Genomic DNA, 48662 nt, shown 5'->3' on the forward strand with positions numbered 1-48662 from the left:
GCCGTTCGCCCCGCGCCTTTTCATGCCGCCGCCGGGAAGCGTAGGCGCGCTCGTCGGCGAGCCAGAGCTGCCGGGCCAGATGCAGTTCCTCGACAGCCCTTACGAGCGATCCCGGATCCCTCTCCGGCTCCCTGGGTATCCGGGCGCTCCAGCTCAGATGGTGGTACGTGGCCCGGAAGCCGTAGGGCGCGAAGTTCTGGAGGCAATGGCGCAGATGCGAGTGCCGGACGCGCGCGGACAGACCCTCGTCATGGACCCGCCGCCGGTGCGTCGCGAAGCTGCTCATGCCCTGACGCTACGGCCGGTGACGCGAGCGCCGCACCAGACTTGTCGGGGGTGTCGATATGGCCGGGCCCCGTTCGTACAGAGGGTGGGACGCCGGCAGGCTGTGTCGGCGCGGCAGAAGGGCTGTGAGACGGATGAACGAGATGCGGACGTTGCTTTCCGGGCGGGGGCTGCTCGAGTCGCCGCGCTGGCACGGTGACCGGTTGTACTTCTCCGACTGGTCCGCGGGCGAGGTCGTCGCCGTGGACCTCCAGGGCCGCAGCGAGGTGATCGCCCGGGTGAAGTCGCTGCCGCTGTGTACGGACTGGCTCCCGGACGGCCGGCTGGTGATCGTCTCGTCCCTCGACGGACGGCTGCTGCGCCGGGAGCGTGATGAGTCGCTGGTCGTCCACGCGGAACTGGGCATGCCGGGATGGAACGACATCGTGGTGGACGGCCGCGGCAACGCCTACGTCAACCGCGCCGGCTTCGACCCGATGGCCGGCGAGGCGGTCAGGCCCGGATTCGTATATCTGGCGGCGGCGGACGGATCGGTGCGCCAGGTGGCCGACGACATCCTGTTCCCCAACGGGATGGCGGTGACCCCCGACAACTCCACCCTGATCGTCGCGGACTCGTACCGGCACAGCCTGGTGGCCTTCGCCATCGGCGCCGACGGCGGGCTGTCCGGCCGGCGCGTCTGGGCCGACCTCGGCGAGGGCACCCCCGACGGCATCTGCACCGACGCCGAGGGCGCGGTCTGGTACGCCGACGTGCCCAACAAGCGGTGCGTACGCGTCGCCGAAGGCGGTGAGGTGCTGCAGGTCGTCGAGCTGGACCGCGGCGGCTTCGCCTGCGCGCTCGGCGGACAGGACGGGACGACGCTGTTCGTGGTGGCGGCGGAGTGGCGGGGCATGTCAGAACTGGTGGCTCCCGGCAGCGGTCAGGTGCTGAGCATCGAGGTCGGGGTACCGGGGGCGGGCCGGCCGTGATGCCGTGACCGGGCGGCGGATCGCAAGGGCCTGCTGAGGGATCTCCGCCGATTCGGTGGCTGCGCCTTCGGTGGATTCGGCGCCGGGTCCTGTGCACCGCGCACGGCGCTGGAAGGATGCCGCCCATGCCCTTCCTGGTCGCTCCCGCGATATCCACCGGTGCTCTCGCCGCCTCCGGCCAGCCTGTTCTGCCGGTCGGAGCCGATGCGTCGCTCCGCCCCTGGCTGCTGTCCGACGCCGAGGCCGTGCGGGAGGCGTTCCAGGATCCGGCGATCCAGCGCTGGCATGTGCGGAGAGCGGATTCCGTGGACGAGGCGCGGGAGTGGATCAGAGGGTGGCGGAGCGGTTGGCGGGACGAGACGGAAGGGCACTGGGCGATCGTCGATGCCGCGAGTGACGCGCTGCTGGGCCGTATGGCCCTGAAGTCCCTGTCCTTGGCGGACGGCAAGGCCGAACTCGCCTACTGGACGGTGCCGTCGGCACGCGGTCATGGATTGTGCCCTCGCGCGGTCACGGCGCTGACGCGTTGGGCGCTGGGGGAGGGCGGGTTCCACCGCATCGAGCTGGAACACTCGACCGCCAATCAGGCGTCATGCCGGGTGGCGGTCAAGGCCGGTTTCGAGGAGGAGGGAACCCGTCGCGGAGCGGCGCTGCACGCCGACGGTGGGCATGACATGCATCTTCACGCCCGTGTCCGGCAGGCCCGGCAGCCGTCATGACGTCGAAAACCCGCGCCACCGGCCGGACCGTGCGAAGGCCGGGCCGGTACGGGGTGGACCGGGTACGAGGAGGACCGGGTTCGGGATGGACCGGGTACGGAGTCGACCGGTCCGGGGTGGGCCGGAGGCTTTCTCAGGCCTGATCGAGGAAGCGGACGGACCATGCGTAGCCGCTGGTGCTACTGGAAGGGACCTGGCGGACTTCCGTCACCCGGCAGCCGTCATGGGCGTACTTGCGGGCGAACCGGTCCAGGCGCTGTGCCTCGTCGAGTGCTTCCATGGACAGGGGAGCGCCCACGACGAGGTCCTCGTGCAGCGTCGCTCCGTCGGTGGCGTCGGTGGAACAGGTACGGCATTGGTGCGTTGCGGGTAGGGGCATGGTTCCAGTGTGCGCCTGATGTGCCGCATAGCCCGCATGCGTGCCTCCGGCCGATCCGGGGGATCGTCACCAGAGCTTGTCGATCTCGCCCGGATACAGCTCGATACGGGCGTGGGCGAACGCCTCCCGCCCCTCGCGTCCCGCGGTGGAGAAGAAGTCCGCCATGGTGACCTTGCCGAAGCCCGGCTGGTCGCTCGGAAAGGGAGTCTGCGGCGTTCCCCCGATGAGCACGGCCCCGGGAAGCAGCTGCCAGCCGGCGCTCTCGTAGAACGTCTGGAGCGGCCGGTCGCAGGTGAACAACCCCAGGTCCAGGTCTCGTGCGGGCATCGCCTCCCGGGCGGCGGCCACCAGCTGTCGGCCATATCCGTGACCACGTGTGTCCTGGCGCGTCACCACGGTGCTCAGCCCGCCCACGGCATAGCGCCGCCCGGCGTGGACGATCTCCTTGGACAGGATGTCCAGCGCGGACAACACCGTGCCGTCCTCCACGAGGAGCATCGACAGCGGACGAAGCGCCGGATCATGGGTCGGCGCCTCGTCAGGGACCGGCCGGCCCTTCCCGGGCGGCCATGCCTGGTGCTGGATCTCCAGCACCTGGACCCGCAGCTCGGACGGAGTGGCCTCTTCGGGGAACGACAGGATCTGCACCTGCTGATTCTGTTCACACACCGCGCCGGCGCAAGCCCCGGCATGACCCGGGATCCGGTCACGGCTGCGTGGAGAGCCGGGTGTCGAGCGTCAGCGTGAGGTGGTGCACCGCGCGGTGGGGGACCGAGATGGCGTGGTACTCGCTGTAACGCACCGCGGGACCCGCACGGAAGTGCAGGCGCAGCAGTTCCTCGATCGCGGAGACCGTCGCTTCGTCGGCCGCCTCGATGCTGACGTTGCCGTATCCGTCGGGAAGCTCGTCTGTCCTCATGTCTCTGTTGTAGGCCGACTCCGTCGACGGCGCTCGGTGGCGTGAACGGAGCCGGTTGCCCGGGCCGGAACGGACCACTCCGCCGAAGCCGGGCCGTGCGCCCGAAAGCATTGACGCCTGCTCAGGCCAGCCGCAGCGTGATGTAGGCGATGGTGTCGCCCGGCAGCACGTACCTCTCGAATTCGACGAATCCGTGCGCCAGCGCGAACCGCAGCCCGTCCGTGTTGGATGCCAGGACGATCGTCTCGATCACCTCGGCGCCCAGCTTCCGCGCTTGTGCCAGCCCCTCCGCATAGATCTCGCCGCCGAACCCCTGCCCGCGGTGAGCGGGCAGCACCCGGGCGATCAACGTGGCCGTCGAGGTGTCGTCCGTGGGCGGGCGCACCGTCGAGCAACCCACCAGAACGTCGCCGAGATACGCGACGTCCAACCGGTTGCGCCGCACGCGTTCGCGCACGTCGTCGAGGGACAGGGGGTCGGTCGGGATGATCAGGTTGTGGACGTGCTGCCAGTCCTTGACGGCGGCCTCGCCGTCGACCTGCTCGATGCGGAGGTTGGGCATCGGAACAGAGAATCGCACGCGTCGCCGGGCGTCAACCGATAACGGGCCTCGGGGCCGGAAGGGTTGAGCTCCGGGGACGCGGACGCGGTGCTGCCCGGCGGGATGTGACATCCGCCGGGCAGCACCGCGTGGGAGTGGGTGGCTCAGGGTCGGGTCAGCAGGCGCCGAGGTCCTGCCAGACGCCCCACTCACCGGTGGTGCCGGGCTCCTCGCCCGTGGTCCACCACTTGGCCTTCCAGGTGTGGCCCTTGTGGGAGACCTGCATGCCGTTGGTGTACACGGCGCCGCTCGCCCAGGCGGCGGCGGTGCACTGGTGGCCCGTCCCGCCGGTGACGGTCAGGGTGTAGGTCGCCGTGTGGCTGCCGGAGGTACCCGAGCCGGTGACGCTGATGGTGTAGGAACCCGATACGGTCGCCGCGGTCGTGGCGAGGGTGAGCGTCGAGGAGCCGCCCGCCGTCACCGAGGTGGGACTCAGCGAGGCGGTGACGCCTGCGGGGGCTCCGCTGACGGTGAGGCCGACCGTCTGCGCCTGGCCCGCCGTCACCGCGGTCTTCACGCTGCTGGTGGCCGAGCTGCCCGCGACCACGGACCCGGAGGCGGGGGTGGCCGTCACCGAGAAGTCGTTGGTCGGGGTCGTGGTTCCGCTGGTGAAGGGCGCGAAGATGTGGGTGAAGTCCCAGGTGTTCTGCTGGATACCGGAGCAGTTGTCGGCGGCCGCGCCGCCCGGGCAGCCGCCGTTGTCACGCTGCAGTGCCCAGAACGAGAGGGTGTTGACGCCCTTGGAGACCGCCCAATTGTAGACCTGGGTGGCGTTGGCCACCGTGAAGGTCTCGGCCGGCCCGAAGTCGTCGACGCCCGGCATCTCGGTGATGCCGACCATGGCCCAGCGCTGGGCGGAGGTCTTACCGGGATAGAGCTGCCCGAGCTGGTTGTACAGGCCCGTTGCGGCGGTCTGGGTGTCGTTCGCCATGTTGTGGGTGGCGTTGTCGTAGTAGTCGAACGTCATGAGGTTCGCGACGTCGACCCGCGCGCCGTTGGCGACGGCGTTCTGCAGCACCGCGAGCCCGGTCGCGCCGAGGCCGCTGGTGGTCGTCGGGAGCGTGTAGGAGACCTCGACCTTGCGGCCGTTGGCCGCCGCCCAGTCCTGGACGAGCTTGATGGCCTTGTTCCGCCGGTCGATGCCCGCGGTGTTGTCCAGCGAGTCGACCTCGACGTCCATGTCGAGCCGCGAGATGTCGTAGGTCGTGATGACCTTCTCGTACGCGGCGGCGATCTGGTTGACGTCGGTACAGCTGTCGGCGATCTCGGTGCCGGTGCTGTCCGCGGTGTAGCCGCCGAACGAGGGGATGACGTCCCCGCCCCTGCCCTGAATGGTCTTGATGTCGGCGCCGAAGTTGGCGGCGGCGATCGGCATCCCGCTGTCGCCGTTCCAGTACACCGTGCAGGAGCCCTTGGTCGCCGCCTGGATGAACGCCATCGTCAGGTGCTTCGCACCGGACTGGGCGGCCAGGGCGGCGGGGCTCTCGCCGGTCCATGCCTCGAAGTAGGGGGCGAAGACGTGGGCCGGCAGGGGGGTGGCCGCCTGAGCCGTGCCGCCGCTGAGCGCGGCCAGGCCAACGGCGGCCACAGCGGTGACGGTCGCGGTGAGGACCGCGCGGAGGGAGCGCATGCTTCTCATGCTTGTCCAAGCTGTGAGGGGGGTGGCCGCCAATTCCCTTGGTGCGGGGCGGCTTTGAGTATGGGACCCCTTGAGCAGGTAGCATGTCAATGGTCTGGACCAAGATAGGACTAGACCAATACCCGGATGGGCTCGCCTCCCGCCAGTCCAGCGGGCGCTCAGCGCAGTGGACCACGCCCGGACGCCGCCGCACGTTGGCCGGAACAGTACGTGCACGGGCCGGCCCCCGCGGTCGCGGAAGCCGGCCCGTACGGGGTGTGGATCAGGCTGCGCCCTCGGTGCTCCAGCCCGGGACCTGGAACCGGGCAGTGAGGTCCGTGCTGCGGACCTCCTCGCCGCAGTCGCGGCAGACGACGGCGGGATCGAGGTCGGCGCCGCAGGAGTGCTCGAAGACGGTCGGCGGCAGATCCGTCAGATGCTGGTCGCCCCAGTGCATCAGCATGAGGAGCACCGGGCGCAGGTCGCGGCCGGCCGCGGTCGCGACGTACTCGAACCGGGGCGGCCGCTCGTTGTAGAGGCTCTTCTCCAGGACTCCCACCTCCACCAAGCGGCGCAGCCGGGCGGCGAGGATGTCGCGCGGGGCTCCGGTGTTACGCGCGATGGCATCGAAGCGCCGGACGCCGAAGAAGACCTCGCGCAGCACCAGCAGGGAGTACTTCTCGCCGATCATGCCGAGCGCGTCGGCGATCGAGCAGGGGCGCGATGTGGTCATACCTCCACCGTAGACCAGGTGGGTTTGCATATCCAACCTACGGCGCTATGGTGAATCCAGTTTTCCAACTTACTGATCGCGTTCGAGAGCTGCGAGAGCTTTCGAGAGTTGAGGAGGCGACCGCCATGCGCGACGCCGTCATCGTCGAAGCCGTCCGTACCCCGATCGGAAAGGGCCGGCCGACGGGCACGCTCGCCGGCGTGCACCCGGTCGAGCTGCTCGCCCACACCCTGCGCACCCTCATCGACCGGGCCGGCATGGATCCGGCGCTCGTCGACGACGTGGTCGGCGGCTGTGTCGACCAGGTGGGTGAGCAGGCCATGAACACCACTCGTTACGCCTGGCTGTCGGCCGGTTCCCGGACTCCGTGCCGGCGACCACGGTGGACCGTCAGTGCGGCTCCTCGCAGCAGGCCGTCCACTTCGCGGCCCAGGGAGTCATCGCCGGGGCCTACGACCTGGTCGTGGCGTGTGGCGTCGAGTCGATGAGCCGGGTGCCGATGTGGTCCAACGTCCCGGCGGGCGCCGACCCGTTCGGCCCGGGGATCGCGGCCCGCTACCCCGACGGGCTCGTCCCGCAGGGCATCAGCGCCGAGCTGATCGCCGCCAAGTGGTCCATCACCCGCGATCGGATGGACGACTTCGCCACCACGTCCCACCGCCGCGCGGCCGCCGCCCACGCGGACGGTCGCTTCGTCGCCGAAATCGCCCCCGTGACCACGGATGCCGGTGTGGTCGACACCGACGAATCCGTCCGTCCCGGCACCACGCCGGAGGTGCTCGCCGGCCTCCGCCCGTCGTTCGCCGACCCCGCCTTCGCCGAGCGGTACCCGCAGATCAACTGGTCGGTGACGGCCGGAAACAGCAGCCCGGTCAACGACGGCGCCTCCGCCGTCCTGATCACGTCCAGCGAAACGGCCGCCAAGCTGGGGCTGCGGCCCAAGGCCCGGCTGCACAGTTTCGCCGTCACGGGCTCGGACCCGCTCATGATGCTGACCGGAGTCGTCCCCGCCACAGAGAAAGTGCTGCGCCGGGCCGGACTCGGACTGGACGACATCGATCTGTTCGAGGTCAACGAGGCCTTCGCGAGTGTGGTCCTGGCCTGGCTCCAGGAGACCGGAGCCGACCCCGCCAAGGTGAACGTCAACGGTGGCGCCATCGCACTCGGCCACCCGCTCGGCGCCAGCGGCACCCGACTCATGACCACGCTCGTCAACGCCATGGGACAGCGCGGCGCGCGGTACGCCCTGCAGACGATGTGCGAGGCCGGCGGACTCGCCAACGCCACCATTCTGGAGTCGCTCCAGTAGTCAGTGGTCCGTGATGGGAGCGGCTCAGGCCACCGCGTGTTCCCGTTTCTGCGGGCCGACCAGCCGCGCCACCCCGGCCAGGACCGCCCGCGCCTCGCCCGTGAGGCCGGGAGCGGCCCGGAAGTGGCCCGCTTCGTCGAGGTGGTCCTCGATGGCCGGGATCGAGAGCGTGTGCGCGGCGGGGCGGAGGCCCACACGTGAGAGGACCGGCCGGATCATCTCGACGGCCGGGGCGCCGCCCGACGCTCCAGTGCTGTAGCTGATGAGTCCCACCGGTTTGCCCTGCCACTCCTGGTAGAGGGAGTCGATGGCGTTCTTGAGGGGAGCGGTGAAGCCGCCGTTGTACATCGGCAAGACGAAGACGAAGCACTCGGCGGCGCCGATCACCGCGCTCCAGTCCTTGGTGTGCTGGTGCACGTAGTGACCGTCGGACGGCAGGCCGGGTTCGTCCAGGAACGGCAGGGCGACCTCGGCCAGGTCGATCAGGGTGGAGTCGAACGGGCCCTGGGCGGTGGCGAGTTCGGTGACCCAGCGGGCGAGGGCGCGGCCCGAGGAGGTGGGTCGGGTACTGGCGGAGATGATGTGCAGCCGGGTCACGGTGCCTCCCAAGTAGTTGACGTGTCACGCATAACGCTAGAGACAAGTAGATGACACGTCAACCATGGCCCGGTAGGCTGGGGCGATGACCGAGGAACCCCGCTGGCTGACCGACCGTGAACAACGGGCATGGCAGGCGTACCGAAGGATGTTCCTGCTGCTCAACGCCCAGCTCGCTCGTGATCTCGGGCAGGACAGCGGCCTCTCGGAGCCCGACTACGACGTGCTGTCCTCCCTCGGCGCCGGCCCCCGCCACCGGCGGCGGATCAGCGACCTCGCCGACCACATGCTCTGGTCGCGCAGCCGTCTCTCGCACCATCTGGCGCGGATGGAGAAGCGGGGTCTGGTGGTGCGCGAGGAATGCGACACCGACGGCCGCGGCGCGATCGTCGCGCTGACCGAGGACGGCTTGCTGACGCTCGACCAGGCCGCGCCGTTGCATGTGGAGTCCGTGCGCAGACACTTCATCGATCTGCTGGACCCCGAGCAGATCGACGCGTTCGCCGGTATCGGAGAACGCGTCGTGAACCGGCTCGCCCCCACCGGGGACGACGGCTGACGGCCCATGCCTGTCCGACCCCCGGGCACGTCGCCGTGATCACGCACCCCGTTCATCTGGGAAACTTCGGACATGAAGCCAACCGATGCCACCACCGGTGCCACGATCACGGCCCCGCGCTCCGGGGAAGAGATCCGCGCGTACCTGGTCGGACGGCTGAACGCCGCCCTGCCCCGGCCGGAGATGTTCGGCGGGGAGATCGCCCTGCGGACCCTCATCGATCACCTGGCCTTCGTGGACAACCGCGAACAGGCCTGGGGGGATGAGAACGAGGCGCTGCGGGCGAGTGGGGCGTTCCAGGCAACCGGTGTCATCGGCGGATTCGCCCTTATGCTGCCGGACCACCGCGACCAGAAGGCCGCGGCCTCCGTCTACGCCGAGTTCGCCCATCGCAACGGCTGGCTGGAGCTGGACCGGGCGCTCACGCCCGAGGAGTACCAGGCGCTGCTCGGCGAGGTGCCCGGCTGGTGCTCGGAGAACAAGTGGTTCACCGATGTGGTCGAGTCGTTCGGGCCGCCCTCGCTGCTCATCGGCGGTACGAATCCGCAGTTCCCGAAGACGCTGGGCTACGCCACCGAGCGCCCCGGGGATCCGATGGTCTTCTTCCACCTCTGGAACGGGACCCGGCCGGGAAACCCGCCGGGGGGTGCGCCGATGTACGGCCAGCCCGTCGTGATGGCGGTGCGCCGCGCCGACGGTGGCGACGGCCCGTTTTCCGACACGTTCACCTTCACCCCGGAGGGCGCGCACCGCAGGCCGCCGCCGCAGGAGTACTGATCACGGCCGGGATCGCGTGACCCTATGAACTGTTGATGGCCCTTGCTACCCTCCGCCGCATGATTTCCACGGTTGTCTGGGGCACCGGAAATGTCGGGCGCGCTGCCGTCCGTGCCGTCGAGGCTCACCCGGCGCTGAAACTCGTGAACGTGCTTGTCCACAACCCCGAGAAGGTCGGCCGTGACGCGGGCGATCTCAGCGGGCTCGACTACCCGTTGGGTGTCGCGGCGACCGATGACATCGACGCGGTGCTGGCCGCCGGTCCCCGAGCAGTGGTGTACGCGGCATCCGGTGACATCCGTCCCGACGAGGCACTCGCCGACATCGTCAGGGCGCTCCGGGCCGGGGCCGTGGTCGTCAGCCCAGCGCTGTACCCGCTCTACGACCACCGCAACGCCCCGGCGGAGTTCCGCGAACCGGTGCTGGCCGCCATCGCGGAGGGCGGCGGCTCGCTGTTCGCCTCCGGGGTCGACCCGGGCTGGGGCAACGACGTACTGCCCCTGTTGATCAGTGGACTCGGCACCACCGTCGATGTGATCCGCTGTCAGGAGATCTTCGACTACTCCACCTACGAGCAGCCGGAATCCGTCCGGTACCTCGTCGGCATGGGCCAGCCGATGGACTACGAGCCGCTGATGCTGATGGAGACGATCCCCACCATGGTGTGGGGCGGTCAGATACGGATGATGGCCCGGGCGCTCGGCGTCGAACTCGACGAGATCCGCGAGACGATGGCCCGGCGGCCGCTCGAGACCACCGTGACCACCAGGACGATGGGCGAGTTCGAAGCCGGCACCCAGGGCGCGGTGCGGTTCGAGGTACAGGGCATCGTCGAGGGCGAGGCCCGCATCGTCATCGAGCACGTCACCCGTATCCACCCGTCCTGCGCACCGGACTGGCCGACGCCGCCCGACGGCACCGGCGCACACCGGGTGATCATCGAGGGCCGGCCGCGTATCGAGGTCACCATCGAGGCAAGTGACGAGGGCGAGAACCGGTCCGCGGGCGGGAACGCCACCGCGGTCGGCCGGCTGGTGGGCGCCATCGACTGGCTCGTGGACGCGGAGCCCGGACTCTACGACGCACTCGACGTCCCGCTGCGTCCCGCAGTCGGCAAACTCGGAAGGAAGCAACGATGAACATCGACATCCCCGAGGGCCAGGAGCCGATCGGGTACGTGTGGGGCGACATGGTCCCCGGCATCGGGATGGCCGCCGCGAACTTCTCGCTGTCGGTGTACGCCCACACGACCCTGGGACTGCGCGAGTTCGAGGCCGCCAGGCTGCGGATCGCGCAGATCAACGGGTGCCTGTTCTGCCTCGACTGGCGCACCGACCGGGACGGCGAGAAGGTCGAGGAGGAGTTCCCCGACGCGGTCACCGAATGGCGCACCACCGACGCGTTCGACGACCGCACCCGCCTCGCATCCGAGTACGCCGAGCGCTACGCCCTGGACCACCACGGCCTCGACGACGAGTTCTGGGACCGGATGACCGCGCACTACACCCAGGTCGAGATCGTGGAGCTGAGCATGAGCATCGGCTCCTGGCTGGCGTTCGGCCGGCTCAACCACGTACTGGGCCTCGACGCGGTGTGCGTGCTGCCCACGGGTTGAGGTGTTCCGGGGCCGCCCGGTACGACCGGCCGGGCCCCGGGTTCGGGCTCCCCCCGTAGGAGGCACCTTCCGTCGTCTCCTACGAGGTCGGCCGCCGCAGTTGGCCGTCGCGCCGGCCGGTCGCATCAGGCCGGCGCATCAGGCTGTCGCCACTGGACCTACAGGTCGGTGGCGATGATCTTCTCGATATTGCGTTCGGCGAGTGCCGTGATGGTGACGAACGGGTTGACGCTGGTGTTGCCGGGGATCAGCGCGCCGTCGATGACGTACAGGCCGGAGTAGCCGTACAGCCGGCCGTAGTTGTCGGTGGCCTTGTTCAGCACCGCGCCGCCGAGCGGGTGGTACGTGAGGGTGTCGTTCCAGATCTTGTAGACGCCGAACAGGTCGGTCCGGTAGATCGTCCCCTCTTTCGCGTTGATCTTGTCGAAGATCGTCTTGGCCATGTCGATGGACGGCTGCTTCCAGGCGGTCTGCCAGTCCAGGTCGACCCGGTTGGCGCCGGCGTTCCAGGTGAACGTGCCGCGGTTCGGGTTCTTGGTGATCGACAGATAGAACGACGCGAACGTCTCGATCCCGGTGGGCAGCGGCGCGACCTCGGCGAACGCGCCGCCGGCGGCCCAGTTGTCGATGCCTCCGCAGGGGATGGTCGCCTGGAGCGAGCCGGTCGGGTCCCAGATGTGGTTGGCCCGGCCGCACATCACGTTGCCGTTGTCGCCCCAGCCCTTGCCGATCTCGCTGTTGAGGTTGGGCAGTGCGCCGGTGGCCTTCAGCTTGGTCAGCAGCTTGCTGGTGCCGACGCTGCCCGCCGCGAAGAACACCTTGTCCGCTGTCACGGTCTTGGTGACGGTGGTGTCGCCGTTGGTGTTGATCTGGTCGATGAGGACCGTGTAACCGCCGCCGGAGGCCGGGGAGACCGAGGTGACCTTGTGCAGTGGCGAGATGGTGACCTTGCCGGTCGCCTTGATCTGTGCGATGTACGTCTTCTGGAGCGACTTCTTGCCGTAGTTGTTGCCGTACAGGATCTCGCCCACCAGCGCCGACTTGGTCGCGGTGCCCGCCGCCTCCTGCTTCATGTAGTCCCAGTCGTATACGTCCGGCACGAAGACGAACGGGAAGCCGGAGCGCTGGGCCTGCTTGCGGCCGACCCGGGCGTACTGGTAGCAGTCGGTCGTGTCGAACCAGGCCGGGTCGATGGTGCCGACGCCGAGCCCGGCGTTGGCGCGCGGGTAGTAGGTGTTGTACATCTCGTCGGCGTTCACGGACGGGAGGATGGCGCCGAAGTTCTCGCGCTTCGGGGTGACGGCCATACCGCCGTTGACCAGCGAACCGCCGCCGACGCCGCGGCCCTGGTAGACGGTGATGCCGCTGAAGTCCTCGGCGTCCAGGATCCCGGTGTAGCGGGGGATGCTCTTGTCGATCGGAATGCCGAAGAAGTTGCTGAGGGGCTGTTTGGTCTTGGTGCGCAGCCAGTAGGAGCGGTTGTCCGGCGAGGTCGTGTTGCAGAAGATCTTGCCGTCCGAGCCTGGCGTGTCCCAGGCCATGCCCATCTCGACCATCTGTACGTTGACGCCCGCCTGCGCGAGACGTAGGGCGGCTACGGAGCCGCCGTAGCCGGTCCCGATCACCAGAACCGGAACGTGGGCGCCGTTGTCGATCACGGCAGCCGCGGGGGCGGCAGCTGCCTGGGCTGCGGTGACGCGCGCGGAGAGCGTCACGGCTCCCAGAATAGAACCTGTTCCTGCGATGAACCGACGGCGTGAAACGCCCCCAGAACCGTTACCGCGCATGGTAGAGTCGCTCATGTGACGTTCCTCACTCTCGGTCGAATGGGAACAAGTTCTACTGTTACCAGCTTGTGAAGTCACGCCATACTTATTGGTAACTTCTCGCCGATCACCCAGCTGTGACTTGGGGTCGGCGGCGCGCGTCCACTGCGTAATCGGAAGCTGCCGCCGTGCCCGGCGGCCGGTGCCGCGGACCGCTGCGGCCGCCGGAGATCGTGGAAACTGTCGCTGTGAACGCCACTGCTGACGACGGCTCACCGGAACGAACGGGCTACCGGCGATCGGCGGGCTCGCCGCGCGGCGAGGCCAGACGCCAGGAACTGCTCGACAGCGTCACCGAGGACCTCGCGGTCAACGGACTCGTGGACTTCTCGCTGCGCCGTGCCGCGCGAGCGGCCGGGGCCACCCACAAGGTGCTGCTCCACCACTTCGACGGAGCCGACGACCTGCTCGTCCAGGCGATCGTCCAACTGCGGGAACAGCGGATCGCGAAGGCGTTCGCCGATGGAGATGTCCGCGGAGTGGGAGAAGGTCCGCTTCGTCAGCGGCGGTACGGAGTGTGCCGCCTGGCACTGTCCGGGGAGCAACGGCGGCCGCGTGATCATGACCGGCGGTGCCGAGGTGATCAAGGAACCCGCCACGGTCGCTACGTCGCACCGGCCGGCGTGAAGACGATCGAACGGTCCGCCGGGACCGTCGCATACACGGTCACCGGCGCCGACGGCCCCACGATCGTGTTCAGCGGGTCGGCGCGACACGCCCCTGGGCCAGGAACGTTTCGACGGTCGACGTGAAGCGCTGCGGGTCGTCCAGCAAGGGGAAGTGGCCGGCGGCCGGTTGGACGGCCACTTCGGCCCGGGGGAACAACTCCGCGATGTCCGCGGCGACACGGGGGAGCGGACCGCTGTCCCGTTCGCCTGCGAGGAGCAGGACCCTCGCGTCCGACGCGGCGATGAAAGTGGGCATGGCCCCATCCTCATCGCCCCGTGACGCCCGCGGCAAGTGGTTGCCGGGGTCTACAGAGCGTCGGGATCGCAGTTGCTCCGGCGGACGCCGATCGCCCGCAGGGCGTTCACGACGTCGGACGGCTCGGAGCCGCGCAGCAGATGGACGGAACCCTTCGCGGCAAGGTGGTGGGCGGGTTCGGCGCCGGTGAGATGGGCGGCGACGATCACGACCGCCGGTGGCGGGCTCAGGGCGCGGAGCTCCTGGCACAGGGCGAGCGGGTCGATGCCGTCGAGCCGGGCGTCGATGATCACGACGTCGGTCAGCAGGGTCCGTGCCAGCGCCAGCACGGTGGCGTCGTCCGTCCCGTGCGCGATGACGCGGAAGTGCCGGTTGGCGTGGATCGCAGAGCGCATGTCGCTGGACGTGTCGCTGTCGTGCTCCATGAGCAGTACCGTCATCACGATCTCATCGTGCGCCACCCGGCGGCGAAGCGCGCGGAGTGGAGCCGCGCTACGCCGTTCGGCCGCGGCTGACCGGGTGTCGCGGAAGCCCGGCCCGCCCTGCCGGACCCTCCGCGACCGCCGCGATCAGAAGTTGATCATGTGCCCTGCCAGGCCGTGGATGGCCTCCTTGACCGCCTCGCCCAGCGTCGGGTGGGCGTGCACGTTGCGCGCCACCTCGTGGACCGTGAGATCCCACTGCTGCGCCAAGGTCAGCTCCGGCAGCAGCTCGGTGACTTCGGGACCGATCAGGTGCGCGCCGAGCAGCTCGCCGTGCGTCCGGTCGCTGATCACCTTCACGAAGCCGACCGGGTCGCCGAGACCGTGGGCCTTGCCGTTCGCGGTGAAGGGGAACTTCACCACGTTGACGTCGAAGCCCTTCTCCCGGGCCTGGGCCTCGGTCCAGCCGAAGCTGGCGATCTGCGGCTGGCAGTAGGTGGCCCGCGGAATCATGGTGAAGTCGAGTTCCATGGTCTCGGCGCCGGCGATGGTCTCGACCGCGATCACCGCCATCGACTCCGCCGCGTGCGCCAGCATCAGCTTCGCGGTGACGTCGCCGATCGCGAAGATGTGCGGCACGTTCGTGCGGCCGCGGGCGTCCACGTCGATCGCGCCGCGCTCGGTCAGCCGTACACCGGTGGCCTCCAGGCCGTAGCCGGTGACGCGCGGCGCGAAGCCGATCGCCTGCAGGACCTTGTCGGCCTCCAGGATCTGCTGCTGCCCGTCGCGGGTGACGGTGACCCGCACCTTGGCCGCCGGGTCGCTGTCGTCGATGGACTCGACACGGGTGGACGTCAGGATCTCGATGCCCAGCCGCCGGTAGCGCTTGGCGAGCTCGGCGGAGATCTCGGCGTCCTCCAGCGGCACGACCCGGTCGAGGAACTCGACGATCGTGACCTTCACCCCGTAGTTGTGCAGCACATACGCGAACTCGACGCCGATCGCGCCGGCCCCGGCGATGACGATGCTCTCCGGCAGCGTGTCGGTGAGGATCTGCTCCTCGTAGGTCACGACCCGGTCGCTCAGCGAGGTGCCCGGCAGCAGTCGCGTCGTGGCCCCGGCCGCGACGACGCAGTGATCGAACGTCACCGTCTCGGTCCCACCCGCCCGCAGCGCCACCTGCAGCGTGTGGTCGTCGACGAAGGTGCCCCGCCCGTCGTACTCGGTGATGCCGTTCTTCTTCATCAGATAGTGCACGCCCGCGACGCGGCCGTCGGCGACCTTCCGGCTGCGCAGGTACGCCTCCCGGTAGTCGAAGCTGACCTTGCCCTCGACCTTGATGCCGAAGGTCTTCGCCTCATGGGTGAAGATGTGCGCCAGTTCGGCGTTGCGCAGCAGCGCCTTCGACGGGATACAACCGACGTTCAGGCACACCCCGCCCCAGTACTTCTCCTCGATGACCGCCGCGCGCAGTCCGAGCTGGGTCGCGCGGACGGCGGCGGTGTATCCGCCCGGGCCGGCGCCGAGGACCACGACGTCAAAGTGTGTACTCATGATCCACACCCTAGACATCCGGGACCCGGTCCGAGCGGGCATCCGGGCAAGCGTGCCGTCTCTCACACGGGTCCACCCGGACCCCCGTGCGCCCGCCGTTCGATGCCGGGGCAGGGACGCGATGTCCCGCTGACGGGCGCTAACTCCGTATTGGCCATGGTTTTACCGATTGGTGGTACATCATTCGGCGCTGAACCCTACGCTGGCCCCAAGCCCTCCAGCCGGCCTCGCTGACAGCGGTTCGCGCCAGGGGGGCTCGGGAGGGGGCGTGTCATGCAGTGGGGGGCCTACGAGGTTTTCTCGGTTCTCTCGGGGGTCCTACTGATCCTCAGCGCGTTGTTCATACCGGGCTCATCGATGACGGACCGGTTCTGGTCCTTTGCCGGAGGGGCGTTCTTCCTCGGCTACGGCATCTACGTCGCGCAGCAGACGTCCGGGACCTTTACGTTCCCGGTCGCGGTCTTCGTGGTTCCCGTCGCCGCACTGCTCTATCTGATGGGCAGCGCGCTGGGCCGTTCGGTGCAGACGGAGGGCGGGGGCCGCCCCGCAGGACAGGCGCCCGTGGCCCCACGTCCCACGGATCCGCCCTCGGACGACCGGCCGTCGCCGTCACAGGACTGGTAGGCGAGGACATGGGGATCTTCGCCGCGCGGGCCACCAAGCGACTCATCGAAGCCGACCTCGCACCAACGGGCAACTGGCTGAAGCTGCCGTCCGACTGGCCCGCTGTCGACCGGGCCGATCTGCTCACCCTGGCGGCGCTCCACACGCTGACCCAGATCGACGTCGAGGACGCCACCTCCACCTGGGCCGCGGCGGGCGGCAAGGTCAACACGGGCGAGGTGGCGGGCAAGAGCCTGCGGTCCCTGCTCCGTGTCGAGGGCGGGGTCGAGGGCGGCTGCAGGTTCGTGCTGGGCGCGGTCGACCCGGTCGGCGGGTTCACCGGCGACTGGTCGCTCCAGGCCACTCCGGAGGCGGCCGGCGTGCGGCTCGCCGTGCCGTCCTGCCGGACCAGGGAGGATGCCCTGGTCAACGCAGACCTGTTCGCCTGGGTCCGCTCCGCGCACGCGCAGACCCTTTCCGACGGCCCGCCGCTGCGCCTCACCGACGGGCCGCCCCGGCTCGACGGCCTGGTCGAGTCGCAGGCGCTGCGGGCGCCGACGCTCTTCCACGACGCCTCACCGTTCGCCGACGACTACGTGATGCCGCTGCCGAGCGCGTTCCGGGACGGAGTCCGCATCCCCGTCCCGGCGACGGAGCGGGAACCGCTCGTGACGCTGCTGCACGCGTGCGGGCTGCCGGTCGAATCCGGGCCGGGCACGGACCAGGGCCTCTGCGCGGTGGACCTGGACGGCGGCCGTCCGGGACCGGCCGCGCGGCTGCGCCTGGTCGGCGGCCTGCCCGGCATGGACAGCGACGAACTCGTCATCGAACTCCCGCAGGAGTCGGAGCTGGGCCGCCGGCGCACCTTCCGCGCCACGGTCTGTCTGTTGTGGCGCATCGCGGACCGCGGCCGCGTCGTGTGCCCGCGGACGGTGCAGACCCTCGTCGGGTATCTGGAGGACTGCGGCGTCGACCGCTCCGATCCCGATCGCCAGGCCGTGTTCCGGCCCACCTGGAATCCGGACCTGCCCCTCGGCGTGGTCCCACTGCGACCAGGAACCTCGCTTCCGGTCGCGCTCTGCGTCCGCGGTCACGGGGATTCGCTGATGGACTGCCTGGCAGCGGCCCAGACCTGGCTGGTGGTCAGAGAACGCACCTGGACCCACGGGATGCGGGCGGCCTCCCGCCGGAACAACAGGGTCTACTCGATGCGCCGGCCGGCGTTCCTCACCCGGGACGGGAACCGGCTGCCGTATCTGCGGTACGCCCACACGGGTGTCGCGGATGTGGAAACAGTGGTGCTGACCAGCGCGGACAAGATGTGGTTCTGGGAGTGCGTCCTCAGGTCCTCCGTGGGTGCGGACGGCGTGCGCGAGAGCGTCCTGCTGGTCGACGGGTTGAGCCAGACCGACGGCCTCCTGGGCTACGGCGCGGAACTGCTGCGGCTGCTCGGCGCGTTCGCCCGGCTGGTGCAGTCCGCGGAACCCGCGGCCGGGATCCGGACGATCACTCTGGAGCTGTGAGCCAGGGGCGTTCGGACGGGACTTCGACGAAGCGACCTACCGCAGCACGTGCACCGCGGCGGAGAAGACGGCGGGCAGGCGGGAGGCGGCCGGGACGACGAGGCGCGCGGTGCGCGGGTGGCGGCCGGCCGTCAGCAGCGCACCGGTCAGGAGGCGGTGGCGCCGTGTCAGCCGCGTCCATGCCGCCTCGTACGCTTCCGGCCGTCCGCCGAGCAGACTCCGCACCGCGGCCTCGGCGCTCTGCAGACCCAGTGCGATGCCCTCGCCGGTGAGCGCATCGGTGTATCCCGCGGCATCGCCGACGAGCAGAACCCGGCCGGCGACCCGGCGGCGTACCCGCTGGCGCAGCGGCCCGGCGCCGCGCACCGCGGTCGCGGCGGCGTCCCGAAGCCGCGCGGACAGCGCGGGAAAGGCGGCGAGCTGGTCGTCGTAACCGCGCCGGCTCCGGCTCAGTACGGCCACGCCCACCAGGTCGTCGGCGACCGGCGTCACGTAGGCCTCGCCGTGCGAGGACCAGTGCACCTCGACGAAGTCCGTCCACGGTTCCACCCGGTAGTGCCGGCGCAGCCCGTACCGTCCCTCCGCGCGATCCGGAAGGGCCAACCCCAGGCCGCGGCGCACGGGGGAGTGCAGTCCATCGGCGGCGATCAGCCACCGTGCTGTCATCCCCGCGGCGACCACCTGGTCCGCCGACTGGCGCACCTCGGACACCTTGCCGGTCACCATCTCCACCCCGAGATCCCGGGCGCGTTGGTGCAGTGCCGCGTGGAGGGTGGTGCGGCGGATCCCGAGCCCGGTGCCGTCACGGAAACCGGCCTCGGCCCGGCGGGTGGCGTCGAGGTAGCGGATACCGCGCAGTTCGCGGCCGGCGACGTCGATGCCCAGCGCCCGCAAGGCGGCGACACCGCCCGGCATGACGCCTTCCCCGCAGGCCTTGTCCACGGGAGCGGTCCTGGGCTCCACGACGACGGCGCGCATCCCGGCGAGAGCGGCGTGCATGGCGGCGGCCAGCCCCGCGGGCCCTCCACCGGCCACCAGGAGGTCGATCACGCCGTCGCGTCCAGGCCGGCGGATCCCGGCACTCCGGCCGGTTCGGGCCGCGGTCCGGCGGCCCCGGCCAGGGCCTCGTTCTCGCAGCGGACCCGCACGGCGAGCAGCGCGGCGTTCAGGACGGTGAAGGCGACGGCGGTGACCCAGGCGGTGTGCGCCAGGGGAAGGGCCAGGCCTTCGGCGACGACGGCGACGTAGTTGGGGTGGCCGAGCCACCGGTAGGGCCCGCCGGTCACCAACGGCATCCCGGGAATGACGATCACGCGGGTGTTCCAGCGTGGCCCCAGGGTGCTGATGCACCACCACCGAAGGCCTTGTGCCGCCACCACCACGGCCAGCATCGGCCATCCCAGGGCGGGTACGAAGGGGCGGTCGGCGAGCCCCGCCTCGATCAGGCACCCCGCGAGGAGCGCGGTGTGCAGGGCGACCATGGCCGGGTAGTGACCCTGTCCTGCCACGACCGCGCCGCGGGACATGCTCCACCGCTCGTTGCGCCGGGCGACGACGAGTTCGGCGATCCGCTCGGCGGCGACCGCCGCCACCAACAGTGCGTACCAGATCATGCAGTCCTCCGACCTACCAGCGCAGCAGCACCAGTTCGCAGCAGAAACCGGGCCCCATCGCCAACAGCAGCCCCGGGGCGCCCGCCGCTGGGCGGCTCTCCGCCCAGGTATCGCGCAGTACGTGCAGGACCGACGACGAGGAGAGGTTCCCGACGGCGGCCAGGTGCCGCCACGTCACGTCCAGCGCCCCGTCCCGTAGTTCGAGGCTCTCCGAGACCGCCTCCAGAACCCTGGGCCCACCCGGGTGGCACACCCAGGTGGTCACGTCCTTCGGTTTCAGCCCGTGCTCGCTCAGGAATCCCGTGACGTCGTCCGCGAGGTGGCGGCGCACCACGTCGGGGACGGCGGGATCCAGCACGACCTTGAAACCGGAGTTGGTGATGCTCCAGCCCATGACCTGTTCGGTGTCGGGGTACAGCCGGCTGCGGGTCGCCACGATCGTCGGCCCCGACGGTACGGGCGCCCCGGCGGACGGCTCGGCGGCGCGCTCGGCGCCGCAGGCCACGACGGCGGCGGCGCCGTCGCCGAACAGGGCCGTCGCCACCAGGTTGGCCATGGAGTCGTCGTTGCGCTGGAAGGTGAGCGAGCAGAGCTCGACCGACAGCAGCACCGCCACGTGGTCCGGCCGCCCGAGCAGGTAGTCGTGCACCCGGGCCAGTCCGGCGGCTCCCCCGACACAGCCGAGGCCGAACAGCGGCATGCGCTTGACGTCCTCGCGCAGTCCGAGCCGTCCGACGAGCCGTGCGTCGATCGACGGGGTGGCGATCCCGGTGACCGAGGTGAACATCAGGAGATCGACGTCGGAGGGGACGAGCCCCGCCGTGCGCAGCGCCCCGCGGATCACCTGGGAGCCCAGCGTCGTGGCCCCGGCGATGAAGGCGTCGTTGGCGGCGCCGAAGCCGTCGAGTTCCGCGTACCGGTCGAGCGGCAGCGTCATATGGCGCGAACGGACCTGGGATCCCTGATGGAGCCGGTCCAGCACCCGGCGGTCGGAGTTCGCTGGCAGACAGGTGCGCGCCACTATGTCCGTGATCTCGGCCTGCTCGTGACGGTGGGGCGCCAGGGCGCCGTGAACGGCTGCGATACGGGTCATGGGACTCCCGACGTGGGGGCGGGGCCTGCTCGGGAACTTCGCCCGGGACAGGCATTCAACACCCGGTGATCGCCAGGACACGCTGCGACACGGCCGGAGGTGCCTAGGATCGCCCCATGGCCACCCCCGAGCAGCCGACCGCCGGTGCCCCCTCCGCCCGTCGGGGCGGAGGGGGCACCGGCTCGACGTGGTTCCGGGCGCGGGCCCTCGCGGGGTCCTGCCACCCCGGGCCGACGGCGGCTGTCACGGTGCTGTTGACCGTCCTGGCCCGGGCCGCGGGCCACAACGCCGTGAGCACCGCGCTGATCGCCGCGGCCGTCCTGACCGGCCAGTTGTCGGTGGGCTGGTGCAACGACGCGTTCGACGCGCGCCGTGACATCGCCGCCGGCCGCCGCGACAAGCCGATCGCGGCCGGCGCGGTCGGCGTCAGGACCGTGTGGACGGCCGCGTGGTGCGCCCTGGCCCTGTGCGTGCCGCTGTCGCTCGCCTGCGGTCCGCTCGCGGGGACCGTCCATCTGGCGGGGGTCGCCGCAGCCTGGGCGTACGACCTGCGCCTCAAGTCGACGGCCTGGTCCTGGCTGCCCTACGCGGCGGGCTTCGCGAGCCTGCCGGCCTTCGTTGCGCTGAGCCTGCCGGGGCACCCGTGGCCGGCCTGGTGGCTCGTCTGCGCGGGAGCGCTGTTGGGAGTGGGCGCCCACTTGGGCGATGTACTGCCGGACATCCGCGACGACCTCGCGGCCGGTGTCCGGGGGTGGCCGCAGCGACTGGGCACCTCCGCCACCCGCCTGTTGCTCCCGCTGCCGTTGGTGGCCGCGACCGCGCTGCTGGTCCTCGGACCCCCCGGTCCACCCGGCGCTCGGAGCGCGGCGGCACTTCTCGCCGCCGTACTCGTCGCCGTTGCCGGATCGGTGGTGGGCCGTCAGTGGGAGCGGGCGGCCTTCGCCGCGGCCGTCGTGGTGGCGGCGCTGGACGTGGCCCTGCTCGTGGGCCGCGGTGCGGCGATCATCTGACCGGGTCCTCCGCGGGGGAGATCCGCCGGGTGAGCGCGCGGCCTCCCACTGCGATGACGAGTGCGCCGGCGATCAGGGCCGCCGCCACCGCGAACGTGATCCGCATACCGGTGGCAACGGCGTCGGGGGCCGCTGTGGTGATGTCGTTCGTCGCCGCCGCGAGGGCGAACACGGCGCCCATGACGGAGGCGCCGGTGATGAGACCGAGATTGCGCGAGAGATTGAGCATGCCGGAGATGACGCCCCGTCGGTCCGGCGGGACATCTGTCATGACGGCGGTGTTGTTGGCCGTCTGGAACACCGCGTAGCCGGCGGTGATGACGACGATGGGGACGAGGTAGCCGGCGATGCCGAGGCCCGCCGGTGTGAGGGACAGGATCAACGAGCCGGCCGTCATGGCGACGAGTCCGAGGACGGTCATACGGTGGGCGCCGAAACGGTCCGCGATCCGGCCGGCGGGTACTCCGGTGAGCGCGGCGACCAGCGGACCGACGGACAGCACCAGTCCGACCAGTGCCTCATGGAGCCCGAGCGCACGGGCGAGATAGAACGGCCCGACCACCAGCGTGGCCATCATGACCGTCGAGACGAGCGTACTCATGGCGAGGCTCGCGCTCAGCGCGGGATCGCGGAACATCGCCAAGCGGATCAGAGGTGATGCCGCCGTGGTCTCCGCGCGGACGAAGAGACCGACACCGATGGCGGCAGCCACCAGCAGAGCCACGTTGAGCGAACCGAAACTTCCGCGCCCCATGGTCATGGCGAGCGCATAGGCCGCGAGGGTCAGCGCGAGCAGCAGCGTTCCCACCCGGTCGAAGGCCGCCCGGTCGGTCCTGGGTCTCTGCCGGTCGACGGGCAGATGACGGTGCGCGAGGAGGAGAGCCAGGATGCCCAGCGGTGCGTTGACAAGGAAGATCGCCCGCCAGCCGGGTCCCGCGATCAGAGCGCCGCCCAGCGACGGACCGAGGGCGGTGCCGACCGCGGACATCGTTCCGAGCAGCCCCATGGCGCTGCCGGTTCGTGCTTTCGGCACCGTCTCACCGACGAACGCCATGGTGAGCGCCATCATGATGGCCGCTCCGAGCCCCTGCGCCGCCCGGGCGGCGATCAGCGACCAGAGCGTGGGCGCGAGACCGCACAGCACCGAGGCCGCCGTGAACAGGAGGATTCCGCCCAGCAGCAGCCGTCGGCGGCCGATGAGGTCACCGAGCCGTCCGACGCTGACGATCACGGTGGTGATGGCCAGCAGATACGCGAGGACGATCCACTGGACCTGCTGGAACGAGGCGGTGAATGCCTGCGCCAGTGTCGGCAGGGCGACATTGGCGACGCTGGTGCCGAGCGAGGACAGCAACATGGACAGCGAGAGCCCGGCGAGCGCCCACCTGACCGAAGGCGTCGGCACCGTATGCCCGGCCGCTGTCGCGTCTGGTCCCGCACTGATGATTTTCACGGTGAACTCCGTCTCCTGGTGACTCGTGAACTCGCGAACTCGCGCACTCGGTAGGCCCGGCAAGGTCAGGCAGCAGGGCGCACGCCCGTGAAGACCGTGGTGGCGGAGAGCAGGAAGGCGTCCGGCCGGCGCAGGATGCCTTCCGGTGCCTGGGGATCGATCAGCACGTCGAGCGTCGAGCGGTCGTCCGCGTCCAGGTGGTCACTCATCGATTCCCGCAGCCGGTTCAGATGCGTGTGCAGGAAGGTGCGGGCCGCCTCGCCGAGAGGTGCCGGCAGGTCGAGCAGCGACGTGAAACCGCCGGTGCGGACGAGCCCGGCGCGGCCGAGCATCGCGGGCCAGTCCTCGGCCACGGAGATGCTGCCGGGCAACTCGGCCCGCATCGTCTCGAACCACTGCTCCTGGGCGGCGTCGAGCCGGGCCTGGAGACCCGGCCGGCCGATGCCGATGTCGCGCGGGAGGAAACGCGCCGGCAGGCCGCCCTCCGCCACGGCGAGCAGCCCGCCGGGCCGCAGCAGCCCGGCAAGCGCGTCCAGCGCGCCCTGCTGATCGCCGAGGTGGTGCACGGCCTTGCTGCTCCAGATCACGTCCGCGGTGCCGAGTCCGCCCTCCCCGTGCTCGTCACCACCGTCCAGACCTTCGGGAAGCTCCGCGTGCCGGACGGCCACCCGGCCGCCGAGGCCGAGCCGCCCGGCACGGGCCAGGGCACGGTCCAGCAGCCCGGGTGTGCCGTCCACGGCGACCACCTCGGCGTTCGCGAAGGTCTCGGCGAGCACACAGGTCATCACGCCCGGTCCGCTGCCGATGTCGAGGACGCGCCGGACCTCCTTCTCCGGCCCGAGCCGCTCGCTCAGAACGGCCGCGATCCGCCGGAGGACCGGGAGCTGCAACTCGCCGCTGGTCTCCAGCTGGGCGGCCATGACCTCCCAGTCGATGTCGGTGTGGTGGTGCCCGTGGGCGTGGGCGTGTGTGTGGCCGGAGGCGCTGTGTGGGTTCATGGCGAGGAGCGTGCACCTGCCGGGAACGCAGCGGCAACTCTTGTTGCCAATTCCGGGACAGCGGGATGGAATGCCCGCATGGACACCCCGCCGCCCCACCAAGCGGTCCTCGACGAGGTCGCACCCCGGCTCAGACGGCTGCGCGCCGAGCACGGCCTGACCCTGGCCGCGCTCGCCGAGACGACCGGCATCTCCAAGAGCACCCTTTCCCGGCTGGAGTCCGGACAGCGCCGCCCCAGCCTGGAACTGCTGCTGCCGCTCGCCGGCGCCTACCACGTGGCTCTGGACGAGCTGGTCGGCGCTCCCGAAGTGGGTGATCCCCGGGTGCGGTTGACCCCCCGTGCCTTGCCCAACGGCGGTACGTCCGTAGCCCTGTCCCGGAGTCCGGGCCGCCTTCAGGCGTACAAGATGGTCATCCCCGACCGGGGTGCCGAGCCGGTTCTCCGTACGCACGAGGGCTATGAGTGGCTGTATGTGCTGGACGGCCGGCTACGGCTCGTCCTCGCCGAGCACGATCTGGTCCTCGGCCCCGGCGAGGTCGCCGAGTGGGACACCCGGCTGCCCCACTGGTTCGGCAGCGCGGACGGGCGGCCCGTGGAGATCCTCAGCCTCTTCGGGAGGCAGGGGGAGCGCATGCACGTCCGCGCCAAGCCCAGCGCATGACGGAGCCCGGATGGCCCATGGCCGTGGGCGGACACGGCTCGTGACACGGACAGTGGAGACGTATGTCCGTAGCCGTTCGAGCGCAGCCACCCACCTGGAGACAGCGATGACGTGCATCAACCGACGGGACCTCGGTCTGCTCACCCTCCGGGTCGGCACCGGGGCGGTGCTGATGGCCCACGGGACGCAGAAGCTGTTCGGCTGGTTCGGCGGAGGGGGCCTGGACGGGACCGCGGCCGCGATGGAGCACATGGGGTTCACGCCCGGCCGGGAGAGCGCGCTCGCCGCCGGTCTCGGTGAGGCGGGCGGTGGAGCGCTGCTCGCACTGGGCCTGGGCACCCCCGCCGCCGGGGCGGCAGCGGCGGGTGCCATGGCGGGTGCCGTGGCGGTCCACGCGCCGGCCGGATTCTTCGCCCAGGGCGGCGGGTTCGAATACCCCGCGTTCCTCGGGTTCACCGCCGCCACGGTAGGTATCGCGGGGGCGGGCCGTTACGCCCTGGACCACGCCACCGGCCACCGTTTCGACCGGCCGTGGGTGGTCGCGGTGGCCTTCGTCGGCAGTGCGCTGATGGCCGCCGCCGTCGTCACGAAGCGGGCCAACGCGCAGGCGGACGAGGGCGACGACTTCGCACAGGACGACGGTGAAACGTCATGACGAGAAGCCGATGTGCACATGGTCGTGATGCGTGTCGTCGGAGAAGAACTGATTCGACGTCACACCTCCCGACAGCAGCACGGGCCCGCCGACGTTGTACGAGCCCGCCGCCGCGGCGGCCCGCATGAACGCGGTGATCAGTGCGCGTGGGGTGGCCGGGTCGACCACCGGGTGGCCGTCGATGCGCCAGACGTCGAAGGCCCTGCCGACCGGATGGTCACTGGGACGGCTGGTGCCGAACACGTCCAGCGGATGGCCGGACCGCACCACGCTCACCGACATCCGGTAGGTGTCGGCCAGCCGCAGCATCGCCTGGAGCACGCTGTCGTGCACGGTGCCGCTGCGGATGTCAGCGGCCGACGCGGGCGGCAGTTCGATGGTCGAGCGGGCCAGCACCGCGCGCGTCGCCGCGCTCGGTGACGTGGCGGCAGGCTCCGCGACCGCCGGGTGCAGCGCGGTGACGCTCCAGCCGGAGCCCGTCCGGCTCAGCCGTACGTCCACCGTGGTGCCGCCGTTGATGACGGCTCCGGTGCCGTTCCTGCTCCACTGGCGGCACACCACCAGGACGCTCGCGGTGTCGGCCAGGAGGCCGCCGTACTGCGCGTCGATCACCTGCAGACTCGCTTCGTCCCCCGATCCCAGCAGGCTGCCGGCCTGCGACGCGAGTTGGCCCGCGAGCGCGGCGGGAATGCCCAGCGCGGCGGCCCGCGCCGCGGCCCGGCGCTCCCCGGCCTGCCCGGCCCGCCACGATCCGAGCGCCTCGATCAGCGCCACGGCACTCCGTTTGGCCGCGGGTTCGATCTCGCCCGGACCCGGCCGCCAGGGCGCGGCTACGGGCAGCGTCGCGCTGGGACGTACGGACGTCGCGGCGGACGACGCGGGTGCGGCGGTCGCGGTGGTCGATGTGGTCGAGGTGGTCGATGTGGCCGATGTGGACGGTGTGGCTGTGGTGGACGGTGTCTGCGGCCCGGAGCTGCGCGAGGTGCCGGTGGACGACGGCGCCGTCGTGCCGTTCGAACACCCCGTCGCCCACACCAGTACGGACGACGCGCCCCACAACAGCGACCGGCGTCCGACAGGACCGGCAGCGGGGCGGGCGGGAGGCGTGGCCATTTGCGGCTCCTCGGACGAGGCGGCGTCAGGGCGCGACCAGTATCCGCCCGAGGAGGCTCTGCAGCGGGTTGCCACGGCGCAGGTCAGGCGGTGAGCCGCGGATTGCGCGGATAGGCGCTGAAGGCGTCGGCCCGCAGCGGGGCTTCGCCGGTCACGATGTGGTGCGGGGTGAACTGCACCCGGCGTCCGGTCCCGCCGTCGTCGCCGGGAGTGCCCGGTTCCGCCCACCGGACCTCGGCCGAGCCGGAGAGGTGAAGGGTGGCGCCGGTGGCGAAGTCCACGAACAGCAGGGCGGCGGTGTCGTCGACGGCGAGGTTGCCCAGGCTGTTGAACATGTTGTTGCCCGGGTAGTCCGGCCACCACAGTCCGTCGGGCCGGACACGGACGAAGCCGGGCGAGCCACCGCGGTGGGAGGCGTCCGCACCGCGGGTCGGATGGGTGGTGCCCAGGAAGAACGTGTCGGCCCGTTCGATCAACCGCAGGTCGTCGGCGTCCAGGGTCGTGTGGCGTCCGTCCGTGCCCGTCCCCGCCCCGGAGCCCGCTCCGGATCCAGGGCGGAGACGGCGCTGCTGGATGTACTGCGGGCAGTTGCCGTACGCCTGGTCGACCGACACGGTGAAGCCGGTGTCGTCGAGGGCGTCCAGGGTGCCGTTGACGCGCAGCCTGCGACGGTTCGCGAAGTCGATCGCGACGAGGCCGACCGGCTGCGCGGGTGCCGGCCCCGGTGCGGCCAGCGGATCGCCCGGCGAGGGCAGCGCGTGGACCCGCAGGGTCGTGTCGTGGCCGTCGAGAAAGCCCGGGGCGCCGCGCAGGGGTGAGGTCCACAGCGTTCCGTCGTGGTCCCGGGCGGTGAGGACGGCCAGGTCACGCGCTTCCAGGAAGCGGCTCGCACCCCCGGTGAGGTCCGGTGGCGCGAGCATGCCCGACAGCCGGGCGGCCGCGCCGAGCGATCCGGCGCGGCGCTGGACCGCGAGTTCTCCGTCGTGGAATCCGGTGGGGGCGGTCGTGGGAGTTGTCCTGGCGGCTGCGCCGGTCTGCGGGAGCTGGGACATCGTGAACGCCTTCCGTGGGAGCACTCACCGGTACTAATGGATAGAGAAAACTCTATCCATTAGTACAATGCCACGGATGCCCGCTCATGGCAAATGGCTGGATGGGCTTGTATCCGTTAGCTCGGAGGGGGTCGGGCGCGTGGGCCGGCTGCCCAGCCGGCGCAGGGCGAGGAGGCCGCCGATGCCGGGGATCAGTGTCAGGGCCGTGGTGCGCGGGGTTCTGTCCGGGTCACGGGCGCCGGCGACGATGGTGAACAGATAGGCGCAGCCGTGGACAGGGCCGGCCAGCGACGAGATCGCGGGCAGGTGCGCGGTGAACAGATTGGCCAACAGGATCACGAGGGAGGCCAGTTCGACGGCGGCGGAGACGCGCAGCGGCTGCCGGGTGCGGTTCATGGTCATGCTCCTGTGGTGGAACCGGGGCGGACGATCATCAGGACGGTCACCGCGGCCCACAGCAGGTTGAAGATCCCGGTGAACATCGCCAGCCGCGCTGTCGCGCTGCGGTCGACGGGTGGCGACCCCTCGTCGAGCTGGGTCAGCAGGGCGTCCTGGCGCGGCAGCACCAGGAGCGCCAGGACGCCGGCGGCCACCGCGGTGAGCACGATGGAGACGATGAGCCAGGTGTCGCCGAGGACACCCATGCTGCTGGCGGTGGCGAACCCGAAGACCGGGACCGCCAGCGCGATCGCGGCGTACACGCGGCAGATGCGGTGCAGGAGCCGGACCGTGGCGATGGACGGCGCGTCCGGGCCCGCCGCCTGGGCACGGCGAGCCGCGGCGGGCAGCATGCTGGCGGCGACGGTCACCGGACCGATCGCAACGATGGCGACCAGGACGTGGACGGCGAGGAGGAATTTCGTCATGACAGGACGCCGGGCTCCGGCTCTGCTGCGTCCGCCCGCTCACCGGTCACCGTGGCGGCGGGCAGACGTCCTGCCTTGGCCTTGCCGGTGAGCCGGTCGCCGTCGACGACAAGGGCGTACACGAGGTGGAGCCGCAAGGGCTTGGGGATGGATTGCTTCCACGTCAACCTGCCGCCGTCGACGGCGATGTCGGTCAGCGGTACCTCTTCGCCGGATCGCCGGTCGCGGGCCGTTCCGTGCCAGGACCCGTCCGGCCGCAGGACCCCTTCCGTCCTGACATGTTGTTTGCCCAGTGGGGTGTCGATCGTCGGATTCCCGATGCCTTCGGCAGTCACGTTGCAGATGCGCTTTCGGTCGCGGAGTGGGAAAGGGTGGTTCGGAGGGCGAGAGCGGGGGCCTGTCCGCGGGTGGACCAGACGACGCCGCGTCGCTCGTGGGCGAAGAGCCGCTCCACGCTGTGGGCGACGCGCGGGTCGATCTCGCGATCGAGGAGGTACAGGGCGAGATCGAGACCGGACGTGACGCCGGCCCCGGTGACGAGGTCTCCGTCGTCGACGACCCGGGTCTGTACGGGCCGGGTTCCGGTGGCCTCCAGCAGTTCGAGGCCCAGATGGTGGGTGGTCGCGTGACGGCCTTCGATCAGGCCGGCCAGGGCCAGGATCAGCGAACCGCCGCAGACCGTCGCGACGATGGTGTCCTCGCGACTCAGTGCCTCCTCCATCGGACCGGGCAGGCCGGTCTGCAGCGAACAACACGATCTGGGCAAGCACGGGCGGTCTCTCCTTCGTCCTTCTCAGCGGTGCCGCACCACACGCTAGGCGGACCGCCGGAGGCTTCCCATGGGCTGGAACGACAAATGCCAACGGGTTCTCGCCACGCTCCTGACATGCTCAATCCCACGGTAGAAGAACTTGACCACTGCTTGAATCCTGTGGCGAGAACTCATCTATCGTGTACTGCATGCATACGGTCGCAGTCCTTGTCCTGGATCAGGTGGTGCCGTTCGACATGGCGACGCCCATCGAGGTGTTCGGGCGTACCCGCCTTCCCGACGGGCGCCGCCCGTACCGCGTGCGGGTCTGCGGCGCCACGCCGGAGGTGGCCAGCGAGACGTTCACCCTGCGCGTTCCCTGGGGTCTGGAGGCGCTGGCGGACGCGGACACGATCATCGTCCCGGGCTGCTCGGAAGACGCCCCGCCGCCGGGGCCCGAGGTTCTCGACGCGCTGCGCGCCGCGGCCGCTGCGGGCACCCGCATCGCCTCGATCTGCAGCGGCGCTTTCATCCTCGCGGCGACAGGCCTGCTGGACGGACTGCGCGCGACGACCCACTGGGTGGCGGCGGACCGGTTCGCCGAGCTGTTTCCTCTCGTCGACGTGCAGCCCGATGTCCTGTACGTCGACAACGGCCGGCTCCTCACCTCCGCCGGAGCGGCGGCCGGCCTGGACCTGTGCCTGTACATGATCCGCCGGGACCTGGGTTCCGCCGTGGCGGCCGACGCCGCCCGGCTGGCGGTCGTGCCGCTGGAACGGGAAGGCGGTCAGGCCCAGTTCATCGTCCACGAGCAGCCACCCGTACCGCGGGGATCGCTCCTGGAACCGGTGCTCTCCTGGATCGAGGACAACCTCGGACAGGACATCACCCTGGAAGCCATGGCGGCATGCGGTGGGATGAGTGAGCGGACCTTCAGCCGGCGGTTCCGGGAGCAGACCGGCACCACGCCGCTGCAGTGGCTGCTGCGAGCACGCGTGCGCCGGGCACAGTTCCTGCTGGAGACCACCGACTACGCGGTGGAACGGATCGCGACGCAAGCGGGTTTCGGGTCACCGACCGCGTTCCGCGAGCGATTCAAACGGGTCGTCGGCGTGACTCCGTACGGCTACCGGTCCTCGTTCCGCCGTTCCGCCGCCTGAACCGACGGCAACGTCGACGCGGACGTCACGGGTGCACGGCAGGGTCCGGTCGGGGCGGGGCAGCCGGACGAGGAGCGTCTTCCCCTGCTCGTCGGCGTCGGTGTGCGTGTGGGTACTGCCCAGAGCCTCGGCGGCGAGCTCCGCCACCAGCCGCAGTCCCCAGCCGCCGCTTCCGTCGGCATGTGGTTCGGGAGTCGGGCGGGGGCAGTGGGGATGGCGGTCGTGCACGGCGACGATGAGACTGCGCGGGCCCAGCGCCAGGATGATGTCGGCGGTCGGCGACCGGTGCGCGGTGTGCTGAACGCTGTTGGTGAGCAGTTCGGTCAGGATGAACAGGGCCGTCTCCACCACCGGGTGCTCCACGTCCAGATCCCACGCTGCGAAGTGCGCCCGGGCGCGGCGCCGGGCGGTGGGCACCGACAGCGCGACGGTGGGCACGGTGAAGATGCGTTGGCGGAGCTGGGACTGGATGGAGACCGGCACAGCGCGGATCCTTCCGGTGGGGCGGCATCGAACCCGGGTGACGTGTCCGTAGGCCGAGCGGGGCCGTTTCGGAATGTTGCCGCTGGGGAGGCCGGTCCAGTGGTTCGAACGGACTGGCTGAAACCCACCGTAAACCGACCTCTTCCTGAGGGGAATGCCGGATAGTAGACATTGACCATAAGTAGACGCACCCATTTGGGGGTCCGGTGTCCGACGGTTTCCTGGCGCCCGTGGGGCTCGGCGAGGTCGAAAGCGCCCTCTACCTGCATCTTCTCTCCGCACCCCGCAGCACCGCCGCACAGCTGGCCGTACTGGACGGCTCGACCGCGGCCCGCATCCGTCCGGCCCTGGGCCGCCTGGCGGACGCCGGCCTGATCACCCGGCTGACGGGCTCACCCGTGCGCTACGTCGCGTCACCTCCCGAAGCGGCCGTCGGCTCACTCGCTTCCCGTCGGCAGCAGGAACTGGAAGAGCTCCGCGCGCACGTCCGCTCGCTCGCCCTGCGGTTCCAGGGCGCCGACGCGGGCCACCCCAGCGAGCTGGTCGAACTGGTGGAGGGCCGTGAGGCGCAGCTGAACCGCGTCGAGCAGATGCAGCTCGGCTCGGCGGAGGAGATGCAGGTCATCGACTGCCCTCCGTACTTCAGCAGCCCGACGTTCAACCCGATCGAATTCCAGCTGCTGCGGCGCGGGATCAGCTGCCGGGTGATCTACGACTCGGTGTCGCTCGAAGGGCGCATGCACTTCGTCCAGGACTGCATCGACGCGGGTGAGCAGGCCCGGAGCCTGCCGGCGGTGCGGATGAAGATGCTCATCGCGGACCGGCGCGCCGCGATGATCCCGCTGAACTTCGAGGCGACCGAGTCGATGGCGGCCCTGTTCGTCCACCCCTCTCCGCTCCTGACGGCCCTGGTCACCTGTTTCGACCTGCTGTGGGAACGGGCGACCCCGCTGGCGGTCGACAAGAAGGGCGCGGCAGGGGGACTGGCTCCCGCGGACCACGAGCTGCTGTCCATGCTGGCGGCCGGCATGAAGGACGCCACGATCACCCGCGCGCTCGGCATCACCCAGCGGACGATGACCCGCCGCGTGGCCCACCTGATGGACGCACTGGACGCGAAGACCCGCTTCCAGGCCGGCCTGCAGGCGGCCAAGCGCGGCTGGTTGTAGCCGGCACGGGGCCGGCCGCCGGGTGCCCCCAGCGGTCGGTCCGGTCCCGTCAGCCGATGGTGATGGTCTTGGCGATGCTGGGTACTCCGGCGGCGTTCAGGGCGAACAGCAGATAGGTGCCGGGCAGTGCCACGCCGGGGTCGGTGGGGACGGACAGTTCGTAGAGCCCTGCCGATACCTGATGGGACGTCAGTGGCACACGTCGTTGGTCGTTGTCCGTGGAGTGGGTGGCCGCTCCGGTGCGGACGAGGGCGAAGGCCGTGACCGGCGTGCTGGTCGTGACGGTCAGCATGGCGCCGTAGCCGGCTGTCGCGGGCGGGGTGTTGGTGATGGCCGGCCGCGGCCGTTGCGTGCCGTCGGGGTTGAGGAGATACGGCGGGGTGAAGATCGCCCCGTCGAAGTGGTTGGTGGCGCAGTCGCCGCACAGTCCGCCGCCGCCGGAGAAGATCCGGCCGTCGGGGAGCAGGTTAGCGACGCTGTGGTAGTTGCGGGGTACGGCCATCGTCGCCATGCGGGTGAAGGCGCCGGTGGCCGGGTTCCAGATCTCCGGGGTCATGGCCGAGGTGGCGTCGGAGAAGGGAACGGGCCGGGACTGGCCGCCGAAGACGGCGACCTTGCCGTCCGGCATGACGACGCTGTTGCTGAAGGAGCGGGCGAAGGCCATGTCGCCGGTGCGGGCGCTGACGGGCTGCGGGCCGGCGGTGAGATCTACGGTGTAGGCGCGGTTGGTGGCGTTGACGTTCTCGTACGCGGTGGCACCGCCGAGCGTGAGGAGCTTGCCGATGTCGTAGGCGACGGCGTTGCCGTTCATCGCGTCCGGGCTGTCGGCGCGCACGCCGGCCGGGGTGATGGTGCCTTTGCCGGTGGTGTCGATCCAGTTGAGCTGCTTGCCGGGCCCGAGCTGGAGCACCCGGCCGTTGGACGTGCCGTACAGCCACTGGTGGTTGTCGGCCCGGTAGGGCCCGGCGGGGTCCGCCGTCATCGTGGTCGTGACCGGTACGCCGGGGAGTTTGCGCCAGCTGCCGGTCGCGGCGGACCAGACCTCGCCGTCCTTGCCTCCCTGGCCGCCGTTCCAGGATCCGCCGATGACGAAGGCGTCGCCGTTGGAGAGCAGCGTCATGGCCTGGTAGCCGCGGGGGATGTTCATGTCCGCGGTCGCGTTCCAGGTATCGGTGCGGGGGTCGTAGATGCTGGCGCGGGCGGCGTTGCTGCCACCGGTGACCATCACCCGGCCGTCGGCGAGCATCGCGATGCCGGGGCAGAACATGTCGTGACCGGTGTTGTCGACGCGCCGCTGGGTGACCTGGCCGGTGGTGAGATCCATGATGGCGGTCTGGGTGTAGCCGTTGCTGCCGCCGAAGCGGTCGGTGGCGTACGCCGACCAGGCGAGCAGCTTGTTGTTCGGCAGCAGCGCGGTGGCCACCGGTACGAGCGGGAAGCCGGTGACCGGGCTCCACAGGCCCGCGACGGCCGGGTCCGCGGGCCCGCTGAGGCGGATCTCGGCCGCGGAGGACCACGGTCCGCGGCCGCCCGCCTCGCTGGTGGCGGTCAGACGCACGAACCTGGCGGTGGTCGGCGCCGTGAAGGTGGCGCTCTTGACCGTGTCGTCGTCCTTCCACGTCCCGGTGGCCAGCGGAGCCCCGAAGGTGACCCCGTCGAGACCGGCGGTCACGGTGTAGGCGCCGATCCGGCCGTTGGCCCCCGAGACGCGCGGCGTGTAACTCAGTGCGGAGACCCGCTGGTTGGCGTGCATGTCCAGCGTGATGGAGTGCGGCAGCGCGGTCGGAGTGCCGGACCACTTGCTGTGCCACAGGGTGGTGGCGTCGCCGTCCAGGACGTTGCCGGCGCGGTTGTTCTGCGCGGCGGTCTCCTCGTCGCTGGCCGTGGCCGTCCAGCCCGTGACGGGAAGTTCGACGACGGAGGCGGGCAGACCGGGATCGCCCAGCAGGTTGATCTCGGAGGCCGAGGTCCACGGGCCACGGTTTCCGGCCTCCGTCGAGGCGGTCAGCCGGACGAACCTGGTTCCCTGGGCGGCGAAGTTCAGCGTCTTGATGGTGCCGTCGTCGGGCAGGGTGCCGGTGGCCACGGGCCGCGTCCACGTCAGCCCGTCCGCGCTGAGCGCGATGGCATAGACCCCGACCCGGCCGTTGGCACCGCTGCTGCGCGGCCGGTAGACGAGTGCGGACACCACGGCGGTGCGGTGCATGTCGATGGTGAGGCTGTGCGGCAGCGCGGTGGCGGGCGCCGTCCACTTGCTGTGCCACAACGTGGCGGCGTCGCCGTCCAGGACGTTGGCCGCCCGCCCGTTCTCCCCGACCGTCTCCTCGTCGCTCGCGGCCGCCGTCCAGCCGGCCCTGGACAGGACCGGAGCGATCGGCACCATGGCGGACGCCGGTGCGACACCGTGGTGCGGAGCGGGTGGCGGAGCCGTACCGCCCACCACGGGGACGGCGGGACGGCCGTCCGCGACGGCAGGCCCGCCCGCCGCCAGGAACGGCACGAACGCGGCGGCGACCGCGGTGAGCGACGTCAGGATCAGCCACCGCGAGCGCCGGCGGAGCAGCCACGGCAAACGCGAGGTCAGAAACGGCACAACGGTCCCCCCAGACACGTCAGCGACCGCCGTGCCCCCCAATTGAACCCGGCGATGGCCCGACCGTGTCAGTAAGGAGCGCCACTGTAAAGAGGTTCTCGCCCGCCCCGGCTCTTCCAGGACGGGCGAGGACCGTCGGCTGCTACCACATGACGGGGAGCCGCTCGGGCATCCGCTTCATGAACCCGGTCCGCCATACGAGCTGTTCGACGGGGACGGCGAGCTGCAGGTCCGGCATCCGCTCCAGCAGGACTTCCAGGGCGATCTCGGTGTGCTTCTTGCCCAGCGCGGTGGCCGGGCAGTAGTGCTGGCCGCCGCCGAACGACAGATGCGCCGCGGTGTTCTCACGGCCGAGATCCAGTCGGTGCGGATCGGCGAACACCTCGGGGTCGAAGTTGGCGCCTTCGACGAGCACCAGGACCAGTTCGCCCTTCTTGACCTCCACATCCCCGAGCAGGACGTCCTCGAGGGCCAGCCGCGGCAGACCGTCACCGATCGACAGGTTGATCCGCAGCAACTCGTCGACCGCCGCAGGGATCCTGCTGGGGTCCTCGCGCAGTTCGGCCCAGGTCTCGGGGTGCTGGATGAGGGAGAACACCGCCATCGTCAGGAACGCCGAGGTCGAGATCACCCCCGCGCCGAACATCGTCACGCCGACCGTGGCGAGCATCTCGTCCGTGAGGTGGTCGTACTCCGGGTCCTTGCGCAGCGCGGCGATATCGGCCATCAGCCCGGTCGTCGCCGGGTCGTCCAGGCGCTCCACCATGTACGCCATGTCGCGGTCCCAGTTGAGCTTCGCACCGCTGACGGGGCAGGCGGAGTTCATGAACGCGATGTCCAGACTCGCGGCCAGCCGGGGAGCGTCGGCCTGCGGAATGCCCAGGATGCGGCAGTGCATCGCCTCCGAGTACGGATTGGAGAACTGCGCCCGCAGATCCACCGGAGCGCCCTGCGCCCGCAGCCCGTCGACCAGCCCGGCCGCGTGCGAACGCATCCAGTCCAGCAGGCCGTCGGCCTTCGGGTTGATGGCCTTGAGCACCGCTTTGCGAAGCCCCGCCCCCGTGATGTTGCCCATGTTGTTGACGACCTCGGGCGGGATCGTCAGGGCGTACTGCCTCGGCGCACCCGGCATCGAGGTGTCCTTGAGGCTGAACCGGGTGTCCTCCAGCACCTGCTTGCACAGGGCATGGGAGGAGACCAGCCACGCCTCGTCGCCGGCGATCGTCCGGACCCGCTTGACGGGCTCCTTGCGCAAGGCGTCGATCTCGTGCGGCAGTTGATCGCCGCGCCAGGAGAACGGGAAGTCGAGCAGCGTCCCGGCCTGCGGGTCGAGCAGCGTCTCAACGGACATCGGGGTCTCCTTGTGCGGGTGTGACGATGGCATGGCCCTGGTTGCGGGAGGCTCGCAGTCCGAATCCGCGCGAGTAGAGAAGTTCGGCCATCGGCAGGAGCTGGTGGTAGCAGTTGAGGGAGGAGGGAACCTCCAGGATGGCGGGGGTGTCCAGGAACAAGGGGGCCTCCGCGCATACGTACTTGAGGCATACTTCGCGCTGCCGCTCGGTGCTGGCCTTCCCGTCCAGGACTTTGGACGTGAGGAACGAGTCCACGAGCGTGTCGCAGGTCCTGCGGAACTCCGGATCGGTGTCCAGAAGAGCCCAGAGGCGGTCGTGGATTCTCCGGTAGGCCGGGATGTCCAGGAAATCCGACATGGCGTGGGCTCTGAGCCTCCCCCCGTAGGAGGCGGCTTCCACGGCATTGGTCACCTTGGCCCGCACGCCGCGCAGATTCTTGACGGCTTTGCGCCGGGCGTCATCGGGCGTATAGCCGGATGCCTCGTACATCTCGGCGACATGGAGGTCGGTGTAGACGAAATCGACCTGCCGGAAGTTGTCGATGCCCCATCGGGCGAGATCCGTGATGCGCTGCGCCGAGAAGTAACTGTTTCCCGGCGACACACCGATAACGGCATGGTCGCCCTCGGCGCGGATCACCTGGCAGTGGGAGGTGTAGGGCTGCACCTCGAAGACTTCGGCCGCCGTCGCAACCGGTGTGCAGGACTGAATCTCGAAGATTTCGGTCGCTGTCGTCAACTGGAGAGCGTCCTTCGGTGTCGCTAGTCCCGGGGAGCCTTGTGCTCCTGGTGTGGCGACAATGCGAGAAGTTAGTGCCCGGCCACGGAGAGTGTCAACGGGGGATCCGGTTCGCGAGATGAACATGAATGGGACATGACGTCGCCTTGTATCAACACACCATGAGGGGCGGTGAATTGCTGAGGATTCTCCGATTGATGGGGCGTCACCTCCGGGGTGGTCGGGCCATGGCGGTCGTTCAATGACGTGACCCTGTCGATTCCCGGCCACGGGAGGGCGGGGCGGGAACGGATTGCGCCGCCTGCCGGTATTTCCGGAGGTCTCCCGGGTTGTTGCTACCATAGGAGAACGATGGTTCTCGATATGCGGGGAGATGGGTGGAAGTGCTGAGTCCCGAGCTGGCCGAGGCGCGTGTCCTGGACGCGGCCGAGGCGCTGTTCTACGACCGCGGGATCCAGCTGGTGGGGATGGACGAGATCCGGTCCACCTCCGGTGTCTCCCTGAAGCGCCTGTATCAGCTGTACCCCTCCAAGGGGGACCTGGTCGAGGCGTACCTGCGGCGGCGGGACGAGGCCTGGCGGCGCCGGCTGGCCGAGTACGCCGATGCCCGGCCGTCGCCGCGCGAGAGCCTGCTGGCGGTCTTCGACTGGCTCCACGACTGGTTCGACGAGCCGGACTTCCGCGGTTGCGCCTTCATCAACTCGTTCGGTGAACTCGGCGCGACCTCGCCGGAAGTGGCCGCCATCGCCCGCGCCCACAAGGACGCCTTCCGGCGGTATCTCGCCGATCTCGTGGCCGCCGCCGGCGAACCGGCCTGGGTCGCCGATCACGTCGCCCTGCTGGCCGAGGGCGCCATCACCACGGCCGCGATCTCCGGCTCTCCCCAGCCCGCCCGCCAGGCAAAGGACGCGGTGCGCATCATCCTCGAATCCACCGGCGGCCCCCGCCCCGCCTGACCGGCGACGGCGAGTGGCCCCGCCGGGGCTCGGCGGGGCCCTCCTCGGACGGTGAAGGCCGTCCGGGCGGGCGGCGTCAGAGAGAGATGCGGCGCTCGTCGGCGGTGATGGCGAGGTCGTTGATGCTCGCGTAGCGGCGCCGCATCAGGCCGTTCTCGTCGAAGTCCCAGTTCTCATTGCCGTAACTGCGGTACCACTGGCCCTGGTCGGTGTGCCATTCGTACTCGAAGCGCACCGCGATGCGGTGGTCGGTGTAGGCCCAGAGTTCCTTGCGGAGCCGGTAGTCCAGCTCCCGCTCCCACTTGGCGCGCAGGAACTCCACGATCTCGGCCCGGCCGGTGATGAACACGTCGCGATTGCGCCACTCGGAATCCTCGGTGTACCCGAGCGAGACCCGCTCCGGATCACGGCTGTTCCAGGCGTCCTCGGCGGCCCTTACTTTCTGCTGGGCGCTCTCGGCGGTGAACGGCGGCAGTGGCGGCCTCTGCTCGGACATGATGTATCCCTTCCCATGGGAGAACCAGCGTTCTCCTCACTTCGCAGCTTAGGAGAACGCTGGTTCTCGCGCAAGGTCCGGCCTGGTTGGCGAACGGTTCGCCCGGCCTGGGCGCCTATCGTCGCCGGCGCCGCGCGGGGGCGAAACGGTCACCCTCCATGGTCAGGCGGACCGCGCCGAACCCGTGGCGCTGGTGCTCGGCGACCCCGCCGCGGCCGGCGCGCTCAGCTCAGTCGGTCGAGAACGTCGGGCCACCATTCGGGCCTCTCCCGCCAGGTCCGCCAGCTGTCACCACTGTCCAGGACCGCATGCAGGGCCCCTTCAAGGTCGAGTGCCTGCCGCCCGGCGACCTCCCGCACGATCACGACAGCCGCCATCAGGCCGTCCCAGCCGCCTCCCGCGAGGTGCCCGAGGGCCGGCGCAGGGTCGTTGCCGGCGGTCGCACGGGTCGACTCGATCAGTGGTCCCAGCCAGCGGACCCATCGGTCGTACGTGTCCTCGCCGGGTGGTTCCGAGGCGGTGAGCAACGGCGTCAGAGCCCGCAGGAGCCGGTCCCGGTACTCCGCGGCGGTTCCCGCCACCTGTGCATACTCGGCCGTGAAGTGCTCCCAGCCCTGCTCGACGGCCAGTGTCTCGGTCCACGAGGAGCTGGGAGGCCGCAATCCCTCGACGCCGGTCAGGACGAAGGTGTTCCGAACCAGTTCGTACGGCGGAGGAGCGCTCTCGGCCAGCAACACGGCGTCGTACAGGTCCTTGCCCTGCGGGTGGAGGTCGGTGATGAGCCACAGGAGCTTCCACGCAAGTGACAGAGCCGGCGACGCGGCCCAGAGACGGCAGCCGGGACCGTCTCCCAGCGGCAGGAGCTCGGTGAGCTCCGCCGGGGCCGGCAGGGTCTCGTTGAACACCAGGTCGAGCTGAACGGTCCCGCCGGCGCATCCGGGCGCCGTCCAGGGCAGGAGCATGCGACGACCGGGCACCCGGTCGTAGGTCCAGATCTCCTCGGTGATCATGCTGTCCGCATGGATGCGGACGGCGCTGTCGGCGCCGGCGGCCGCCGCGTCCCGCGCGATTCCGAAGAACAGTTCCGTGGTGCGCGGTTCGTCCAGCCGCCAGTCCTGAGGGACGACGACGAAGTCCAGGTCGCCCGGGTCGCGGGCCGCTTCCTTGAACCACGTGGCCATCAACACGCTGCCGCGCAGCACCAGATGCTGTGTCCAGGGACCGTTCGCGATCGAGGCGAGCACGACATCGAGCACGGTCCTGCGCGCCTGATGCCAGATCCGCCCCGCCTCCTCGTCCGCGAACCGCGGCTCGCCCGCCCGGTACGCGTTGGAGAACTGCTTCAGAGCGGGCTCGAAGACCAACGACTGGCTCATTCCGTCGGGCGACGCCAGCAAGGTTCGGGGGAAGTCCCCGCGGAGCCGGGTCTCCTCGTCGAGAGGGGAGTGCGGAATATCGACAGGGCTGCCCCGCAGCTGTGCCCAGTCGTCGGCGCTGTCCGTCGGTGACATCAACGTGAGACCTCCTGAGATATCCAACCGTCGTCCAGAGAGAGGTTGGTGTCGTGCAGGACGAACTCCCGCTCCACCTCGAGCACATGGGAGTCGGCTGCGTTCAGATCGTGGAGCAGCGCGGTCAGCCGCCGTTCGGCAGTGCCTCGACCGACGCCCCGGCACCGCTGAGTGATGAAGCGCTCCTCCAGGCCGTCCTCGCGAACACGTCGGGCGTTCCATGAGACGTGCGCGATGTGGGGGCGGGCCAGCCGCTCCAGCAGCAGCCGGTCGTGCCGGGTGGGAAGCAGCAACTTCACATGGTGCTCGAAGTACAGGTCGGGTTCGAGAGCGGCGGCCGCGACGTCGTCCTGCGGCACCCCGGCGGCCCAGGGGACGGCCTCCGTCTTGATCCGGACGGCCCGGTAGCCGTCCGCCGCCAGTTCGGACGCGACGCCGGTGGCGTTCTCCACGTGTTCCGTGGCCGATCCCTCGCCCCGGAGGTTCAGCATGGGCTGGGAGCGGGTCCGGCCACGGGCGAGCACGATATGGGCGAAACTCAATCCGCGGTACGCGGCCCAGTCCGCCAGCCGGGCGATCCCGGTCCCGGCAGCCGGGCATGCCACCGTGATGTGTGTCTCCAGGGCGCCGCGGACGTAGGGAACCGACGCCACGGCTTGGTGATGCTGCTGACCGGACATCCCTGGACGATGACAGGCCGGTGTCCGGACAGCCAGCCGATATCGGCGCGGCACGCACTTCGGTCCGCCCCGCGGGACTGCCGGCAGTCCCACCGACGCGAACCTTCGACCCCTTCGGTCTACTGCTGCGCTTTCCTCGCCACGTAGATGGTGTTGGTCGCCGTTCCTTCCTGCAGCGGATTGTCGAAGTGGACGACGTGGGCCTCCGGTTCCGCGAAGACCTCCGCGAGGACGGAGTTGAACTCCTCGTCCGGCGGGTCGTTCGACCAGAGGGCGAAGACACCGTCGGGGTGGAGCCGATTGGCGAGGGAACGCAGTCCGGCAGGCCGGTAGAGCGCCGCGTGCCGCGGGTGCAGGACGTGGCGCGGTGAGTGGTCGACGTCCAGCAGGATGGCGTGGAAGCGGCGGTCCGGTGTGCGGGGGTCCAGGCCGGTGGAGTCGCCGACCATCGCGAAGAAGTCGCCCTGGACCAGACGGCAGCGGGGGTCGGATGCCAGCCCGGCACCCAGCGGGACCAAGCCGCGCCGGTGCCAGTCGATCACCTCGCCGAGCGTGTCGACGACGATGAGTGAACGCACCCGCGGGTCGTCCAGCGCCGCCCGAGCGGTGTACCCGAGGCCGAGGCCGCCCACGACGACATCCAGTTGGGCGTCGTCCGGAAGGGGTGCGAGTCCGAGCCGGGTGAGCGCGATCTCGCCCGCGGTGAAGAGGCTGGACATCAGGAACTCGTCGCCGAGCTTCACCTCGTACACCTCCTCGCCGGACACAGGGTCACGTCGGCGCCGCAGACTGATGTCGCCCATCGGCGTGGGCTGCCAGTCGATCTCCTCGAAACGCGCGCTCATCCGTTCGCCCTTCTGGTGCCGGGCTGGCGGGAGAATGCCCGGCAAATCCGAAACGCCCACTCTCTCATGGCAAGGGACCTGACTCTGTCGTGTGGCGAGGGATCAACATGGTCCCGATGGGAGCGATGATTCCGGAGCGGCGCCGCAGTCTTCATTGCCGTACACCCGGAGCGAGGAAGAGGAGCGAGTCCCATGCGCATCGTCATCAGTGAGTTCATGAGCCTGGACGGCGTCGTACAGGCGCCCGGCGGTCCCGAGGAGGACACCGACGGCGGGTTCGCGCACGGCGGCTGGTCGCACCCGTTCTTCGATCCGGAGGTGGTGGGGGGTGCCTTCTCCGACGCGTTGACCAAGGCTGAGGCGCTGCTGTTCGGGCGCAGCACGTGGCAGACCATGGCCGCGGCGTGGCCCGAGCGGGCGGGCGACCCGTTCGCCGATCAGATGAATGCCATTCCGAAGCACGTCGTGTCCGGGACGCTCAAGGACGACGACCTGACATGGAGCAACACCACACTCATCCCCGGCGATCAGGCGGTCTCCCGTATCCGGGAGCTGCGGGACGCCGAGGGTGGCAACCTGCTGGTCATGGGGAGCCCGACGCTCGCGCGCACCCTTCTGGGTGAGGGCCTGATCGACGAACTCCGCCTCATGATCATGCCGGTGCTTCTCGGCGGAGGTAAGAAGATCTTCCTTGACGACGGTGTACTGCGCACGCTCGAGTTGGTGTCCACCGCCATCAGTGACGCGGGCGTGCACGTGTGCACCTACCGGCCGGTTGCCGGGCGGTAGCGGAAGGTCGGCTGGGATCGGCCCGGGTCGGATCTGGTCGGACAGGCGAGCGAGGGCGCGAGCGCGCCCCCAAGTGCGGTATGCCCGGCCAGGTTCGGGCATGCCGCACAGCCGTCTGCCGGATGCGTGTGAGACGTTGACAACGAGCACCGGAACCCGGATCAGGGGGACCGGACCGGCGGTTGCAGCATCGCGCCGACGCACCAGGGCAGGAGGGCTTGACGTGAGTCTGACGGGGACATCGTTCTGGGTCGTGCTCATCATCGTGACGCTGCTGATGGTCATCGGCACGATGCTCCTGTGGGCGAGGATTCCCGGACCGCGCCTGGTGCGGGCACTCACCCGGCTGGTCATGATCCTGCTGTGCCAGCTCACCGCGATCTCGGTGGTGGCCGTATGGATGAACAACAGCTACGGCCTCTACTCCTCCTGGGACGACCTGCTCGGCACCCCCGACAACAGCAACACCATCGCGATGCCCGGCCCGCCCGTGACCCGCGCCCAGTTCAACCGCAGCGACAACGGGATTCTGGACACCTACTTCCATGGAACGCACTCCAAACTCTCCGGGCAGGTCATCGTCTGGACCCCTCCGCAGTACGACGATCCCACGTTCCGCTCCACCCGCTTCCCCGTCCTGATGCTGCTGCACGGAGTGCCGGGATCACCTCAGTCGTGGCTGGAGCACGGCGGTATGCCCGACGCCTTCCAGAAGATGGTGGACGCCCACCAGTCACATCCGTTCATCCTGGCCATGCCGGTGATCAACCCGGGCAGCGTCGATACGGACTGCAGCGATGCGCCGGACCGCAAGGTCGCCACCTGGCTCGCGGCGGACGTTCCTGAGTTGCTGCGGGAGAAGTTCCGTACGGTGCCCGGTCCCCACGGCTGGGGGGTGATGGGGTTCTCCACCGGCGGTTACTGCGCCGCGAAGCTCCCGCTGCAGTACCCACGGGTGTTCGGCGCCGGCGCCGCGCTCGATCCCGACCCGCTGACCGGCGACCCGTCCGTCCTGCCCGACCCGGCCCTGCGGGAGCGCAACAGCCCGACCCACCTGGTCGCGGGCTCCGGAGCGGACGTGGGGATCTTCCTCGCGACCTCGGCGCAGGACCGCGACAGCCCGCCGGCCTCCATCGAGCAGTTCGTCCGTGCGGCTCAGGGCAGCAAGGTGCGGGTGAAGACCATGCTGCTCGCGACCGGTGGTCACAACTACGGCACCTGGATCAGCGAGTACCCGGCAGCGATCGGCTGGCTCAGCCAGCAACTGGCCGGCCCGCAACAGGCTCCGTCGCCGAAGAAATAGCCGGTAGCCGCGAGCGACACAGGCGGCGCCACCCCGGCGCATGACAGGTCGAGCGGGCAGGAGCCTCAGCTGCGGTGGCGGAGGTCCAGCATGTAGAAGACCTTGTCGTAGCGGCGTTCACCGACGGCGACGAAGCCAGGGAGGCGGCCGTACTCCGTGAAGCCCAGCGACCGGTAGAGGTGCAGGGCACCGCTGTTGTCGCCGCGGGCGTCCAGGGTGAGGACCTCGATTCCCGCCCGCCGGGCGTCGGAGATCAGGGCGGCGGTCAGCGTCCGGCCGACGCCACGGCCGTGGGCGGCTGCATCCACCGCGAGCTTCTCCAGGTCGGCGTGCGGCCGGTGGGTCGGTCGCGCGTAGCGCAGCCAGTACCCCAACCCGACGAGCCGATGGCCGAGATAGGCCGCACGCAGTGCCCCGTCACCGGCGTGCACCGCGGCGACCACGTGATGGAGGAGTTCGGCCACTTCGTCGCGCGACGGAGGTTCGACCCAGCCGAGTGCGGCACCTCCACGGACGAGATCGGCCAGAATCCGATGGGCCGACTCGGCGAACCGGGCGTCCCGCTCCGGATCGGACGCCAGTTCCGTCACGTCGAGGACGACGGGCTCGGCGGCCCCGTCGTCGGTCATGGCCGTATTCATAGCAGGCAGCCTAGCCAGCCACCGGGCCCTCTGAGCATGGACAGCACCTACGCCGCCCACATCCTGCCCCCGCTCGTCGTCCTCGGGCTCGGCATCGGTCTGGTGATGGCACCGGCGATGAGTCTTGCCACCTCGGGTGTCGCCGCACACGATGCCGGAGTCGCCTCCGCCGCCGTCAACGCCATGCAGCAGATCGGCGGCTCTATCGGTACCGCATTGCTCAACACCCTCGCCGCCAGCGCCGCCACCGGCTACCTCGCCGGCAGGAACCCCGCCGACCCGGCAGTGCGCGGACAGGCCTTGCTGGAGAGCTACTCCACCGCCTACTGGTGGTCGGCGGGCTTCTTCGCCGCCGGGCTGCTCATCAGCGTGCTCCTCTACCGCCGGGGCGTCCCCGCCCAGGACGAGAACGCGGCACCGACCTTCCACATGTGGCAGCACCGAACCACGTTCCGGCGCGCCACCGTTCGTCGGTGGAGCGCTCAGTTCGTGAGGCGGGCCGGCAGCTCGGGGTGCTCCGCCGGCGGCCCGGCTACCGCCGTTCGGACGGGGTGATCGTCGCCGTGGCAGGATGTCCGGCACGAGCGCAGGACGGCACCGCGAACGAAGGACAGCATGATGACATCGGGCAGCGGTAACGCCTCGCGGGCCGTGCTGGCTACGTGGCCCACCCCGCTCGAACCCATGCCGCGGCTGGCCGCCGCACTGGGCCTCGGCCCGGACGACCTGTGGGTCAAACGGGACGATCTCATCGGCCTGGGCGGCGGCGGGAACAAGGTGCGCAAGCTGGAGTGGCTCTGCGGCGCGGCACACGACGCCGGGGCGACGGTGCTGGTGACCACGGGCGCTCCGCAGAGCAACCACGCGCGGCTGACCGCGGCTGCCGCCGCCAGGCTGGGGCTCGACGCCGTCCTCGTCCTCGTCGGCACACCCCGATCGCCGGGGTCCGGCAACCTCGTACTCGACGCCCTGTTCGGCGCGACCGTCGTATGGGCCGGTGATGTCGGCGCCGAGGCGCTCAAGGCCGCGGCCGAGCAGGTGGCCGAGAAATTGCGGGGGAGGGGCGCCGTTCCGGCACTCATCCCCTTCGGGGGTTCCAGCGTGGTGGGTGCGCGCGGCTACGTCGAATGCGGGCGCGAACTCCTCGCACAGGCCCCCGACCTGTCGACCGTCGTCACCGCACTCGGCTCCGGCGGCACGATGGCCGGCCTCGTCGATTCCCTGGGCTCCGCGCGAGTGCTGGGCGTCCACTGCGGCGCCGTCGCGGATCCGTCCGGCACCGTGGCCGAGCTCGTCTCAGGACTGAGCGGGGAACGCTGTGCGCCGGGGACCCTGCGGGTACGGCTCGACCAGGTCGGCGACGGCTACGGCACACTGACCGATGAGGTCATGGAAGCCCTGCTGCTGGCCGCCAGGACCGAAGGCATGGTGCTCGATCCCATCTACACGGGACGGGCGATGGCCGGCCTGATCGCGGCGGTCCGGGACGGCGACATCGTCCCCGGACACCGCACGGTCTTCCTGCACTCGGGCGGCCTGCCGGGCCTCTACGGCCATCCGCAGACGCTCGACAGAGCAGCGGCCGCACTGACCATCGGAACGATCAGCGGATGAGGACGAGTGTCGCGCGGCAGGCCGTCGAGTTGGTCGTCGACAGGGCCCTCGAGCATCGCTCTCGCAGGGGTCCTCATAGTAATGTGCTGGTTGCTGAGTGGCTGCGGCACGATGCGCGCCGACGGCGGCGCGACCAGCACACGAGAACCTTCCACCGCGGAATCCCCCATTTCCTGGACGCTGGCGGCCCCGATGGCCGTGAACGGGGTGAGCGTCGCCGCCGACGACCGTACCCTCCAGCTGGATGTCCAGGTGCCGGCCGGGACGAACTGCACCCGCGGGCTCAAGGCCGCCGTCGACACCGTGGAGAACGGCGTCATCTATGTGAAGGTGATCTTCGAGTCCAGCAGCATGGACCGTCGCTCGGGATGTACGCACGACGAGCGGGCGCTGACGTCCGTTCGGCTGCCGGTGTCCGTCGTCGGGCACCGGGTCATGGTCAACAGCTCCGACGTCTTCACCCTGTCCGGCGCCACCCGCCCGGCCCTGCGCAAGTGCGGCAAGCTCGGCTGCGATCCGGCACCCACCGGCTGCACGAGCGCCTCGTACCAGCAGGCGATGCTCACCGCCGACACCCCGCAGCACACCTACTGGGACGACCTCGGCTGCGACGGCCACTGGCTCGTCCTCGAACTCTCCACCCGTATGGGACCCGCCTGCGGTGACGTGTCCTCGGGCTGCACCGAGAGTGCGCTGACCACCCGGTGGTCCTTCCGGGCCGCGCCCGACGGATGGCACGCCCTGGGCACTTCCGATGCAGCCGGATGCGCGGGCGTTCTGCGGATGAGCCCGGCCTTTCCCGAGGCCCTGTGCCGTCATCTCCCGGCGCTGAAGCGCTGAGTCCTCAGGAGGCCGGGCCGGCGGGCGGGGTGCCGGTGATCGCCGCGCGGTAGAGGTCCTGGGTCGCGGCGCCGAAGTAGGCGCTGTAGGAGACCTTGGGGGTGTTGCCGCCGGTGTGGTAACCGCCGATGACCCCGATCACCGCCCAGCCGCCCGGCCACGGCACCAGCATCGGCCCGCCGCTGGTTCCGCCCACGAACGCGTCGCACGCGATGCGCGGGAAGGTACCGGGGTCGGCCGGATCATCGCTGACCCACTTGGTGGTCCAGCTCCAGCACTGCAGCGGCTTGGTCGCACCCGCCGGATACCCGATCATCCGTACCGGGGCGTGGTAGTACCCGGTCCCGGTGAGCAGCCGCACCCCGCCCACCGCGTCCTGCAGTCGCGTCCCGTCCTGGTTGGGCTCGGTGACCGCGAAGCCGAAGTCGTACGCGGCTCCCGCGTGCTCGCCCAGGTCGTAGTACTGCTGCGCGACGTAGACGCCGTTGCTCGCGACGGGGAAGACACCGAACGGCTTGAGCCCGTCGTGGTACTGCGGCACGAAGGCCAGGTTGCGCCGGGGGGAGGTGCCGGAGTAGCCCTTCAGACAGTGTCCGGCACTGAGTACCAGGTCACGCCCGGGACTGCGCACCACGGATCCGCTGCAGGTACGTCCGGTACCGGTGGCGTCGGTCCAGAAGAAGGTGCCCGCCTGGGGAATGCCGTCGAAGCTCCGGCTGGGCGGAATGTACTCACCCGGCCGGGGCCCGTCCACGGTGGGGGAGACGCTATGGGTCGACGAGCCGGTCCCGGGACCGTTGCCCGGTTCGCCGCGCAGCGCGTCCGCCATCCGGGCCGGGCTCCAGTACGCGTCGAGCTGGACGGCGGCCGGGTTCGGCCGTGCCGGGCCGCCCGTGGCGGACGCCGACGGGGCCAGCCCGCCGCAGAGCAGCAGCGCTGCCACGGACGCGGCGGCGTTTCGGATGACTCGGGTCCTACGCACCATCAGTTCCCCTCCGGTCGTACGCATATGACGGCTCACCATAAGCGCGCCCATGGGGCTGTGCGCCAGACGGCGTGCGGCGGCGTCCCGCTCTTCGACCTGAACAGCGGGAGGTGATCAGGTCGGCCCGGAGCCGGTGCCGTCCGATCGGCGAGGACGGCGTCCCGTAAGATCACCTGACCATGGACCCGAGTGCAGGAACCGAGTTGGTCGCCATCCCGCCGGGACGGGTGACGCTGTCGGACCGGCGGACACAGCGCAGTTGGTCGGTGGAGGTCGCGCCGTACGAGCTGGCGGCGTTCCCCGTCACCCAGGCGCTGTACGCAGAGATCACCGACCGGCGTCCGAGCGCCGCCCAGGGTGACCGGCTGCCCGTCGAGAGCGTCTCCTGGTGGGACGCGGTCCGGTTCTGCAACGCCCTGTCCCAGCGCGACGGTTTCACCCCCGCCTACCACCTCCACGCCGACGGCGAGGGCATCGAATGGGACGCATCCGCCGACGGTTACCGGCTGCCGACCGAGGCCGAGTGGGAACACGCCTGCCGCGCGGGTACGGAAGGACCCCGTTACGGTCCGTTCGACGAGATCGCCTGGTACCGCGGCAACTCGGACGAGCGGGTCCATGACGTGGGCGGTAAACAGCCCAACCCGTGGGGACTCCACGACATGCTCGGCAATGTCTGGGACTGGTGCTGGGACGTCTACGACCCCGAGGTCTACGGCACGTACCGCGTGCTTCGCGGCGGTGGCTGGTTCGACGAGCACTGGAGCTGCCGCGCCTCCGCGCGCCGCCGCAGCCACCCGACCTTCCAGGTCGACGACGTGGGGTTCCGCGTCGCCCGTTCCGGCGTGCACGCGCTTCCGGCGTGACCGCCTGAAATGGTGCCGTGTCGGTCGCAGCCGCGCGTTGGCGACGGCGACCGACACGGTTCGACCACCTGATGCGGCGGAGGGTCAGGCGGCGGCGCAGGCGGTGACGGCAGCGGCGGTCGCGGTGGTGGACGCGGCGCGGGCCACCGGGTCGGTGAGCATCGCCGGGGCATGGTTCGCCGATGCACGGCGCGTTCGGGACTGTCCGCGGAACGGGTGCACGCGGGTTGAGTCCGTGGGCCGTCTGCGGAGGAACACCCGGTCAGGGCACGTGGGAGAGGAACACGGACGGAAATCGGACATCGGTCCGAATACTCAGCCACTCCGTAGGCGCGCCCCAACCCTCCGGCCTACGGTGCAGCACCAAGGCCGGACAGGACCTAGCTGTATTGATCACGAGCGTTGTTGACAGTGGTGGGTCTTGAACATGGCGAAGACCT

General features: G+C 70.3%; 54 protein-coding genes and 3 pseudogenes (1 of these 57 only partly in view). 22 read left to right on the top strand and 35 right to left on the bottom strand.

Features of this window, described 5'->3' with window-relative positions:
* Positions 1–286, bottom strand: partial view of a hypothetical protein gene (locus tag C6N31_RS19125; RefSeq protein WP_138351469.1) — the 5' portion only. The gene continues 272 nt to the left of window position 1, outside the view; only the first 286 of its 558 coding nucleotides appear in the window; it begins with the start codon at positions 284–286; its stop codon lies beyond the left edge, outside the window.
* 142 nt (positions 287–428) lie between these two features.
* Between C6N31_RS19125 and C6N31_RS19130 the strand changes: the two genes are divergently transcribed.
* Together C6N31_RS19130 and C6N31_RS19135 are read left to right on the top strand one after the other, a co-directional pair.
* The gene (locus C6N31_RS19130; RefSeq protein ID WP_232485380.1) at positions 429–1256 is read left to right on the top strand and encodes an SMP-30/gluconolactonase/LRE family protein; all 828 of its coding nucleotides are present in this window, start codon (positions 429–431) and stop codon (positions 1254–1256) included.
* A gap of 125 nt (positions 1257–1381) precedes the next feature.
* Positions 1382–1975: a GNAT family N-acetyltransferase gene (locus C6N31_RS19135; RefSeq protein WP_198357895.1), complete on the top strand. Its 594-nt coding sequence runs from the start codon at positions 1382–1384 to the stop codon at positions 1973–1975.
* 133 nt (positions 1976–2108) lie between these two features.
* On the opposite strand, the gene C6N31_RS19140 is transcribed toward C6N31_RS19135, so the two are convergent.
* From C6N31_RS19140 to C6N31_RS19165, 6 genes are all read right to left on the bottom strand, one after another.
* Positions 2109–2354, bottom strand: coding sequence for a hypothetical protein (locus tag C6N31_RS19140; protein WP_138351472.1), 246 nt, complete (start codon positions 2352–2354; stop codon positions 2109–2111).
* Between the two features lie 66 nt (positions 2355–2420).
* Positions 2421–3002: a GNAT family N-acetyltransferase gene (locus C6N31_RS19145; protein WP_138351473.1), complete on the bottom strand. Its 582-nt coding sequence runs from the start codon at positions 3000–3002 to the stop codon at positions 2421–2423.
* A gap of 58 nt (positions 3003–3060) precedes the next feature.
* Complete coding sequence (locus C6N31_RS19150; protein WP_138351474.1) at positions 3061–3273, bottom strand: hypothetical protein; 213 nt, start codon at positions 3271–3273, stop codon at positions 3061–3063.
* Between the two features lie 121 nt (positions 3274–3394).
* Positions 3395–3835 carry a GNAT family N-acetyltransferase gene (locus C6N31_RS19155; RefSeq protein ID WP_138351475.1) on the bottom strand — a complete coding sequence of 147 codons (441 nt, stop codon included), beginning with the start codon at positions 3833–3835 and terminating at the stop codon, positions 3395–3397.
* Between the two features lie 154 nt (positions 3836–3989).
* Complete coding sequence (locus tag C6N31_RS19160; RefSeq protein WP_198357896.1) at positions 3990–5513, bottom strand: chitinase; 1524 nt, start codon at positions 5511–5513, stop codon at positions 3990–3992.
* A 262-nt stretch (positions 5514–5775) separates the two neighbouring features.
* On the bottom strand, positions 5776–6225 hold the full coding sequence (locus tag C6N31_RS19165) for a winged helix-turn-helix transcriptional regulator (RefSeq protein WP_138351477.1): 450 nt from the start codon (positions 6223–6225) through the stop codon (positions 5776–5778).
* 125 nt (positions 6226–6350) lie between these two features.
* Here C6N31_RS19165 and C6N31_RS19170 point away from each other — a divergent pair.
* A pseudogene (locus C6N31_RS19170) lies at positions 6351–7534 on the top strand (thiolase family protein).
* Positions 7535–7558: 24 nt separating this feature from the next.
* Here C6N31_RS19170 and C6N31_RS19175 read toward each other — a convergent pair.
* Positions 7559–8131, bottom strand: a complete 573-nt coding sequence (locus C6N31_RS19175) for an NADPH-dependent FMN reductase (protein ID WP_198357897.1) — start codon at positions 8129–8131, stop codon at positions 7559–7561.
* 85 nt (positions 8132–8216) lie between these two features.
* Here C6N31_RS19175 and C6N31_RS19180 point away from each other — a divergent pair, with 85 nt between their 5' ends.
* The 4 genes from C6N31_RS19180 (at position 8217) to C6N31_RS19195 (ending at position 11082) form a co-directional block, all read left to right on the top strand.
* Complete coding sequence (locus tag C6N31_RS19180; protein WP_138351480.1) at positions 8217–8690, top strand: MarR family winged helix-turn-helix transcriptional regulator; 474 nt, start codon at positions 8217–8219, stop codon at positions 8688–8690.
* A 72-nt stretch (positions 8691–8762) separates the two neighbouring features.
* A complete protein-coding gene (locus tag C6N31_RS19185; protein ID WP_138351481.1) occupies positions 8763–9467 on the top strand; it encodes a hypothetical protein in 705 nt (234 codons plus the stop codon).
* Positions 9468–9526: 59 nt separating this feature from the next.
* Complete coding sequence (locus tag C6N31_RS19190) at positions 9527–10606, top strand: NAD(P)H-dependent amine dehydrogenase family protein (RefSeq protein WP_138351482.1); 1080 nt, start codon at positions 9527–9529, stop codon at positions 10604–10606.
* Complete coding sequence (locus C6N31_RS19195; RefSeq protein WP_198357898.1) at positions 10603–11082, top strand: carboxymuconolactone decarboxylase family protein; 480 nt, start codon at positions 10603–10605, stop codon at positions 11080–11082. Before C6N31_RS19190 ends, C6N31_RS19195 begins: the two co-directional genes overlap by 4 nt.
* Before the next feature lie 158 nt (positions 11083–11240).
* Here C6N31_RS19195 and C6N31_RS19200 read toward each other — a convergent pair whose 3' ends face one another.
* From C6N31_RS19200 to lpdA, 5 genes are all read right to left on the bottom strand, one after another.
* Positions 11241–12869, bottom strand: coding sequence for a GMC oxidoreductase (locus C6N31_RS19200; RefSeq protein ID WP_381588597.1), 1629 nt, complete (start codon positions 12867–12869; stop codon positions 11241–11243).
* A gap of 251 nt (positions 12870–13120) precedes the next feature.
* The gene (locus tag C6N31_RS19205; protein WP_198357899.1) at positions 13121–13507 is read right to left on the bottom strand and encodes a hypothetical protein; all 387 of its coding nucleotides are present in this window, start codon (positions 13505–13507) and stop codon (positions 13121–13123) included.
* Positions 13508–13604: 97 nt separating this feature from the next.
* Positions 13605–13832 (bottom strand): alpha/beta fold hydrolase, encoded by a 228-nt coding sequence (locus tag C6N31_RS19210; RefSeq protein ID WP_198357900.1) that lies wholly within the window; start codon positions 13830–13832, stop codon positions 13605–13607.
* Positions 13833–13882: 50 nt separating this feature from the next.
* Complete coding sequence (locus tag C6N31_RS19215; RefSeq protein ID WP_138351486.1) at positions 13883–14272, bottom strand: response regulator; 390 nt, start codon at positions 14270–14272, stop codon at positions 13883–13885.
* Positions 14273–14401: 129 nt separating this feature from the next.
* Positions 14402–15808, bottom strand: coding sequence for a dihydrolipoyl dehydrogenase (gene lpdA / locus C6N31_RS19220; protein ID WP_138351487.1), 1407 nt, complete (start codon positions 15806–15808; stop codon positions 14402–14404).
* A 357-nt stretch (positions 15809–16165) separates the two neighbouring features.
* Here lpdA and C6N31_RS19225 point away from each other — a divergent pair, with 357 nt between their 5' ends.
* Positions 16166–16432 (top strand): hypothetical protein, encoded by a 267-nt coding sequence (locus C6N31_RS19225; RefSeq protein WP_187144724.1) that lies wholly within the window; start codon positions 16166–16168, stop codon positions 16430–16432.
* Positions 16433–16440: 8 nt separating this feature from the next.
* On the top strand, positions 16441–17934 hold the full coding sequence (locus C6N31_RS19230) for a hypothetical protein (protein WP_138351488.1): 1494 nt from the start codon (positions 16441–16443) through the stop codon (positions 17932–17934).
* Positions 17935–17970: 36 nt separating this feature from the next.
* Here the strand turns inward: C6N31_RS19230 and C6N31_RS19235 are convergent, their stop codons facing one another.
* From C6N31_RS19235 to C6N31_RS19245, 3 genes are read right to left on the bottom strand one after another with little or no spacing between them, the layout of a single operon-like run.
* Entirely contained in the window at positions 17971–18984 is a 1014-nt protein-coding gene (locus C6N31_RS19235) for an NAD(P)/FAD-dependent oxidoreductase (protein WP_138351489.1), read from the bottom strand.
* Positions 18981–19547, bottom strand: coding sequence for an isoprenylcysteine carboxyl methyltransferase family protein (locus C6N31_RS19240; RefSeq protein ID WP_138351490.1), 567 nt, complete (start codon positions 19545–19547; stop codon positions 18981–18983). Before C6N31_RS19240 ends, C6N31_RS19235 begins: the two co-directional genes overlap by 4 nt.
* Before the next feature lie 13 nt (positions 19548–19560).
* Positions 19561–20640, bottom strand: coding sequence for a type III polyketide synthase (locus tag C6N31_RS19245; protein ID WP_138351491.1), 1080 nt, complete (start codon positions 20638–20640; stop codon positions 19561–19563).
* 116 nt (positions 20641–20756) lie between these two features.
* Between C6N31_RS19245 and C6N31_RS19250 the strand changes: the two genes are divergently transcribed.
* Positions 20757–21650 carry a UbiA family prenyltransferase gene (locus tag C6N31_RS19250; RefSeq protein ID WP_138351492.1) on the top strand — a complete coding sequence of 298 codons (894 nt, stop codon included), beginning with the start codon at positions 20757–20759 and terminating at the stop codon, positions 21648–21650.
* Here C6N31_RS19250 and C6N31_RS19255 read toward each other — a convergent pair.
* Positions 21643–23103, bottom strand: a complete 1461-nt coding sequence (locus C6N31_RS19255; protein ID WP_198357901.1) for an MFS transporter — start codon at positions 23101–23103, stop codon at positions 21643–21645. The two genes, C6N31_RS19250 and C6N31_RS19255, sit on opposite strands and share 8 nt — an antisense overlap.
* Positions 23104–23168: 65 nt before the next feature.
* The gene (locus C6N31_RS19260; RefSeq protein WP_138351493.1) at positions 23169–24101 is read right to left on the bottom strand and encodes a class I SAM-dependent methyltransferase; all 933 of its coding nucleotides are present in this window, start codon (positions 24099–24101) and stop codon (positions 23169–23171) included.
* Between the two features lie 78 nt (positions 24102–24179).
* On the opposite strand from C6N31_RS19260, the gene C6N31_RS19265 reads away from it, so the two are divergent.
* Positions 24180–24764 carry a helix-turn-helix domain-containing protein gene (locus tag C6N31_RS19265; protein ID WP_198357902.1) on the top strand — a complete coding sequence of 195 codons (585 nt, stop codon included), beginning with the start codon at positions 24180–24182 and terminating at the stop codon, positions 24762–24764.
* Between the two features lie 106 nt (positions 24765–24870).
* Entirely contained in the window at positions 24871–25419 is a 549-nt protein-coding gene (locus tag C6N31_RS19270) for a DoxX family protein (protein WP_198357903.1), read from the top strand.
* Here C6N31_RS19270 and C6N31_RS19275 read toward each other — a convergent pair.
* Complete coding sequence (locus C6N31_RS19275; RefSeq protein WP_244808969.1) at positions 25414–26193, bottom strand: hypothetical protein; 780 nt, start codon at positions 26191–26193, stop codon at positions 25414–25416. The genes C6N31_RS19270 and C6N31_RS19275 overlap by 6 nt on opposite strands.
* 10 nt (positions 26194–26203) lie before the next feature.
* Here C6N31_RS19275 and C6N31_RS19280 point away from each other — a divergent pair, with 10 nt between their 5' ends.
* Complete coding sequence (locus C6N31_RS19280) at positions 26204–26626, top strand: hypothetical protein (protein ID WP_198357917.1); 423 nt, start codon at positions 26204–26206, stop codon at positions 26624–26626.
* Here C6N31_RS19280 and C6N31_RS19285 read toward each other — a convergent pair.
* The 5 genes and pseudogenes from C6N31_RS19285 to C6N31_RS19305 all read right to left on the bottom strand — a co-directional run.
* Positions 26616–27584 (bottom strand): pyridoxamine 5'-phosphate oxidase family protein, encoded by a 969-nt coding sequence (locus C6N31_RS19285; RefSeq protein ID WP_138351497.1) that lies wholly within the window; start codon positions 27582–27584, stop codon positions 26616–26618. The genes C6N31_RS19280 and C6N31_RS19285 overlap by 11 nt on opposite strands.
* Before the next feature lie 84 nt (positions 27585–27668).
* On the bottom strand, positions 27669–27980 hold the full coding sequence (locus C6N31_RS19290) for a DUF3817 domain-containing protein (protein WP_198357904.1): 312 nt from the start codon (positions 27978–27980) through the stop codon (positions 27669–27671).
* A gap of 2 nt (positions 27981–27982) precedes the next feature.
* Complete coding sequence (locus C6N31_RS19295; RefSeq protein WP_138351499.1) at positions 27983–28450, bottom strand: DUF2269 family protein; 468 nt, start codon at positions 28448–28450, stop codon at positions 27983–27985.
* A complete protein-coding gene (locus C6N31_RS19300; RefSeq protein WP_138351500.1) occupies positions 28447–28785 on the bottom strand; it encodes a hypothetical protein in 339 nt (112 codons plus the stop codon). Before C6N31_RS19300 ends, C6N31_RS19295 begins: the two co-directional genes overlap by 4 nt.
* Positions 28782–29198: pseudogene (locus C6N31_RS19305) on the bottom strand (DJ-1/PfpI family protein); the annotation flags it as partial. The pseudogene C6N31_RS19305 and the gene C6N31_RS19300, both read right to left, overlap by 4 nt.
* A 212-nt stretch (positions 29199–29410) precedes the next feature.
* On the opposite strand from C6N31_RS19305, the gene C6N31_RS19310 reads away from it, so the two are divergent.
* The gene (locus tag C6N31_RS19310; RefSeq protein WP_138351501.1) at positions 29411–30361 is read left to right on the top strand and encodes a GlxA family transcriptional regulator; all 951 of its coding nucleotides are present in this window, start codon (positions 29411–29413) and stop codon (positions 30359–30361) included.
* Here C6N31_RS19310 and C6N31_RS19315 read toward each other — a convergent pair.
* Entirely contained in the window at positions 30272–30844 is a 573-nt protein-coding gene (locus C6N31_RS19315) for an ATP-binding protein (RefSeq protein ID WP_164292601.1), read from the bottom strand. The genes C6N31_RS19310 and C6N31_RS19315 overlap by 90 nt on opposite strands.
* A 206-nt stretch (positions 30845–31050) precedes the next feature.
* Here C6N31_RS19315 and C6N31_RS19320 point away from each other — a divergent pair, with 206 nt between their 5' ends.
* A complete protein-coding gene (locus C6N31_RS19320; RefSeq protein ID WP_138351503.1) occupies positions 31051–32013 on the top strand; it encodes a helix-turn-helix domain-containing protein in 963 nt (320 codons plus the stop codon).
* Between the two features lie 49 nt (positions 32014–32062).
* Here C6N31_RS19320 and C6N31_RS19325 read toward each other — a convergent pair whose 3' ends face one another.
* From C6N31_RS19325 to C6N31_RS19335, 3 genes are all read right to left on the bottom strand, one after another.
* Positions 32063–34606: a galactose oxidase family protein gene (locus C6N31_RS19325; protein WP_244808968.1), complete on the bottom strand. Its 2544-nt coding sequence runs from the start codon at positions 34604–34606 to the stop codon at positions 32063–32065.
* Between the two features lie 142 nt (positions 34607–34748).
* Positions 34749–35957, bottom strand: coding sequence for a cytochrome P450 (locus tag C6N31_RS19330; protein ID WP_138351504.1), 1209 nt, complete (start codon positions 35955–35957; stop codon positions 34749–34751).
* Positions 35947–36696 carry a cyclodityrosine synthase gene (locus C6N31_RS19335; RefSeq protein ID WP_232485381.1) on the bottom strand — a complete coding sequence of 250 codons (750 nt, stop codon included), beginning with the start codon at positions 36694–36696 and terminating at the stop codon, positions 35947–35949. The genes C6N31_RS19330 and C6N31_RS19335 overlap by 11 nt, the downstream gene beginning before the upstream one ends.
* Positions 36697–37079: 383 nt before the next feature.
* Here C6N31_RS19335 and C6N31_RS19340 point away from each other — a divergent pair, with 383 nt between their 5' ends.
* Positions 37080–37652, top strand: a complete 573-nt coding sequence (locus tag C6N31_RS19340; protein ID WP_138351619.1) for a TetR/AcrR family transcriptional regulator — start codon at positions 37080–37082, stop codon at positions 37650–37652.
* A gap of 76 nt (positions 37653–37728) precedes the next feature.
* Here the strand turns inward: C6N31_RS19340 and C6N31_RS19345 are convergent, their stop codons facing one another.
* The 4 genes from C6N31_RS19345 to C6N31_RS19360 all read right to left on the bottom strand — a co-directional run bounded on the left by C6N31_RS19345 (position 37729) and on the right by C6N31_RS19360 (position 41184).
* Positions 37729–38148 (bottom strand): nuclear transport factor 2 family protein, encoded by a 420-nt coding sequence (locus tag C6N31_RS19345; RefSeq protein WP_138351506.1) that lies wholly within the window; start codon positions 38146–38148, stop codon positions 37729–37731.
* Between the two features lie 224 nt (positions 38149–38372).
* Positions 38373–39659 carry a nucleotidyl transferase AbiEii/AbiGii toxin family protein gene (locus tag C6N31_RS19350; protein WP_138351507.1) on the bottom strand — a complete coding sequence of 429 codons (1287 nt, stop codon included), beginning with the start codon at positions 39657–39659 and terminating at the stop codon, positions 38373–38375.
* Positions 39659–40339 carry a hypothetical protein gene (locus C6N31_RS19355; RefSeq protein WP_187144723.1) on the bottom strand — a complete coding sequence of 227 codons (681 nt, stop codon included), beginning with the start codon at positions 40337–40339 and terminating at the stop codon, positions 39659–39661. The genes C6N31_RS19350 and C6N31_RS19355 overlap by 1 nt, the downstream gene beginning before the upstream one ends.
* Positions 40340–40458: 119 nt before the next feature.
* Positions 40459–41184: a polyamine aminopropyltransferase gene (locus C6N31_RS19360; protein WP_138351508.1), complete on the bottom strand. Its 726-nt coding sequence runs from the start codon at positions 41182–41184 to the stop codon at positions 40459–40461.
* Between the two features lie 192 nt (positions 41185–41376).
* Here C6N31_RS19360 and C6N31_RS19365 point away from each other — a divergent pair, with 192 nt between their 5' ends.
* Positions 41377–41973, top strand: a complete 597-nt coding sequence (locus tag C6N31_RS19365) for a dihydrofolate reductase family protein (protein ID WP_198357905.1) — start codon at positions 41377–41379, stop codon at positions 41971–41973.
* Positions 41974–42196: 223 nt separating this feature from the next.
* Positions 42197–43276 carry an alpha/beta hydrolase gene (locus C6N31_RS19370; RefSeq protein ID WP_198357906.1) on the top strand — a complete coding sequence of 360 codons (1080 nt, stop codon included), beginning with the start codon at positions 42197–42199 and terminating at the stop codon, positions 43274–43276.
* Positions 43277–43341: 65 nt separating this feature from the next.
* Here C6N31_RS19370 and C6N31_RS19375 read toward each other — a convergent pair whose 3' ends face one another.
* Entirely contained in the window at positions 43342–43905 is a 564-nt protein-coding gene (locus C6N31_RS19375) for a GNAT family N-acetyltransferase (protein WP_198357907.1), read from the bottom strand.
* Positions 43906–43947: 42 nt separating this feature from the next.
* On the opposite strand from C6N31_RS19375, the pseudogene C6N31_RS19380 reads away from it, so the two are divergent.
* From C6N31_RS19380 to C6N31_RS19390, 3 genes and pseudogenes are all read left to right on the top strand, one after another.
* A pseudogene (locus C6N31_RS19380) lies at positions 43948–44349 on the top strand (MFS transporter); the annotation flags it as partial.
* Positions 44350–44532: 183 nt separating this feature from the next.
* Positions 44533–45531 carry a pyridoxal-phosphate dependent enzyme gene (locus tag C6N31_RS19385; protein WP_232485382.1) on the top strand — a complete coding sequence of 333 codons (999 nt, stop codon included), beginning with the start codon at positions 44533–44535 and terminating at the stop codon, positions 45529–45531.
* 81 nt (positions 45532–45612) lie between these two features.
* Positions 45613–46371 carry a hypothetical protein gene (locus tag C6N31_RS19390; RefSeq protein ID WP_138351512.1) on the top strand — a complete coding sequence of 253 codons (759 nt, stop codon included), beginning with the start codon at positions 45613–45615 and terminating at the stop codon, positions 46369–46371.
* A 4-nt stretch (positions 46372–46375) separates the two neighbouring features.
* On the opposite strand, the gene C6N31_RS19395 is transcribed toward C6N31_RS19390, so the two are convergent.
* A complete protein-coding gene (locus C6N31_RS19395; protein ID WP_232485383.1) occupies positions 46376–47356 on the bottom strand; it encodes a trypsin-like serine peptidase in 981 nt (326 codons plus the stop codon).
* Between the two features lie 179 nt (positions 47357–47535).
* Between C6N31_RS19395 and C6N31_RS19400 the strand changes: the two genes are divergently transcribed.
* Positions 47536–48222, top strand: a complete 687-nt coding sequence (locus C6N31_RS19400; RefSeq protein ID WP_138351513.1) for a formylglycine-generating enzyme family protein — start codon at positions 47536–47538, stop codon at positions 48220–48222.
* Between the two features lie 84 nt (positions 48223–48306).
* On the opposite strand, the gene C6N31_RS19405 is transcribed toward C6N31_RS19400, so the two are convergent.
* Complete coding sequence (locus C6N31_RS19405; protein ID WP_187144722.1) at positions 48307–48444, bottom strand: hypothetical protein; 138 nt, start codon at positions 48442–48444, stop codon at positions 48307–48309.
* Between the last annotated feature and the right edge of the window lie 218 nt (positions 48445–48662).

Source organism: Streptomyces fildesensis (assembly GCF_016107395.1).
Lineage (GTDB): Bacteria > Actinomycetota > Actinomycetes > Streptomycetales > Streptomycetaceae > Actinacidiphila > Actinacidiphila fildesensis.

Bases quoted from the DNA above. Each gene is read 5' to 3' on its own strand.
- C6N31_RS19130 (WP_232485380.1), top strand. From the start codon at position 429: ATGCGGACGTTGCTTTCCGGGCGGGGGCTGCTCGAGTCGCCGCGCTGG.
- C6N31_RS19135 (WP_198357895.1), top strand. From the start codon at position 1,382: ATGCCCTTCCTGGTCGCTCCCGCGATATCCACCGGTGCTCTCGCCGCC.
- C6N31_RS19140 (WP_138351472.1), bottom strand. From the start codon at position 2,354: ATGCCCCTACCCGCAACGCACCAATGCCGTACCTGTTCCACCGACGCC.
- C6N31_RS19150 (WP_138351474.1), bottom strand. From the start codon at position 3,273: ATGAGGACAGACGAGCTTCCCGACGGATACGGCAACGTCAGCATCGAG.
- C6N31_RS19155 (WP_138351475.1), bottom strand. From the start codon at position 3,835: ATGCCCAACCTCCGCATCGAGCAGGTCGACGGCGAGGCCGCCGTCAAG.
- C6N31_RS19160 (WP_198357896.1), bottom strand. From the start codon at position 5,513: ATGAGAAGCATGCGCTCCCTCCGCGCGGTCCTCACCGCGACCGTCACC.
- C6N31_RS19165 (WP_138351477.1), bottom strand. From the start codon at position 6,225: ATGACCACATCGCGCCCCTGCTCGATCGCCGACGCGCTCGGCATGATC.
- C6N31_RS19180 (WP_138351480.1), top strand. From the start codon at position 8,217: ATGACCGAGGAACCCCGCTGGCTGACCGACCGTGAACAACGGGCATGG.
- C6N31_RS19185 (WP_138351481.1), top strand. From the start codon at position 8,763: ATGAAGCCAACCGATGCCACCACCGGTGCCACGATCACGGCCCCGCGC.
- C6N31_RS19190 (WP_138351482.1), top strand. From the start codon at position 9,527: ATGATTTCCACGGTTGTCTGGGGCACCGGAAATGTCGGGCGCGCTGCC.
- C6N31_RS19195 (WP_198357898.1), top strand. From the start codon at position 10,603: ATGAACATCGACATCCCCGAGGGCCAGGAGCCGATCGGGTACGTGTGG.
- C6N31_RS19200 (WP_381588597.1), bottom strand. From the start codon at position 12,869: ATGCGCGGTAACGGTTCTGGGGGCGTTTCACGCCGTCGGTTCATCGCA.
- C6N31_RS19210 (WP_198357900.1), bottom strand. From the start codon at position 13,832: ATGCCCACTTTCATCGCCGCGTCGGACGCGAGGGTCCTGCTCCTCGCA.
- C6N31_RS19215 (WP_138351486.1), bottom strand. From the start codon at position 14,272: ATGACGGTACTGCTCATGGAGCACGACAGCGACACGTCCAGCGACATG.
- lpdA (WP_138351487.1), bottom strand. From the start codon at position 15,808: ATGAGTACACACTTTGACGTCGTGGTCCTCGGCGCCGGCCCGGGCGGA.
- C6N31_RS19225 (WP_187144724.1), top strand. From the start codon at position 16,166: ATGACGGACCGGTTCTGGTCCTTTGCCGGAGGGGCGTTCTTCCTCGGC.
- C6N31_RS19230 (WP_138351488.1), top strand. From the start codon at position 16,441: ATGGGGATCTTCGCCGCGCGGGCCACCAAGCGACTCATCGAAGCCGAC.
- C6N31_RS19240 (WP_138351490.1), bottom strand. From the start codon at position 19,547: ATGATCTGGTACGCACTGTTGGTGGCGGCGGTCGCCGCCGAGCGGATC.
- C6N31_RS19245 (WP_138351491.1), bottom strand. From the start codon at position 20,640: ATGACCCGTATCGCAGCCGTTCACGGCGCCCTGGCGCCCCACCGTCAC.
- C6N31_RS19250 (WP_138351492.1), top strand. From the start codon at position 20,757: ATGGCCACCCCCGAGCAGCCGACCGCCGGTGCCCCCTCCGCCCGTCGG.
- C6N31_RS19260 (WP_138351493.1), bottom strand. From the start codon at position 24,101: ATGAACCCACACAGCGCCTCCGGCCACACACACGCCCACGCCCACGGG.
- C6N31_RS19265 (WP_198357902.1), top strand. From the start codon at position 24,180: ATGGACACCCCGCCGCCCCACCAAGCGGTCCTCGACGAGGTCGCACCC.
- C6N31_RS19270 (WP_198357903.1), top strand. From the start codon at position 24,871: ATGACGTGCATCAACCGACGGGACCTCGGTCTGCTCACCCTCCGGGTC.
- C6N31_RS19285 (WP_138351497.1), bottom strand. From the start codon at position 27,584: ATGTCCCAGCTCCCGCAGACCGGCGCAGCCGCCAGGACAACTCCCACG.
- C6N31_RS19290 (WP_198357904.1), bottom strand. From the start codon at position 27,980: ATGAACCGCACCCGGCAGCCGCTGCGCGTCTCCGCCGCCGTCGAACTG.
- C6N31_RS19295 (WP_138351499.1), bottom strand. From the start codon at position 28,450: ATGACGAAATTCCTCCTCGCCGTCCACGTCCTGGTCGCCATCGTTGCG.
- C6N31_RS19310 (WP_138351501.1), top strand. From the start codon at position 29,411: ATGCATACGGTCGCAGTCCTTGTCCTGGATCAGGTGGTGCCGTTCGAC.
- C6N31_RS19330 (WP_138351504.1), bottom strand. From the start codon at position 35,957: ATGTCCGTTGAGACGCTGCTCGACCCGCAGGCCGGGACGCTGCTCGAC.
- C6N31_RS19345 (WP_138351506.1), bottom strand. From the start codon at position 38,148: ATGTCCGAGCAGAGGCCGCCACTGCCGCCGTTCACCGCCGAGAGCGCC.
- C6N31_RS19350 (WP_138351507.1), bottom strand. From the start codon at position 39,659: ATGTCACCGACGGACAGCGCCGACGACTGGGCACAGCTGCGGGGCAGC.
- C6N31_RS19355 (WP_187144723.1), bottom strand. From the start codon at position 40,339: ATGTCCGGTCAGCAGCATCACCAAGCCGTGGCGTCGGTTCCCTACGTC.
- C6N31_RS19360 (WP_138351508.1), bottom strand. From the start codon at position 41,184: ATGAGCGCGCGTTTCGAGGAGATCGACTGGCAGCCCACGCCGATGGGC.
- C6N31_RS19365 (WP_198357905.1), top strand. From the start codon at position 41,377: ATGCGCATCGTCATCAGTGAGTTCATGAGCCTGGACGGCGTCGTACAG.
- C6N31_RS19375 (WP_198357907.1), bottom strand. From the start codon at position 43,905: ATGACCGACGACGGGGCCGCCGAGCCCGTCGTCCTCGACGTGACGGAA.
- C6N31_RS19385 (WP_232485382.1), top strand. From the start codon at position 44,533: ATGATGACATCGGGCAGCGGTAACGCCTCGCGGGCCGTGCTGGCTACG.
- C6N31_RS19390 (WP_138351512.1), top strand. From the start codon at position 45,613: ATGTGCTGGTTGCTGAGTGGCTGCGGCACGATGCGCGCCGACGGCGGC.
- C6N31_RS19395 (WP_232485383.1), bottom strand. From the start codon at position 47,356: ATGGTGCGTAGGACCCGAGTCATCCGAAACGCCGCCGCGTCCGTGGCA.
- C6N31_RS19400 (WP_138351513.1), top strand. From the start codon at position 47,536: ATGGACCCGAGTGCAGGAACCGAGTTGGTCGCCATCCCGCCGGGACGG.